The following is a 56302-nucleotide window of genomic DNA, read 5'->3' as shown; positions in this document are numbered from 1 at the left end:
GACCGCAACCCCGACCCGAGCGAGTCGGAGATCCGGGAGGCGATCTCGGGTCAGATCTGCCGGTGCACGGGTTACGCGACCATCGTCCGCTCGGTCCGCTGGGCCGCCGTGGCCGAGGCGCAGGCCGCCGCCCAGGTCGCCGAGACCACCGAATCGAGTGCGGCCGGCGAGATCGCCGACGCCGGCCAGACCGCGGAGGCCGCCGCATGACCACCGTGCACGAGCGCGTGGACACGTTCCACGACAACGACCAGAAACCCGTCGGGTACGGCCGGATGCTGCGCAAGGAGGACCCCCGGTTCCTCCGCGGTCGCGGCCGGTACGTCGACGACGTCCAACTGCCCGGCATGCTGCACCTGGCCATCCTCCGGTCGCCGGTGGCGCACGCCCGGATCGTCAGCATCGACACGAGCGCCGCCGAGGCGTCGCCCGGGGTGAAGGCGGTGGTGACCGGGGCGATGCTGGCGCAGCAGGGCCTGGCCTGGATGCCGACCCTCTCCAACGACGTGCAGGCCGTGCTCGCCACCGACAAGGTGCGCTTCCAGGGCCAGGAGGTCGCGTTCGTCGTCGCCGAGGACCGCTACGCGGCGCGCGACGCTCTGGAGTTGATCGACGTCGAGTACGACGTCCTCGACCCGGTGATCGACGCCCGCCGGGCGTTGGAGCCGGACGCCCCGCTGATCCGCGACGACCTGGAAGGCAAGACGAACAACCACTGCTTCGACTGGGAGACCGGCGACGCGGCGGCCACCGAGGCGGTGTTCGCACGCGCGGACGTCGTGGTCAGCCAGGATCTCGTCTACCCCCGGGTGCACCCGGCGCCGATGGAGACGTGTGGGGCGGTCGCCGACTTCGACGCCGTCGAGGGCAAGCTGCGGCTCTGGTCCACCACCCAGGCGCCGCACGCGCACCGCACCCTCTACGCCATCGTCGCGGGCCTGCCCGAACACAAGATCCAGGTGATCGCGCCGGACATCGGCGGCGGATTCGGCAACAAGGTGCCCATCTACCCCGGGTACGTCTGCGCGATCGTCGCCTCGATCGTCACGGGCAAACCGGTGAAGTGGATGGAGGACCGGTCGGAGAACCTGATCAGCACCGGCTTCGCCCGCGACTACATCATGCGCGGTGAGATCGCGGCGACCAGGGACGGCCGGATCCTCGGCATCCGCACCAACGTGCTGGCCGACCACGGCGCGTTCAACGGCACCGCCGCGCCGGTGAAATACCCGGCCGGCTTCTTCGGGGTCTTCACCGGCAGCTACGACATCGAGGCCGCCTACTGCAGCATGACGGCGGTCTACACCAACAAGGCGCCCGGCGGTGTCGCGTACGCCTGCTCGTTCCGGATCACCGAGGCGGTCTACCTGGTCGAGCGGATCGTCGACTGTCTCGCCGACGAACTGGGCATGGACCCGGCCGAGCTGCGGCTGAAGAACTTCATCCGGCCGGAGCAGTTCCCGTACACGACGAAGACCGGCTGGGTGTACGACTCCGGCAACTACGAGCCGACCATGCGGCTCGCGATGGACATGGCCGGCTACGCCGAGCTGCGCCGTGAGCAGGAGGAGAAGCGGGCCCGGGGCGAGCTGATGGGCATCGGCATCGCGTTCTTCACCGAGGCGGTCGGCGCCGGCCCCCGCAAGAACATGGACATTCTCGGGCTGGGCATGGCCGACGGCTGCGAGCTGCGCGTCCACCCGACCGGCAAGGCCGTGGTGCGCCTGAGCGTGCAGTCCCAGGGCCAGGGGCACGAGACCACGTTCGCGCAGATCGTCGCCGAGGAGATCGGGATCCCGCCTGCCGACATCGAGGTGCTGCATGGCGACACCGACAACACGCCGTTCGGCCTCGGCACGTACGGCTCCCGTTCGACGCCCGTGTCCGGCGCGGCGGCCGCCCTGGTGGCGCGCAAGGTCCGCGACAAGGCCCGGATCATCGCCTCGGGCATGCTCGAGGTCTCGGTGGCGGACCTGGAGTGGGAGAAGGGCGCGTTCCACGTCAAGGGTGACCCGGGCACATCCGTCACGATTCAGGACATCGCCATGCGCGCGCACGGCGCGGGTGACCTGCCCGAGGGCATCGAGGGCGGGCTGGAGGCGCAGATCTGCTACAACCCGTCGAACCTGACGTACCCGCACGGCGCGTACATCTGCGTGGTGGACATCGATCCCGGCACTGCGCAGGTAAAGGTGCGGCGGTTCATCGCGGTGGACGACTGTGGCACCCGGATCAACCCGATGATCATCGAGGGGCAGGTGCACGGCGGGCTGACCGACGGGGTCGGCATGGCGCTGATGGAGATGATCGCGTTCGACGAGGACGGCAACTGCCTCGGCGCGTCGCTGATGGACTACCTGATCCCGACGTCACTGGAGGTGCCCGACTGGGAGACCGGCTTCACCGTCACCCCGTCGCCGCACCACCCGATCGGCGCGAAGGGCGTCGGCGAGTCGGCGACGGTCGGTTCTCCCCCGGCGATCGTCAACGCGGTCGTGGACGCCCTCAAGCCCTTCGGCGTACGGCACGCCGACATGCCGCTGACGCCGTCTCGGGTCTGGGACGCGATGCGCGGCCAGGCCCGGCCGCCGGTCTGAGGGGCTGGGATGACCACGATCGCGGACCGCGCCCGGGAGCTGACCACCTCCCGCGAGCCGTTCGTGCACGCCACCGTGGTCCGCGCGCAGGAGCCGACGTCGGCCCGGCCGGGAGACGCCGCGGTGATCCGGGCGGACGGCTCGATCGAGGGCTTCGTGGGCGGGGTGTGCGCCGAGAGTTCGGTGCGGGCCGCCGCGCTCGACGCCCTGCGCGACGGCGACGCCCTGCTGCTGCGGGTGCTGCCGGACGGCGCGGCCCCGTTCCCCGAGGCGCCGGGAGCGCGGGTGGTGGTAAACCCGTGCCACTCCGGTGGCGCCGTCGAGATCTTCCTTCGGCCGATGCTGCCGGCCCCAACGCTGCGGGTGGTCGGTGACACGCCGATCGCCGCCGCGGTGGCGACGTTGGCGGCGTTCCTGGACTTCGACGTCGTCACGTCCGACGACCACGCCGGCTGCACCGCCGTCGTGGTTGCCGGGCTGGGCAGGGGCGAGCAGGACGCGATCCGGGCCGCGCTGGACGCCGGCGTGGGGTTCGTCGCGCTGGTCGCCAGCCACACACGCGGCGAGGTCGTGCTCGACGAGCTGGGGTTGACCGACGCCGAGCGGGCCCGCGTCCACTCGCCGGCCGGGCTGGACATCGGCGCGCGTACGCCGCCGGAGATCGCGCTGGCCATCATGTCCGAGGTGGTCCGGGCGATCCGGGTGCAGGGGCTGAGCCCGTCCTCCGGTACGCCGACGGCGAGGCCACAGCAGGCCGTCGACCCGGTGTGCGGGATGACCGTGCTGGTCGGGCCGGAAACGCCGTACGCGCGGGTCGACGGGCAGGACGTCTGGTTCTGCTGCCCCGGCTGCCTCGCGCGTTACACGGCGGCGTAGCCCGTGTTCACGACCGGCCTGGTGCTCGCCGCCGGGGCGTCGGTCCGCCTGGGCGAGGCGAAGCAACTGCTCCCGTACCGGGGGCGGACGCTGCTCGACGCGACCCTTGACCTGGCCCGCTCGTGCGGCTTCGACCAACTGCTCGTGACCCTCGGCGGCGCGGCGAGCGGGATCCGCGACCGGGTGGACCTCACCGGGTGCCAGGTCGTCGAGAACCCGGCGTTCGGCAGCGGCTGCGGGTCGTCGGTCAGCACGGCCGCCCGCGCGGTGGACCCGCGCGCCGACGCGCTCGTGCTGCTCCTCGGCGACCAGCCCGGGGTACGCGCCGCCGACGTCCGTCGGGTCGCCGCGGCGGCCACCCCGCTGGCCGTGTGCCGGTACGCCGACGGGCTGGGCCATCCGTTCCGCTTCGGCCGCGAGGTCCTTCCCGAGCTGTACGACCTGCACGGCGACCGGGCCGTGTGGAAACTGCTGCACTCCGGTCGCCACCCGGTGACCGAGGTGCCCGTCGACGGGCCGGTGCCGATCGACGTGGACACCCGCGCGGACTACGAGCGGCTGCTGGCGGGAGAGCCGTGAAGGACGCGCTGACCGTCCGGCACCGCCTCGACGCCGTCGACTACCTGGTCGACGACGGCATGGCGATGGCCCTGTTCCTGGCGTTGCGGCTCGGCCGGCCGCTGCTGCTGGAGGGCGAACCCGGTGTCGGCAAGACCGCCGCCGCGAAGGCGCTGGCCCGGGCGCTGGAGACACCACTGATCCGGCTGCAGTGCTACGAGGGGCTGACCGCCGGCGAGGCGCTCTACGAGTGGAACTACCAGCGGCAACTGCTGGCGATCCGGCTCGCCGAGGCGCAGCACGCCCGGCTCACCGACGCGGACCTGTTCAGCGCCGAGTTCCTCCAGGAACGGCCGATCCTGCGGGCCGTACGCCATCAGGGACCGGTCCCGCCGGTCCTGCTGATCGACGAGATCGATCGCGCCGACGACGAGTTCGAGGCGCTGCTGTTCGAGTTCCTCGGCGAGGCCGGGGTGACGATCCCCGAACTCGGCACGTTCACCGCTCGCACGCCGCCCGTCGTGGTGCTCACCTCCAACCGCAGCCGGGAACTGCACGACGCGCTGCGTCGCCGCTGCCTGTACCACTGGATCGACTTCCCCGAACCGGACCGGGCCGTGGAGATCGTCCGCCGGGCCGTGCCGGGCGCGACCGAACCGCTGATCCGTACGGCGGTGCAGTTCATCGGCGACGTGCGGGGCCTGGGGTTGGAGAAGGCGCCGGGGATGGCGGAGACCATCGACTGGGTGTCCGCGCTGTCCGTGCTGGGCGCCGCCGACCTGGCCACCGCCGAGGTTTCCCGGACCATCGGCGCCGTCGCCAAGACCGCTGACGACCGTGCCGTCGTCGCCGCCGCGCTCGGCACCCACCAGGAGAGTCAGGTATGAAGATCACCAATGAGTTCGCGGTCGCCGTTCCAATCGAGCGGGCCTGGGCCGTGCTCACCGACCTCGAAGGGATCGCGCCGTGCCTGCCGGGCGCCCAACTGACCGGCGTCGACGGTGACGTCTACCGCGGCAGGGTGAAGGTCAAGGTCGGGCCGGTCGTCTCGGAGTTCGCGGGCACCGCGCGGTTCGTCGAGAAGGACGAGGCGGCGTACCGCGGGGTGATCGACGCGAAGGGCCGCGACGCCCGGTCGACGGGGAACGCCTCCGCTCTGGTCACCGCCCACCTCCGGCCGGAGGGCGACCGGACGCTGGTCAGCGTGGACACCGACCTGAAGATCTCGGGGAAGCTGGCCCAGTTCGGCAGCGGCATGATCAAGGAGGTGTCCGGCAAGCTACTGGCCCAGTTCGTCAGCAACCTGGAAGCCAAGCTGGCGGCCCAGGAGACGCCGTCGGCCGCCGACGGCGCAGCGACCGTGCCGGCACCCCGACCCGAGTCCGAGCCCGCCACGTCGACCGCGCAGCCCGAACCCGGCCCCCTCCCGGCCGCGTCCGCCGCAGCGGTCGCGGCCACACCCGTCACCGCCGCCGTCGCGCCCTCGCCGGTCGAGCCATCGCCGGTCGAGCCGCCACCGCTGGAGCCGTCGGCTGCCGAGCCTTCGACCCGCACCCTGCGCGCCACGCCGGCCGCCGAGCCGGAAGCGCTCGACCTGCTCAGCATCGCTGGCGGTTCGATCACCAAGCGGCTCGTACCGGTGCTCGTCGGTCTCGTCGCGGTCGGCGCGGTGATCGCCTGGCTGGTCGCGCGCCGGTGAGTCCGGCCCTGCTGCGCGGGATCGACCGGGCCGCGTTCGCGGTGGCGTTCGCCGGCCGGCTGCGGCACGCCGGCGTCCCCGCCGGGCTCACCGACATCGACGACTTCGTCCGGGCGCTCGACGCCAGCCCACCCGACTCGATGTCCACGCTCTACTGGACCGCCCGAATCAGCCTGGTCCGGCGGCACGCCGACCTCAGCGCGTTCGACAGCGTCTTCGCAGCCGTCTTCGCGGACTCGCCACCGCTGCCACCACCGAACCGATCCGCCACGCCGGCGGGCGACCGCGACGACGTACACGTGCCGGTGCCCACCGGCACTGCCGACGATGGTCCGGGCGGCGGACTGCCCTGGGCGACGTTGCCGCCGGCCGTCGCCCAGGCGCCGGAGTCCGACACCGCGCTGCGGCTGCCCGAGCGACGCCCCAGCGCCCTCGCCGGGCTCGCCGACCGGCCGTTCGACGAACTCGACGCCGCACAGGTCACGCAGCTCGGCGACGCCCTCCGCGCGGCCGTCGACGGCTGGCCGACCCGCCGCGCCCGGCGGCACGCCGTCAGCCCGACCGGACGGCGGATCGCGCTGCGGCCCACGATCACCCGGGCCCGCCGCACCGGGTGGGAACCCGTCGAGGTCGTCCGCGAGCGGCCGGTACGGCGACCACGCCGGATCGTGCTGCTCTGCGACGTCAGCGAGTCGATGCGGGCGCAGGCGACCGCGTACCTGCACCTGATGCGGGCGTTCGCGGTCGTCGCCGAGGCGGAGACGTTCGCGTTCGCGACGACGCTGACCCGGCTCACGGTGGTGCTGCGACACACCTCGGCCGCCGAGGCGGTCGCGCGAGCCAGCGCGGCCGTGACCGACCGGTACGGCGGCACCCGGATCGCCACGAACCTGCGCGCCCTGCTCAGCTCCCGGCACGCGGACGCCGTCCGCGGGGCCGTGCTGGTGATCGGCTCGGATGGCTGGGACAGCGACCCGCCCGACGAGCTCGCCGCCGTGATGGCCCGACTGCGCCGCCGCGCGTACCGGATCGTCTGGTTGAATCCCCGCGCCGGCGCCCCCGGCTTCGCTCCCCGGGCCGGCGGCATGGCCGCCGCGCTCCCCTACTGCGACCGGCTGCTGCCGGCCGGCACGTTCGGGGACCTGCTGCTCGCCGCCCGTCAGCTCCAGAGCGTCACGTGCACCGACGGCTTGAAGTGACCGATGCTGACGCCCGCGCCGCGCATCATCGCCTGAATCGCCCGAGGAGTCGACGAGAACCGCGACAGCTCGGCGGCCGCCGACAGGGGGCCCGGACTGGCGAGCACCTGCGAATGCCACACCGCCTCGACGGTCGCGTGCGGCCCCACCACCTGCTGGAGCTGGCCCTCGCGCACGTCCGGCGCGACGGTGAACGAGAGCGCCGGCGAGACGCCCCTGCCCCGCTTGGCCTCCCCCAGTGCCGCCGCGTGGCTCTGGAAGATCTGCTGCCGGTCGTCGGGCACGGCCAGCCGGCGCAGCATCATGGGGACCGCGCCCAGGTTGGCCGCCGCCGACGGGCCGAGCAGCCAGGTCTGCTCCCGCAACTGCCCCGGGGACGCCGGCACACCGGCCAGCGGATGATCCGGGCCGACCACGAGCACGAGCCGGTAGTTCATCATCGGCCGGCAGACGATCGCCCCGTCAACGACCGGCGGCTGCGGCCCGACCGCGATGTCCGCGGCCCGGGTCAGCAACAGCGACTCGAACGAGCCCGGGTTGCGCACGCTCAGCTCCACATCGAGGTCGGCGGCCCGCTTCGCGAACAGCTCGATCAGCCCCGGCGCGGCGAACTCGGCGAACAGGCTGGACGCGGCCACCCGCAGCAACCGTCGACCGCGTTTCGCGGCGCTCACCTCAAGCATCGTCCGATCCTGCAGACCCAACAGCTCCGCCGCCCGACTGGCCAGCCGGAGCCCACCCGGGGTGAACGCGAGCCCCGCCGCCGTCTTGCTGAACAGCTTGTCCCCGAACTCCCTGCGCAACTGTGCGACGTGGAGCGACACGGCCGACTCGGACACCTCAAGCTCGGCGGCGGCCTGCTTGACGGACCCCAACCGGACCACGGCGACGTACGCGCGCAGCTGCGTCGGGGTCATCGGCGCCCCACCTCCCCGCCCGATCGCGTGGTTCGGCTCTCCGTCGAGACGAACCACGATCATCCCCCGCCGATGCACCTCGCCACCAGCTCCAGTTCACTTGGCCGCAGCCACGCCCGTGCCGGAGATGCATCAAACGAGACGCTGGATGCGCACCTTCGGCCGCTCGTTTCTCCGGTGGGCGTGCTTGTGCTGGCGGACCTGCTCGTTCCAGACCTCCTGGTCGTAGTCCGGGTCGGGCGGGATCCACTTGTGCGACCCGTCGCTCTAGTGGAACTTCTCATCGCCTGCCCGCAGGATGCTCACCGCACCCATCCAAGAAACCGCCGGTGCAGCGCGCCGGCCGGTACCCAGGTCAGGTCCGCCGACGCGCGGACCAGTTGAGCACCCAGGTAGAGGGCAAGCGACACCGGCGCCTCCTCGAACTCCGCGCTCAGCTCCCGCCGTCGGATCCGGCACGGCCACGGCGCGTCGCACCCGCCACAGCTCCAGATCGGCAACACCGGGCCGTGCCTGGTCACCGCGAGCCTCCGAGCAGCGACGCTGTGAGCGACCGCGCCTGCCGCCTGATCGCCCACTCCACCTGCCAGAACGGGGACGGAGCCAACAGCGAGCACCACGTCCGGCATCTCGTGCACATCCCGTCGAGCCCGCGAAGATGCACGCTCTTGATGCGCTGTACCCGGTCGTCGTTCACTGCTCCTCCTCTCCCGGCCAATGCCCCCGCCTGATCGGGATCCGGTGCCGGACTCGGCAGGGAAGGTCTCCGCCGCACCGGCAGACCCAGCGCCACTTACGCCACGACCACCCGGGCCGGTGCCGCCGTGCCAGGGTCATCGCGACTGCGATCAGGTACTGGTCGTAGGAGACTCGTCGCCACGGCGGTGAGCTGTCCCCCATCGCTGTCTCCCTTCGGCGGGCAGCACGACATGGCCGACACCCTCGGACGGGACCGGTTATGGAACGTTCGGTAACTACGACGCTACGATCACGACGGCGGCCGTTGAACTCACCACCAGTACGAGTGACTAGGCCAGACCCTGCTCACCGACGGTCGGTCGGAGGCAGAACGTCGACCACCGGTCAACGTAGGGGTGTCGGATGGCAAGTCAGGGGCGCTCGCGCTGTCATCGAGGTGGCGTGACCGGGTACCTGCTGAAACTGCTCCGTGAGTCCATCCCGCTGACTCAGGAGCAACTTGCGATCGAGCTGGGCGTAGACCGGGCCACGGTCCAGAGTTGGGAATCGGGACGCCGGCCCTTCACTGCGGTCGCATTCGGCCAAGCGATCGCTACCCGACAGAAGCTGGCGATGCTCGGCGCGAATGCCCTTCTGCTGGCCGCTCTCGACGACGCCGCAGAGGCGGACGTCACCCTCGCTGCGGTACTCGGCGCAAAGGTCGAACGGACCGATGTCACCGAGCAGCCGTTGGGCTGTTCAGTGCTCACCCATCGTCTGACCGACCTGATCCTCTGGGCCGTCCTCGGACAACCACCCACGTTTCTGAAAAGCCTCGCGATCTACGGCCCCCGCCGCGGACCCGTGTCCTCCGGCCCGCTGCTACTCGCCGACGAGCGGGCCGCGTTCTTCACACAACTCCACGTGCTCGCAGACCGCGCTGCCAGTCGACGGATCCCGGACGTCCTTCTGCACCGGCAAGCCTGCTTCCTCGCCGGCACGGACCCCACCGGAGCATCCGCCCAATGGCTTGCACAGAACAGTGTCAGAAGCACCCATCGCGCAGCCGTCTTCCACACCTGGTCGCCGCTGTGGACCGACGCTCGCTCCGTAGCGACCTCCCTCACCAACCAGGGCGACCCGGAACCGCTCCGAGACTTCATCGCACGCGCCCACCCGGACGACGCCTGCGACCGGGCCGCTCTCAACTACTCGGCCTACTGGGTCGGCGAAATCCCATACCGCCAGTGCGACGACTCCTTCATGCCCGCCGCCCACTCCGACTGGCGGGGCTCCCGCCTCCTCCGACACCTGGTCGAACGCCTCGACGGAGGGCATCCCTTCGTGGACCTCAACATCCACAACACGTGGGCCCTACTCACCGCACGACGCGGCCTCGCCCTCGACGACCCAACCATCGGAAACGCACTCGCCGACCGTAGCGCCAGTCTTCTCGACGGTGACGCGGTCTCAGAGCAGTCCCGGAGGGAACTGGCGTCTATCGTCTACAGCCTGCGCACCGACGGACTCACCGGCACAGGGACGGGCAGATGACTGACGACCACGACGCCGCAGGCGCGATGAGCTTCATCTTCGAAGCGGGCGTCCTCAAACGCGCCGCACGCACCGGATGGTGGTTCGCCGGCGTCAAGGACCCCGAGTCGATCGCCGACCACTCGTTCCGGACCGCTCTGATCGGGATCATGCTCGCTGCCATGGAAGGCGCCGACCCCGCCCGGGTGTCGATGATGTGCGTCCTGCATGACACCCAGGAGTCCCGGATCACCGACATCCCGCATATCGCCAAGCGCTACCTCACCGCCGTACCCAACACCGCCGTGACCGCCGACCAAGTCGCCGCCTGCCCACCAGCCGTCGCCGACGCCATCACCACTGCCGTCACCGAGTACGAGGCCGGCGAGAGCTTGGAAGCCGTCATAGCCCGCGACGCCGACAAACTGGAATGCCTCATGCAAGCCGTCGAGTACCGCCACCAAGGCATCGACAACGTCCAGCGCTGGATCGACAGTTCACGAGCGGCCCTCAAGACCGCCTCCGCGCACCGCCTCGCCGACGCCGCCCTCGCGGGACAGCCACTCGCCTGGCTCACCCCGCCGCCGTCGACAACTTAGGACAATCGGCCGTACAGAATCGGCTTGCCTGCTCCGGGATGCTTGCCTACCGTCGTGGGGCACCTCCCGGTGCGCAGGCAACGGCTACTTCCTCTCAAAGGGGAGACGTGGGTTCGAATCCCACCGCCACTTTGGGTGGCGTCGACCAGCGGCCCAGGTCACCTTGGCCCGCAAGGGCCGGTCGCCGTCGCCGCTCCGATCTCGGGAGGTGCGCTCACGCCGCACGCCCGGTGCGACGGACACGGCTACTTCTGGTGAAGGCCCTGCAAGGGCCTCGCGGTTCGAACCCGCAAACGCCGTGTCCACTTATGATCTCGGGCGTGTGGCGTGACCACATCCCATCGCCCTAAAGATCGCAAACTCCGTTGCCCGGCCAGCGCCGCCGCCGCTACGGTCGTGACCGCACTTCCCGGTGCATAGGCGACGGTTACATCTGGAGGGGTTCACGCCCCGGCGAAGGACCGCCCGTCGTCGACCTCGATCTCGGGGAGCGCGCGACCACGCCACACACCCGGTGCGCAGGCAACGGTTACTTCAGGGTTCCGCAGATGAGGGTTCAAGTCCCTCGCCGCCTTCGGGTGGATGGTTCAACGGACAGAACGGCGGACTAGTCCGTGGCCGATTCTGATCTCGGGTGTGCGGTGTGGTCGCGCCTTCCCGGCCGACCGACGTGGGGGACGTCATGGCCAAGTTCAACATCAAGCTGCGCAAGAGCCGAAACCAGCCGACGACCGCCGAGGGCGCGCGGGGCTTCACCCGTGAGCCGCGCACCGAGCTGTTCCTGCTCGGTGTGTCGAACATGGTCGGCGAGGACACGTTCTACGAGGGCGCCACGGACCGGGACGCTCGCTTCCGGGACCTGGTCGCCGCCGTGGCCGTCGCCGATCCCGACTGGTTCTCCCGTTTCGTGCCGTGGCTCCGGTCCGGCGCGATGATGCGCTCGGCGTCCGTGGTGGCGGCTCTGGAGGGCGCTCGCGCCCAGGTTGCCGCAGAGATTCCGGGTTCGCGGGCGGTCGTGGACGCCGCGTTGCAGCGTGCGGACGAGCCGGGAGAGGCTCTGGCGTACTGGCTGGCTCGCCATGGCCGGGCTCTGCCGAAGCCGGTGAAGCGGGGCATCGCCGACGCGGCGGTCCGGCTGTACACCGAGCGGAGTCTGCTCAAGTACGACTCCGTCGGGAGCCAGGTGCGCTTCGGTGACGTCATCGACCTGACACCCCACCGCGAAGGACGAGCGGCAGGGTGACCTGTTCCGGCACGCGCTGGATCGACGTCACCGGCGTAACAACCCGCTGCCGGCGTCGCTGCGGATGCTGGCGGCGCGGGACGCGCTCATGGCGTTGCCGGTCGAGCAGCGCCGGGAGGTCACCGATCCGGCGGTGCTGGGCGCGGCCGGTATGACGTGGGAGGCCCTGGCCGGCTGGCGACAGGGCGCGATGGACGCCGCGGCGTGGGAGTCCATCATCCCGACCATGGGCTACCTGGCGTTGCTTCGCAACCTGCGCAACTTCGACCAGGCCGGAGTCGGCGACGCCGTCGCGGAGACGGTGGCGGCCAAGCTCTCCGACCCGGGCGAGGTCGCCAGCTCGCGGGTGCTGCCGATGCGTTTCCTGTCGGCGTACAACGCGGCACCGAGCCTGCGGTGGGCGTACCCGCTGGAGAAGGCGTTGCAGCACGCCCTGGTGAACGTGCCGGCTCTGGACGGGCGGACCCTGATCCTCATCGACACGTCCGGTTCGATGCAGAGTTCGTTCAGCAAGGACGGCGCGCTGCGCTGCTGGGACGCCGCCACGGTGTTCGGCCTCGCGCTGGCCGCCCGGGCGCGGGCGGCGACGGTGGTGTCGTTCTCCAATGCCAGCCGGGTGTTCCCGGTGGTGGCGGGCGAGTCGGTACTGGCGGCGGTGCGCCGGTTCAAGGACGGCGGCTACTTCTACGGCATGGGAACGGACACCGCGAAGGCGGTACGCGGGCACTACGGCGGGCACGACCGGGTGGTCATCCTCACCGACGAGCAGGCCCACTGGCACGGTGCGGCGGACGTCACCGCGGCGGTGCCCGCAGCGGTGCCGGTGTACACCTGGAACCTGGCTGGTTACCGGGTCGGACACACGCCGACCGTTGGCAACCGACACACGTTCGGCGGTCTGTCCGACGCCGCGTTCGCGATGATCCCGCTCATCGAGGCCGGCTCCCGCGACCGGTGGCCCTTCTGATCCCCGCTGCGGGGCTGGAACTGCCCCGCAGCGGGATCGACCGCCGCTCGCCCCGTCGACCGTTCAGCGGCGGGATCGGCCTCGACGCACCGCCCAGATTCCAGCGACGATTGCCGCCGCCGTCGGCAGGAGGCAGCAGAGGGTCAGGATGGACAGGTGCCACGGCTTGATCGCTCCCACGGCTGTGAGAGTAGGCATCGTTGACCACCAGCGCTGCCCGGCAGGGCCGAGCATGCTGTCGTCGGAGCCGGCAGGCCGCGAGCGGGGCTGCTCAGATGGTGTGCACCAGCCGGAAGCGCTGGGTCACCACCAGGGTGTCGTCGTCGACCGTGAAGCCGGGATCGCCGAACTCCTCGCGCACCTCCGCGCTGTGCCAGAACGTCTCGTGCCCCGCTCGCCACTGCGCCACCGACTCGTCTCCCTCGCCCTCGTCCAGGGCGTGTTGCAGGTCGACGTCGGCGAGCCGGAACACCCGCACCTCGGTCAGCTCGATCACCGCGACCCGTCGGTCCTCGGAGTCCACCACCGCGGATCGCCGCCCAACCTCGGGCAACGGCTCATTCGCGCGCTCGTACCCGACCAACAGGGCCGACGTCGAGGTCTTCGCGCCGGACAGGATCGCGGCCACCAGCTTGTCTCTCAGCGGCCCTGGGAACGCGAACTCGGCACGCGGCAGATCATCGACGACGTCCATGCGGGGAGGGTACGCGGAACAACGAGCCGCGAGTGACTCTCGCTTCATGCACACGCGCACGGTGGCGCTCACCTACGATCTAGCCCCATGCGTCGAGTCGCGCCGATACTGGCATTCGTGCTTCTGCTGGCTCTGACCGCCTGCACCTCGGAGCCGGAGGAGACCGGACGCAGCACGTTGGCCGTCTTCCTGGACAACGACGTGACGGCAGCGAAGAAGGATGCTGTGGAGCAGCGTCTACGGTCGATGCCCAGTGTCGAGGACGTCGCCCTCGAAACCCGCGAGCAGGCGTACGAGAGCTTGAAGGAGTCGCTGAAGGACAGCCCGGACCTGCTGGCGGATCTGAGGCCGGAGATTTTGCCGGAGTCGTTCCGCGCCACCGTCACCGATGCCTCGCTCGCCGAGGCGGTCGAACTGGTGATGGCCGAGGTTGACGGCGTCGAGGACGTGGCGCTCAGGATCGCAGAGACCGACCCTCTTCCGTCGCACATCGGGGTCATCGTCCGGCTCGAGTCGGGGGTGACCGGCGAGCAACGAGCCGCCGTGGAGAAAGCCGTCCGGGCGCTGCCGCACGCGGAGTCGGTTGCGTTCGAGGACCGCGACGCCGCGTACGAGCGCCTGCGCAAGCAGTGCCGGGGCAAGGATGAGTTGGCCGCGCAGCTCGACCCACAGATGACGCGCGCGTCGTTACGCTTCCGGGCGCCCCTGGAACCGAAGGGACCGGGGCTGTCCGAGCTTCTGAAGCTCGACGGGGTCGACGTTGTGCGGCTGGTCCCGGTGACGATGGTGTAGGTGCGTTCTTCCCGCCGAATCGGGCCGGCCCTGCCGATCCTGTCGAGGGCTACCGCTGCCAGGTGTCGATGGTCTGGACGCTGTCGCGCACGACCCGGTTCATGATGGCGGAGTTGCCACTGGTGCCTTCCCAGCCCTGATCGTTGAGCACGGTCACGGTGCCGTCGACGCGTGCCACGGCGATCTGGCTGGACGCGGTGCCGCCGGTGCGTTCTCCGTTCATGCTCGTCTCGGCCCACGTTCTGGTCACCAGCAACGCCTCGTCTCCGACGCCGGGCAGAGCTCGCCCCTCGACGTCGACGGCGTTTCCGGCCTCCTTGTAGGAGGGACAGGCCTGCACGGCACTGCGGAGCCGTCGCATGTAGTCCGCGGCGCCGTGGCCATCGAAGGTGAAGATCGTTTGATGGATCATGCCTTGCGGCACGTTGCTGGCTGGTTCGTCGGGCGTCTTGTAGGTGACGGTCATCGAGGCGCTCGCGGTGACCTGTCGGCCTCCGGTGCCGAACTCGTTGCCGCACATCGTCGGCAGGGCGTCCGCGACGGGCGTCGCCCGTCGGGGGGACTTGCGCAGTTCGGGTGGCAGTTCGACGAAGGCCGACGTCGGGATCGTCACCCGGGTGCTTGCGCTCGGAGATGGTTGGTCGACCTGGTTCGTCGGTGCCGACGCGGTCGTCGGCGGTGCGGTCGACGAAGCCGGGCCGGGCTGGTCCTCGCGAACGGTGCAGGCGGTGGTGAGCGCGACGGCGCCGAGTATCGGCAGGGTCAGCGCGAGCATCCTTCGTGCTCGGGCGGTCGCCAGCGGTGTGTAGTGGCTCATTTTTCACCTCGTCGTCTCTGCTCGGGCATTCCCCGTGGTGAAGCCATCTTCAGGGGCAGCGCCCGACATGCCCGTTGTGCCACGCTGTTGCGGTGACCACCTACTCGCGTGGGGCTGGGCGCGTCGCCGTGGCCGCGCTCGTCGCGATGCTCGGCTCCTGCGGAACAGGCCAGCGAGACGCTGGTGCCGTGCCGGCGCACGACGCGACCGCCACGGCCGGGCCAACCGCCAGCGACGCACGGCAGGACGCGAAGGACGCGCGCATCACCGTCAAGGCTTCCTACAAGGGGGCGGGGCAGAGGTTTCACAACGTCGGCCCGGACACCGTTCACGTTCTCAGCACCACAGGCAGCGCAGGGATCTGCCTCGACCGGCCGGGTCGAGTGACCATCAACGAGGTCGAGGCCGAGTCGTCCAAGGGCGAAATCCGGGTTGAAGCCTTCGCGCTCTCACCGTTGCGCAGTTCCGTCGACCGCAGTGCCACTCCTCTGTCTGGCGGTCCGGTTGTCCTCGACAGAGCCGCAGCTTGCGTCGCTGACGACCCGCAGGTCAGGAACGACCCCGAGGCCATGGCCGGGCTGTCGCTGCGGGTGCGAAAGGTCGGTCACCAGACGGCCATCGCCGAGCAACTGGTCCTGCGCTACACGTCCGGGGGCCACCCCTACGAGTTCTCGCTGCGCTACAGCATCGCGCTCTGCGCACCGGATGACCCGACGACCCGCGAGTGCCAGCCCGTCGGCTGAATAGGCCGCGTGGTTCGCTGACCCGCCGACAAGGTCAGTTCGCGTCGGGCATCCACGGTCCGAGCACCGCGGGGTCGGCGACCGCCTTGTCCACCTGCGCACGCTCCTCGGTGGTCAGCGACAGCGCCCGGAGCCGGGTCCCCCAGTCCGGCACGCGCTCCGGCTCCCCCAGCGCCACCGACAGTTCGATCAGCCCGGCGAGCGCCAACCCCTGTTCGACGGCCGACGCGCCGTCGCCGTGCCGGCGCAGCCCCGAGTTGAGCGCCCGGTACGCCGCCCGGTCGTCGGACTTGAACTCGCGCAGGATCCGCGCGTTGTCGAGCACCCGGGACAACCCCTGCAACGTCGTCGACCCGCCGTACTCCAACTCCACGGGCTCGTCCCGCTGGATGAAGATGATGGTGTTGCCCGACGGGTCGACGATGCTGAACCGCGACGCGCCGGGCCGGTAGCGGGTCATCCGGGGCAGTCCCTTGGCGAGCACCTTGCCGTAGGTGCGGCGCATCGCCTCGGTGAACGACGCGTGGTACGCAGCGACCGCGTCAACCATCACCAGGCAGCCGCCGGTGGTCTCCGCCGACGGGTCCAACCCAAGTGGCGCGCGGCCGTAGTGCAGCTCGAACCCACTCCACCGCAAGGCCAGGTAGACGTACGGCTTCGTCTGCTCGTAGGTCACCTCGAACCCCAGGGAACGCCAGAACGCCAGGGTCTCCTCGGGTGACACGCAGTGCAGCAGCGGCACCGTGGTCTCGTTCGGCTGGACACGGTCCTCGTTCGTCGTCATCGCCACCCCCGGTCCGGTCGACAGACCGGCCATTCTGCCAGCGTCGGCGAAGGACCCCGACCAGGTTTCGTCTCCTACCCAGGGAGGAGGCGCCGCTCCGACCGGCGGCCGCAACCGGGGCTCGCGGTCGGACGCGATGAGCGGACGCGGTCGGAAGTATCTACAGGCATGACTACCGCGCTGCGCCGGGCGGCACACTGGCACCGCCCCCTGATGGTTTTCGTCTACGCGATGGCGGTGCTCACCGTCATCTCCGCGGTCGGCATCCTCGTCGACTCGCGCGTCCTCACCGGGTCGCCGATCTGGCTCAAGCCGTTCAAGTTCGCCGTGTCCTTCGTGGTGTACGGCACGACCCTCGCCTGGATGCTCTCCCTGCTGCCGCGCCGCAGCCGGGTCGCGGAGTGGGCGGGCACGGTCATCGTCTCGATGGCGGTGATCGAGATGGTGGTGATCGTCGGGCAGGTGCTCCGCGGCACGACCAGCCACTTCAACGGAACCAGCCCACTGAACGCCGCCCTCTTCACGGCGATGGGTGCGGCGATCATGGTCCTGTTCGCCGCGCACTTCGTCATCGGGCTCGTGGTGCTGATCCGGCGGATCACCGATCGGGCCGCCGCCCGCGCCGTCGGGTGGGGGCTCGGCCTGTCGCTGCTGGGCATGCTCGCGGCGGTGCCGATGGTGCTGCCGATGCAGGATCCGGGGATCGACGGGGTCTCCGGGGCGCACGCGGTCGGCGTACTCGACGGCGGGCAGGGGCTGCCGCTGGTCGGCTGGAGCACCACCGGCGGGGATCTGCGGATCGGGCACTTCGTGGGGCTGCACGCGCTGCAGGCACTGCCGATCCTGGCGATCCTGCTGAGCCGGTTCCTCGGGGCGCGGTTGGACGAGCGCACCCGGGCACGGCTGGTGGTCGTGGCGGGCGCGGCGTACGGCGTACTCACGGTGTTGTTGACCTGGCAGGCCCTGCGCGGGCAGCCGCTGCTGCGCCCGGACGCGCTCACGCTGGCCGCCGTCGCGGCCCTGGTGGTCGCGACCGCGACCGCCACCGGCGTGGTGCTGGCTCGCCGGCGCAGCCCGGAACTGGCGCTGGCCGCATGACCGGGACCCTGTTCACCCTGACGTTCGCGGTGGCCGCGCCGTTCTGGGCGCTGATGATCCTGCTGCCCCGCTGGTCGTGGACCGCACGGATCATCTCCTCGCCGCTGATCGTGCTGCCGGTCGTGGTGATCTACGCGCTGCTGGTGATCCCGGCGTTCGGTGACGTGCTGCCGGCCGTGGCGTCACCGACCCTGGACGGCGTGCGCGACCTGCTCGGCACCTCCGACGGCGCGGCGGCGGGGTGGGCGCACATGATCGCGTTTGATCTGTTCGTCGGGCGGTGGGCGTGGCTGGACAGCCGGGAACGGGGGGTACCGGCGCTGGTCATGGCTCCGGTGCTGGTGCTGACCATTCTGCTCGGACCGCTCGGCCTGGCCGCCTACCTCGCGGTTCGATACCGGTGGCCGCAGGGACGTGTCCCCGGGCCGCAGGGCCTAGGCTGACCACCGTGCGGTGGGTGGGACGGCTGTTCGATACGCGGGACACGCTCGTGCGGATGGTGCTGCTCGACGTCAGCGGCCTGGGCTACCTGGTTTTCGGCACCCAGGCCGGCCGGCCGCCGACGGCCACGCAGTGGGTCCTCGCGGTGGTCGCGTTCGCCCTCGGGCTGGTGTTCCACCGTCGGCCGCTGGTCAACCTGGTGGTGCAGGCCGGGCTGCTGGCGGTCGCGATCCCCCTGATCGACGACACCACGATCAACCAGGTGGGCGCCAGCTGGGCGTTGCTCGAGGTGACGATGCGGGCGCGTCGAGCGCGCCGCATCTGGCTCGCCGCCGTGCTGCTGGCCGTGGTCGATCTGACCGACTCGATCGGTGATCCGATCGGCCGGTTCGCCTCCGGTGTCTTCGGGCTGACTCTGGAGGTTGGCGTGCCGGTGCTGCTCGGCCTGGTCATCCGGACCAACCGGGAGCTCGGTCGGCAGGCCGTGGAGCGGGCGACGGCGGAGCAGCGCCGGCACGAGTCGGAGAGTCGCGCCGCGCGCGCCGACGAACGCAGCGCCATCGCCCGCGAGCTGCACGACGTCGTCGCGCATCACGTGGCGTCGATGGTCCTGCGGGTCGGTGTGGCCCGGCACGTGCTCACGGACCTGGATCCCCGGGTGGGCGAGGTGTTCGACGACGTGCACGGCACGGGGACCGCCGCGCTGGCCGAGATGCGCCGGCTGGTCACGGTCCTACGCGACCCCGACGGGGTACGCGGTGACGCGGCGCTGACCGCGATCGAGCCGTCCGCGCTCCCGGCGGCACTCGGTGCGACGGTCGACCGGGCCCGCCAGGCGGGAATCACCGTGGAGGCCGACATCGACCCGGCGGTCGGCTCACTCGACGCGGTACGCGGCCTGGCCGTGCTGCGCCTGACCCAGGAGGCGCTGACCAACGTGGCCAGGCACGCCGGGACGTCCGCGTTGGCGCACCTCGTGGTCGCCGTCCGCGACGGGGCGGTGCACTGGGAGGTCTCGGACAACGGGCGCGGCGCGGTGCCGGTGGCGGTGCCGTCCGGAGGCGGGCACGGCATCACCGGCATGCGCGAGCGCGTCGAGGTCCTCGGCGGTCGGCTGGAGGCGGGCCGGACCGGCGCCGGATGGCGGGTGCGCACCGTCCTCCCGGCCGTGGCCTCCGCACCCGCCGCCGGGACGCCGGCCGTGTCGGTGCCCCGTGACCGCGAGGCACCCGCCGGGTCACCCGCGCCGGAGCCGGCGTGATCCGCGTCCTGCTGGTCGACGACCAGCACCTCATCCGGGCGGGTCTGCGCATGCTCTGCGACGCCCAACCCGACATCGAGGTGGTCGGCGAGGCCGACAACGGCCGCGACGCGATCCCGCTGGCCGCGCGGCTGATCCCCGACGTCGTCGTCATGGATTTGCGCATGCCCGGCGTCGACGGAATCACGGCGACCAGCCGCATCCTCGCCGAGCGCCCCGCCACCCGCGTCCTGGTGCTGACCACCTTCGGCGACGACGACCACCTCTATCCCGCCCTGACCGCCGGCGCCTGCGGATTCCTGCTCAAGGACGCACCACCCGCCGAGCTCGTGGACGGCATCCGCCGGGCGGCCGTGGGTGACAGTCCGTTCAGCCCCGAGGTGCTGCAACGCCTGGTCCAGCGCGCGGTGCACGCCCGCGCCGAGACGCCCCGGCCGGTGCAGGGCCTGACCGCCCGCGAGCAGGACGTGCTGAACCTGGTCGCCGAGGGTCTGTCCAATACCGAGATCGCCGACCGGCTGCACATTGGCGTGACCACGGTCAAGACGCACATCACCAACCTGATGACGAAGACCGACAGCCCCAACCGGGTACGCCTGGCCCTGTTCGCCCGCGGCGCCTGAGGGCGGGAAGAGACGCGACATCGGCGTGGTCGTGCCCCTTGACGTACCGCTGGGAGCGCTCCAAGATCGACTACAGCGGACCCCCGCGCACGGTGGGCCGCCCTAGTCGGGTCTGGTGGACAGTTGCTGAGCGCATTCGGTCTGACCGAGCTGGAGGAGACGGTCTACCTGGAGCTGGTTCGCGGCCGGGCGGGTACCGCGACCGAGCTGGCCCAACGCGTCGCGGTCACCGTGGCCGAGGCGGAGCAGGCGCTCGACGCGCTCGCCCGGGCCGGCCTGGTACGCCTGGTCGCCGGCCGCGCCGGCGCCGCTCCCCCCGATTTGGCCATCGAGTCGCTGCTCAATCAGCGGATGCGCGAACTCCAGGAGGCGCGCGTCGGCCTGTCGGAGTGGCTGCGGGAGCAACGCGCCGCGGACCCGATGGACCAGGGCGTCCAACTGGTGGTCGGCGTGCCCGCGATCATGCAGGCGTTCGACCAGTTCCTGCGCGGCGCCCAGGACGAGGTGCTCGGCTTCGACCGCCCGCCGTACGCGGCTGTGCTGCACGACAACCCGACCGAGGTGGAACTGCTCGACCGGGGCGTCCGCTTCCGCGTCGTCTACGACCGACACGGGCTGGAACGGCCGGGCGCCGCGGCCCACATCGGCCGGTTCGTCGCGGCCGGGGAGCAGGCACGGGTCGCCACGAACGTGCCGGCGAAGCTCGCCGTCGCCGACCGTCGGGTGGCGCTGCTCTCCTTCCCGACCCAGGACCAGAGCGTCGAACCCTGGGCGCTGGTGGTCCGCGGTGTCACCTGGGTGGAGGTGCTCGTGGCGCTGTTCACCGAGGTGTGGGACCGGGCCACGCCGCTGCGGCTCGCCCCCGCCACGGCCCTGATCGACGACGTCGACCGGCAGGGCGCACCCACCCCGACCGACCGGCAGATCCTGTCGTTGCTGATGACCGGCCTGCCCGACAAGGCGGTCGCCTCCCAGCTGGGCATCTCCCTGCGTACCGTGCAGCGGCGGCTGCGACAGTTGATGGACGCGACCGGCAGCGCCACCCGGATGCAGCTCGGGTGGTTCGTCGCCCGCAACGGCTGGCTCTGAGCCCGAGGCGGGGCCTGCCGACCCTGGAGGTGTCGGCAGGCCCCGGTCCTCACTTCGTGACGGTGACCGACACGGTGATCGGGGTCGCCGCCCCCTTCGCACCGTTGTTGGTCACCAGCAGCGTGGCGACGTGCGTACCCGGGGCCAGGCCGGTGGTGTCGACGGTGACGGTCAGGCCGACCTTCGCCCCCGGCTCCACCTGACCGGACGCGGCGGCGGACAGCCACGGCACGTCGCTGTACGCCGGAAGCGAACCGTCGACGTGGTAGACCTTGCTGCCGTACGGCCGGCCGGTCGCGTTACCGAGCACCCACAGGTCACCCCGCTCGTCCAGGTCGAGCCCGGCGCCGCTGAGCGGGTTCGGGTCCGGGTCGGGCAGCGAGGCGAGCGGCTGGCAGGTGGCCGGGTCGAGTGCCCAGATCGACTCCTTGGAATCCTGGTTGATGCCCCACAACACGTTGTGTTCCTCGTTGAGGGCCAGCCCGGTCATCCATGGGATGGGCGGGGTGCACTCGCTCAGCACCGACCCGGGCTGCGGGTGGGACAGGCCGGCGAGGTGCCGGATGACCCCGTCGCCGCTGAGGTAGAAGGTGTCGTCCGACGCGCGGTGGGCCAGCCCGTAGTAGAGCTTGCCGGCCCACGGCCCGGTGATGGTCTCCTTCACCTCCAGGGTGTCCGGGTCGAAGCACACGATCGGCAGGTCCCCGACGAACGACATCTTCGGCGCGCACATCAGGTCCCGGTTCGGCACGTACGCCATGTCCGACGGCCAGCCGCCGATCGGGAGCACGCCCTTGCCCAGCGAGCGGCCGTCGGTGGTGAAGCGCTGCAGCTGCCCGAACAGGTACGAGTTGGAGACGATCAACTCGCCGTTGCGGTACCCGACGCCGAACGCGTTGTAGAGCTCCTTCACCGGGAACGAGCTGAGCACCCGACCGGGGATGCCGGACGGCGGGGTGGGCGAGTTGATTTCCCGGGCCAACCAGGTGGCCGGCAGGTCACCCCGGTTGTTCAGGGTCACCGTCGCGGTCCGGGTCACCCCGGCCCGCGCGGTCAGCGCGACCGCGTTCCGGTTGGTCAGCAGCAGCGGCGTACGCAGTGCCAGGTCGCGCTTGACCACCTTGGCCTCCGCCACGGCGACCGAGGTGCTCGGCAGGTCATAGCCCGGTTGCAGGGCGGTCACGGTGACCGGTCCGACCGGCGCCTCCAACTGGTAAAAGCCGTCCGGGTCGGTGGTCGCGGTGATCGGCTGCGGCGCGTCCGGTGACTCGACCCGTACCGTCGCGCCGGCCAGCGGCTGGCGGTCGTTGGCGTCGCTCACCGTGCCCCGCAGCAGACCGCGGCCGGGAAGCCGGAAGGTGACCGCGCGTGCGGCGTCGAGCACCTGCTCGTCGCGGGAGTACGTCAGCGCGTCCCGGCCGGTGGCGTCCTCGATGCCGACGGTCGCCGAACCGCCGGTCGCCGCCCCGGTGGCGCCGAGCTTGCGGTACTCGATGGTGACGTTGCCGTTCTCACCGAGGCGCACCTGCACGTCGACCCGGGTCTTCGGCGCGCTCTTGAGCGCGGCCCGGGTCCAGCTGACCACGAACTGCCGGTTCATACCGGCCCCGGAGACCCGGGTGCGCACGGTCGAGGCGTGGTCCAGGACCAGGTCGTCCCAGAACGCGTAGACGGCCGGGGCGGAGACCGCCGGCGCGGGCAGCGGCCCGTTGTCGCCGACCGAGGTGGTCGCGTCCGCGCCGAAGGTCAGGTAGCCGTCGGTGTGCACGGTGATCCGGCGGTAGGTGCTGCCGTAGAACGTCATCGGGAACGGCAGGTCGAGGCCCCGGCTCGCGGTGTCGCCGGTGAGGGCGAGCACGCTGCCGCCATCGGTCCAACCGGCGGCGGCGGTCCCGGCCCGGTAACCGTGCCGGTCGGCCTTCGCGGCGAGCGCCACGTCCACCGTCTCCGGCCCGTCCACGGTCAACGCCACCGTCTTCGGTGCCAGCCACCGGCCGTACTCGACCAGCACGTCGTAGTCGGCCTCGGGCAGCAGCCCGCTGTAGCGGCCCTTGGCGTCGGTGACGAACGCCGGGAACGTCTCCCCGACGAGCGCCAGCCGGGCACCCACGACCGGCTCACCGGCCGGGTCGGTGACCCGGCCCTGGATGGGCTGCCAGGCGGCGGGCTCGGACAGGTCCAGCGTCGTGTTGGTCGTGCCGCTGGCCGGCACGGTGATCGTCTGCCGCACGGTCTTGCGCGCGAAGAACGACGCGGTCAGCGTGTACTCGCCGGCCGGGACACGACCCAGCTGGACGGTGCCGTGTGCGTCGCTGCGGGCGCCGCGGCTGACCAGCGCGGAGGTGAGGGTGATCCGCGCCCCGGACAGGGCGACCCCGCCCACCGTCGCGTGCACCACGACACCGCCGAGCTGCTCGGTCGAGGCCTGGGTCACCAGGTCGTACGCGTCGAGCCGGCCCTCACCGTAGACGTTGTTGTCGGCGGGGGTTCCGCCGCACTGCAGGTCGTTGACGTCGTGTGCGGTGCGGTCCAGCAGCTCGCGGGTGATCACCAGGTCACGGCGCAGGTTGGGCACGGCCGACCAGGCCAGCGCGACCGCTCCCGCGACGTGCGGGGCGGCCATCGAGCTGCCGTCGCTCAGGCCCCAGTCGTTGCCCGGGATCGTGGACAGGATGCCGACGCCGGGGGCGGTGATGTCGGGCCGGACCGTGCCGTCCGGGCCCGGCCCACGGCTGGAGAACGGGGCGATCGTGCCGCCGGCGTCGGTCGCGCCGACTGCGTACGCCAAGGGGTTGATCGCCGGATGGCCGGCCGTGCCGCACGGCTCGGGCATCTCTTCGGCCTCGTTGCCGACCGCGAAGACCGGGAAGATGCCGGCGGCGACCCAGGAGTCGATGATCGTGTCGTAGAAGGTGGGGTCACCGTCGTGGCCGCCCCAGGAGTTGTTGATGATGTCCGGCGCGAGGTCGGGGCGGGGGTTCTCGCCGTTGTGGTCGGTGGGCGCGAGCATCCACTGGCCGGCGGCGAGCAGCGAGCTGTTGCTGCAGTAATTGGCCTCGCAGCCCTTGGCCGCGATCCAGGTGGCACCCGGGGCCACCCCCGTGATCCGGCCCTCGCCGTCGTCGCCGAGCATCGACCCGACGGTGTGGGTGCCGTGCCCGTAGTTGTCGCAGGGCGTCGAGGGCAGGCAGATCCCGGTCGGGTCGAACCAGTTGTAGTCGGAGGTGAAGGTGCCGTCGTCGTTGTTGCCGCGGTACTGCCGGACCAGCGCCGGGTGGTCGTACTGCACGCCGGAGTCGATGCTGCCGACGACGACGCCCTCGCCGCGCGTGCCGTACTCGCGCCAGACCTTGTCGGCGCCGACCGCGCCCAGGTTCCACGGCAGTTGGGTGGTGTCGGCGGACGCTCCGGCGGTGCGGACCGGCTCCTCCAGTCGGGTCCCGCCGATCGCGGTGATCCGCTCGACGTCCGCCCGGCGGGCCACCTCGGTCAGCAGGTTCAGGTCACCGCTGACCTCGATGACGTTCGCGATCCAGTACGGGGTGAAGTCGGCGTGCCGGTCCCGCAGCAGCGAGCGGAGCCCGCGTTGGGTCTTCTCGGCGTGCGCCACCTTGGTCTCGTAGACCCGCTTGGTGCGAGCGACACGTCCGGCGCGGCCGCCGACGGACCTCTCGACACGGTCCAGGTCGCCCTGGTCCAGTTTGGCCTCGTCGGTCAGCTCGACGAAGAAGCTGGTGCTGGCGCCGGTGCGGGCCGGCCCGAGCACGCGCGGGTCCACCTTGCGCAGCGGGTCGACCGCGCCGCCGGTGGACGCGGGCGTGGGTGCGGCCACGGCGACGCCGGTGGGCAGGGTCAGCACGACGGCCAGAGCGGCGCCGATGGCGCTCATGGCCCGGGGTGCCCGGTGTCTGGATCTGAGCATGAAGACGTTCCTCCCTCGGGCGGTCGCCCGGGAAGGCCGACACCGCCGTCGCCGATTCTCAGCCGCGGAGCGCCCGGTGGAGCGGCATGATCGCTGGCGAAGCACGGACATGGCGGGTCTCCGCCATCGGGCGTTGGCCCCACCGACACCGGCGCGCCACTGCGAAGGGGTGGACGTTCAGTCCCGCAGCCGCGTGGACACGACAATGACGAGCACGAGCGGCACGATCAGCAGCGCCGGCGCGACCACCGGCAGGTGCAGGGCGACCAGGGCTCCGACCGCCGCGCCGGTGATCAGGGCCAGCAGGACCTGGGCCTTGGGCCGCAGGCTGTCCCACGGGCTGCGCGCCGCCACGCCGGCGATCAGGCTCGTCAGGGTCCCGGTCAGGTACGTGGAGGACAGGCCCGGCACGCCGAAGCGCTGAATCGCACTGCTCTGCACGCCCAGCGCCGCTGCCGACAGCAACAGGAGCGCGACGTCCACGTGGTCGTCGTGGTGCGGGAGGTTGACCTCCCAGACGATGAGGAACACGACGAACACCAGGAGTTCCAGGACGAGCGCCCAGGTGACCCGCCGTGGCCAGACGGGGTCGTCCGGCTGGGCCGAGCCGACGAGGCGGGCGCCCGCGAGGACACCGACGATGAAGGCGACGATGGCGCACCCCGAGGTCAGGGCGAGCTCGGCGTCACCTCTACCGGCCGAGAGTCCGAGCAGGACCATGTTGCCGGTCATGACGCTGGAGAAGGCTCCGCCCAGGGAGAGGAAGCCGATGGCGTCGGCACTGCCGGTGAGGAAGGTGAGGACGACGACGAGTGCCTGCCGTCGACGCAGGAGGCGCTGCCGTCCGTACGGGGTGCTGGAGGGGCGGGTGACGTGGGGCGCTGTGCTCGACACTGTCGGCTACCTCCAAAGATTGTTCTTCGTATACACTTTGCCCCGGATGATTCACGGAGAGGCGATCCAGGTGGCTGAAGATCTGCGGGACAAGCTCGGCACTCAACACCTGCCGCTACGCGACCAGGTCCTCACCGCCCTGCGGACCGCCATCATCGACGGCGACTACCTGCCCGGGGAGCGGCTGACCGAGGACCGGCTGGCCGAGGACTTCGGCGTCTCCCGCAACCCGGTCCGCGAGGCGCTGCGCGTCGCGGAGGCGGAGGGCTTCGTCGTGATCCTCCCCCGCCGCGGCGCGGTCGTCGCCTCCCCGAGCAGCGGCACCATCTCGGACATGTTCGTCGTCCGCGAGCGCCTGGAGGCACTGGCCGCCCGGCTGGCGGCCGAGCGGGCGACCAAGGCGGACGTGGCCGCCCTGCGGCTGCTGCTGGAGCAGGGCCGGGAGGCGACGGAGCGCCAGGACCTGCGCCGGGTCGCCGAGTTGAACAGCGCCCTGCACCTGCGGATCCTCCAGATCAGCGGCAACCCCTGGCTGTCGTCGATCGCCAAGGCGCTGTACCTCCATGTCCAGTGGGTCTTTCGGCTGGGGGCCGCGGAACGCGCACCACACTCGTGGGCCGAGCACATCCAGTTGGTCGACGCCATCGAGTCAGGCGACGGCGACCGCGCCGAGCGGGCCGCCCTCGCCCATCTCGACGCGGCGTCCGCGGCCGCCTACGAGAACGCCGAGGGCGGCTACGGCACCGGCACCCGCTAACGCCCGCACGCGTAGCCCTGCATGCCCCGCGGGTTCGCGCCGGCAGCGAGCACGCCGGTGGCCGGGTCGCGGGTCACCGCGCAGAGCCGACCGAGGCTCCACGCGTCGGAGAGCCGCACCTCGTGCCCGTACGCCCGCAGCGCCGCCAGCACGTCCTCGTCGACGCGGTCCTCCACCACCAGGACACCGGGCTCCATCGCGCGCGGGTAGAACGACCCCGGCAGGCTGACGGTGTGCCACGCGGGCGCGTCGATGGCCTCCTGAAGGGACTGACCGCCGGCGAGGTGACGCAGCAGGAACGGCAACTGCCACTGGTCCTGCTGATCGCCGCCGGGCGTGCCACACGCCAGCACCGGCTCCCCGTCGCGGTGCACCATTGTCGGGCTCAACGTGGTACGCGGGCGTCGGCCCGGAGCGAGCGACGAGGCGAGACCCTCCTCCAGCCAGAACATCTGCAACCGGCTGCCCAGCGGGAAGCCGAGGTCCGGAATGGTGGGCGAACTCTGCAACCAGCCACCACTCGGGGTAGCAGAGATCATGTTGCCCCAGCGATCGACCACGTCCACGTGGCAGGTGTCGCCGCGGGTCACCCCGTCCGCCTGCACCGTCGGCTCCCCCGTCGTCGGGTCCGTCGAGTCGGCCCGGCGGACGGCACCGGGTCGGACGTGCGCCGGGAGGTGCGGCTCCGCCCCGTCCGGCCGCCCCGGTCGCAGCTCCGCCGACGCTCGGGCGCCGATGAGGGCTGCCCGCTCGCGCGCGTACTCCCGGGAGAGCAGCGCCTTGGCGGGCACGTCGGCGTCGTCGCCGTACCAGGCCTCGCGGTCGGCGAAGGCGAGCTTGAGCGCTTCGACCTGGGCGTGGATGCCGGCCGCGGTCGACGGGTCGTACGCGCCGGGGTCGTCGAGCGCGTCGAGGACGGACAGCGTCTCCAGCAGCACCGGGCCCTGACCCCAGAACCCGGTCTTCGCCACCGAGTAGCCGTGCCAGTCCAGGGTGGCCGGTTCCTCCCAGGTCGCCGAGAAGGCGGCCAGGTCGGCGCCGGTGACGAGCCCGGCGTGCGGGCTCCCGCTGGAGTCCTGGAACGGCTCCCTGCTGAACCGGTCGATCGCCTCGGCGACGAAACCCGTACTCCAGGCCCGCCGTGCGGCCTCGATCTGCGCCTCCCGGTCCGCGCCGGCGGCCTGCCCGGCCTGAACCAGTTTCTGCAGGGTGCGCGCGTAGGCCGGGTTGGCGAACAGCTCCCCCGCCGCCGGAGGCCGGCCATCGCGCAGCCAGAGCTGGGCGGAGGTGGGCCAGTGCTCCTCGAACAGCGACCGGACGGTGGCCACGGTGTCCCCGACCCGACCCAGCAGTGGGTGGCCCGCCCCGGCGTAGCCGATCGCCGGCTCCAGCACCTCGTCGAGGGAGAGCGTGCCGTGGTCGCGCAGCAGGAGGAGCCAGGCGTCCACGGCGCCGGGCACGGCCGCCGCGAGCGGGCCGGATCCGGGGATGAGGTCCATCCCGAGGTTCCGGAAGTGCGCGATGGTGGCCCCGGCCGGCGCCGGCCCCTGCCCACACAGCACCTTCGGGGTCGGGTCCTGGGCGGTCGCCACGATGGCCGGTACCTCGCCACCCGGCCCGTTGAGGTGTGGTTCGACGACGTGCAGGACGAACCCGGCGGTGACCGCGGCGTCGAAGGCGTTCCCGCCGCGTTCGAGGATCCCCATGGCCGCCTGGCTGGCGAGCCAGTGCGTCGAGGACACCATGCCGAAGGTTCCCTGCAGCGTCGGTCTGGTGGTGAACGTCATGACAACACCTCACTCGTATCTGGGGCCCGGACGTCGGGCCCACTGCCGTCCGGTTGGACCAGGTGGCACGCGGCCATGCCGTCGCCGATCCCCACCTGCGCCGGCACCTCCGTCGCGCACCGGTCGAACGCGAGCGGGCACCGGGTGCGGAACCGGCAGCCGGACGGCGGATCCAGGGCGGACGGAAGGTCGTCGCCGAGCAGCACCGGCTGGCGCTGCCGTTGACGGACCGGGTCGGCCACCGGCGCCGCCGACAGCAGCGCCTGCGTGTAGGGGTGGGCGGGCCGAGCGAAGATCCGCTCGCGCGAACCCTTCTCGACGAGCTGGCCCAGGTACATGACGGCGATGTCGTCCGCCAGGTACTCGACGGCGGACAGGTCGTGGGTGATGAAGAGGCAGGCGAACCCGATGTCGCGTTGCAGGTCGGCGAGGAGGTTGAGCACCGACGCCTGCACGGACACGTCGAGCGCGCTCGTCGGTTCGTCCGCGATGAGCAACCGGGGCTCGGAGATCAGGGCCCGCGCGATGCTGACCCGCTGGCGCTGCCCGCCGGAGAGCTCATGGGGATAGCGGCGCGCGACCTCGGCACGCAGACCCACCCGCTCGAGCTCCGTGGCGACCCGGGCCTCCCGGTCACGCCGCGGGATCCGCTTCCCGGACAGTCGCAACGGCTCCGCCACGACCTCGCCCACCAGCATGCGCGGGTCCAGTGAGGCGGCGGGGTCCTGGAAGACGATCGACACCTCACTGCGGTGCGGGCGTAGCTGTCCCCGGGACAGGTGCGTGACGTCCGTACCGGCGATCCGGACCACACCCGCGGTCGGTTCCACGAGCCGCACCACGCAGCGACCCACCGTCGATTTTCCGGAGCCGCTCTCCCCCACCAGGGCCGTGACCCGGCCCCTCGGAATCGTGAGGGACACGCCGTCCACGGCGCGTACCGGGCCGAAGTGCATCACCAGGTCCTCGATGACCAGGGCGTCCGGCTGGGCCGTCATCGGTTCGCCTCCTCGCGCTCGCGGGGCGTCGGGCAGGGGTGCCAGCAGGCCGCGAGGTGGTCCGTGCCGCCGGCCCCCGCCACCTCCAGGGGCGGCGCGGATTCGCGGCACCGCTCGTCGGCGGCGGGGCACCGGTCCGCGAAGGTACACGCGTCCGGCTGGACCGACAGGACGGGCACCAGACCGGGGATCTCCTGCAACCGGTCGGTGCCCGCGTGCCTCCCCGGCGTCGGTGACGCCGACAGGAGCCCGGCGGTGTACCGGTGGTACGGGTGCGCGAACAGGTCGGTGACCGGTGCCCGCTCCACCACCCGCCCGGCGTACATGACGACGACGCGGTCCGCGATGTCGGCGATCACGCCGAGGTCGTGCGTGATGACCAGGATGCTCGTGCCGAGCCGGTCGCGCAGGTCCCGGAGCACCTGCAGGATGCCGGCCTGGACCGTGACGTCCAGCGCGGTGGTCGGTTCGTCGGCCACCAGCACCTTGGGGCCGCAGGCCACCGCCATCGCGATCATCACGCGCTGGCGCATGCCTCCCGAGAGCTGATGCGGATAGTTGTCGACGCGTTTCGCGGCGGACGGGATCCCGACGAGCGTCAACAGCTCGACCGCGCGGGCCCGGGCGGCTCGTCGGGACATCCGTTCGTGGATCTGGAGCACCTCGCCGATCTGCCGCCCGACGGTGAGCACGGGATTGAGCGACGTCATGGGCTCCTGGAAGATGTAGGCGATCTCCTTGCCGCGTACGCCGCGGAGCGCCGACTCCCGGGTGCCGACGAGCTCGGTGCCGTTCAGCCGCACCGACCCGGAGATCCGGGCGCTGCCGGGGAGCAGTCCCGCGATGCTCATCGCGGTGACGCTCTTTCCGCATCCCGACTCGCCCACCATCCCGACGATCTCTCCGGGTGCGAGATCCAGGCTGACCCCGTCGACCGCCGAGACGGTCCCGGTCTCGGTGGGGAACGAGACCGAGAGGTCGCGTACCGCCAGGACGGGTGTGGCGACCGCGGCGGCGGGTCCCGCCCGTTCGGCTGTGGTCATCCCCGGTCTCCCTTCGGGTCGAGGGCGTCCCGGAGGGCGTCGCCGAAGACGTTGAACGCGAGCGCCAGCCCCATGATGACGACGCCGGGAAGGACCGCCGCCCACGGGGCTCGGGCGGCGAACTGCTGGGCGGTGGCCAGCATGGTGCCCAGGCTGGGGGCCGGGGGTTGGATGCCGAGGCCGAGGAACGAGAGCACCGCCTCGCCGAGGATCGCGGCCGGGATCGCGACCGTCGCCTGCACCAGGATCACCGATGTCGCGTTCGGCAGGACGTGCCGGGCGAGCACCCACAGGTCGCTCGCGCCGTCCACGACGGCGGCGGCGACGAAGTCCAGCGACTTGAGCCGCAACGTGTCCGAGCGCACCACCCGGATCACCCCGGGGATCTGGGCGATGCCGATGGCCACGGCGGCGTTGCCGAGGCTGGCGCCCCGGATGGCCGCCAACCCGACCGCCATGATCAGGAACGGGAACGCGAGCAGCAGGTCGGTGAAGCGCGAGATGACGGCGTCCCAGGCCCGGAAGTAGCCGGCGGCTAGCCCGAGCGGAACACCGATGACCAGGGAGGTGGCCACCGCCAGGAGCCCCACCTGGAGCGACGCCCGCGCCCCGAGCATGATCCGGGACAGCACGTCCCGCCCGAGGTCGTCGGTGCCGAGCAGGTGGCCGGGGCTGCCGGGGGGTGCGAACGTGCGGGCGAAGTCGGTCTGGTCGACGGAGTACGGCGCGATCCAGGGCGAGAGCAGCGCGATGACGGCTGCCAGCGCGAGCACGACGAAACTCACGACGGCGAGCGGGTTGCGTCGCAACCGCCGCAGAACGCGCGTACGTCGGCTGATGCTGACGGAACCGGTCTCCGCCATGGGAACGGTGAGGACGGTCATGCCGGATCTCCCGTCACCCTGATTCGTGGGTCGATGACCGAGTAGAGCAGGTCAACGAAGAAGTTGATCACGATGTACGCCGTCGCGGTCAGCAGGACGACGGCCTGGATCACCGGGTAGTCCCGCTGGAACACCGCGTCGATGGTCATCTTGCCGAAGCCCGGCAGCCCGAAGATCTGTTCGGTGACCACCGCGCCCGAGATCAGGCCCCCGAGTTGGAGGCCCACCACGGTCACCACCACGATGAGGCTGTTCCGCAGGGCGTGCTGGGTGATGACGGCTCGCGGCCGCAGGCCCTTCGCCTTCGCCGTCCGTACGTAGTCGGAGGAGAGCGAGTCCAGCATCGCCGACCGGGTCTGCCGCATGATGATGGCGGCGAGGCCGGTCCCGAGGATCACCGCCGGCAGGACGATGTGGTGCAGGTTGTCCAGCGGGTCCTCCAGGATCGGCACGAAGCCGGAGGCGGGGAACAGCCCCGTCGCCACGGAGAGGTACAGGATCGCGAGCAGCCCGAGCCAGAAGTGCGGCACCGACAGGCCGATCAGGGCCATGCCGTTGGCCACCCACTCCGCCGGGCGCCCGCGGCGTACCGCCGCGAGCACCCCGGCGCCGACGCCGAGCGCCGTGGCGAGAAGGATCGCCAGGACGGAGAGTTCAACGGTCACCGGCAGGGCGGTCGTGAGCATCGACGAGACCGGCGTACCGGTCCGGATCGACACCCCGAAGTCGCCCTGCACCATGCGTTCCACGTACTGCGCGAACTGCAGTGGCAGCGGCTGATCGAGCCCGTAGTGCCGACGGATGGCCTCCAGCGCCTCCGGCGAACGGTCCTCCCCGGCCAACGCGAGGGCCGGATCACCGGGGAGCGCCCGTACGCCGAAGAACACCACGATCGTCGACAACAGCAGGGTCAGCGCCGACTGCCAGGCGCGGGTGAGGAGATACCGGGCCACGGAGACCTACTTGGCGAAACCGGCGAAGGCCGCGCGGATCACGCCGTCCGGGAAGACCTGCAGGCCCTGGATCTGCTTGCTGACGGCGGTGAGGTTCCGCTGCCGGTAGAGGTAGATCAGCGCGTCGTCCTGCTGGAGCAGCGTGACCACCTGCCCGTACAGCTTCTTGCGCTCCTCGATGTCACCGGACTGGCGGGCCTGGGTCAGCAGGGCGTCGAGCTGGGGGTTGCTGTAGCCGGCGACGTTCTGGCTCGCGCCGGTGCCGACGAAGTTCGTGATGTTGGCGTCCGGGTCGATCCGCCCGCTCCAGCCGAGCTGCAGCAGCTCGAAGTTGCCGCGGTCCTGCTCGTCGAGGAGCGAGGAGTACTCCACCGGGTTGATCTTCAGATCGAACCCGCCGTCCTTGAGCATGGACTGGAGCGCCTGCGCGAGCCGCAGCGTGTCGGGCGTGTTCGACGCGAGGAGCGTGACGGTGTACGGGGTCTGCACGCCCGCCTCGGCGAGGAGCTGCTTGGCCTTGGCGGGGTCGTGCGCCGGGCAGGTCTGCGCCTCGGGCGACGAGAACGGGCTGGCGGGAGAGATGGGTGAGCAGGCGGCGGTGTGGATGCCGTTGAAGACCGCGTCGACCAGGGCCTTGCGGTCGATCGCGTGCTCGAAGGCCTGCCGGACCTTGGCGTTCTGGGCGATAGGACGGTTGATCGGCTTGGGCGGGGTGCGGACCCCGTCGACGTTGCCGATGTTGATGGTGAGGCCCTGGTAGCCGAGGGACTGCGACTGCAGGACGGAGACCGCCGAGTCCTGCCGCAGGGAGGCGACGTCCTGGGTGGAGACGCTGTCGGCGACCTGGGCGTCGCCGGAGCGCAGGTTGGCCGCGCGGATGCTGGCGTCGCTGAGGATGCGCCACGAGATGGCGTCGAGGTGGACCTTGTCGGCCTCGTAGTAGTTCGGGTCCTTCACGACGTCGATGGAGTTCTGCGGCACCCGCTTGGCGAACTTGAACGGGCCGACGCAGACCGGCGCCGAGGCGAAGTCGTCTCCGAGGCCCTGCAACGCCTTGGCGCTCATGATCATGCCGGCGCGGTCGGCGAGGGCGCCGAGCAGGGGCGCGAACGGCTGCTTGAGCCGGAGGACGACGGTCTGCGCGTCGGGGGTGTCGACGCCGTCGATGGGACCGAGTTCGCTCTTGCGCGCCGACCGGTCGTGGGTCAGGTGTCGCTGGATGGTGGCCTTGACCGCGGCGGAGTCGAACGGCGTCCCGTCCGCGAAGCGGGCGCCCTGGCGCAGCGGGATGGTGACCGTCTTGCCGTCGCTGCTCGTGGTGGGCAGGGCGGTCGCGAGCTGCGGTACGACCTGCGCCTGTTCGTTCACGTCGTAGAGCTTCTGGCACATCGCCTGGAAGACGTAGCGGGAGTAGAGGCTGCGCGACAGTGTCGGGTCCAGCGCGTCGGGTTCTGCCGAGAGGGCGATGACCAGCTTGCCGCCCTGCTTCACGGCAGCGGGGTCTGCCGGCGTACCGAAGGAATCCTGGCCTGCCGACTGGTTGTCGCCGGACTGGTTGTCATCCCCGCCGTTCGACACCGGTGAGCAGGCAACGACCGCGCAGGCAACAGCGACCGCCGCCACCGCGGCGCGGAGTGAACGGCGCCGGGGCAGGCTTGTTTCGCTGAGGGAGAGGTTCGTCATGGGGAGCTCCTCGAGTGGACGATTCGGGGAGCGTATGTTGTATACGATGTTCCACGCAAGACCTCCGGGGATGCCTCTCGCCGGGGTTCACGGCTGGCGGGGTCGGCCATGCAGGGCGGCCCGCAGCGCCGGCCCGAAGACGCGCCGGACGTCGGCCGGGGACAGCACACCGATCGAACGGATCGGGTTCAGGTACCGCGTGAAGATCAGCCCACCCAGCACGCCGACCGCCGCGGTGGCGCGTTGAGTCGCGCCGGGCCCGCCGAGAAATTCAGCGACGCGGAGGCGCAGCTCACCGTCCAGGTAGTCGCGCAGGGCGCGCATCGTGTCGTCGTCCTGCACCGCCATCCGGTTCTCGGCGGGCGATGCGGCGTCCCACAGGCCGGTGACCGAGTCGAGCAGGCGGTCGGCCAGGCTTGCCTGGTCACCCCGCAGAGCCTGGTCGAGCGCGGTGGGATCGACGCACAGCAGGGTCAGCGACTGGCTGAAGAGGCCCTGCTTGGAGCCGAAGTGGTAGCTGATGAGCGCCGAGTCGACGCCCGCCGCGGCGGCGACCGCCCGGACCGTCGTACCCGGATAGCCGTGCTTCAGGAACAGCTCGCGGGCGACCTCGGCGATGCGGGCCCTGGTATCCGGGTTGCCGCGGGGTCGACCCCGGGTTTTATTCAACACAGTTGAATAATACTCCTCCCCGCTGGCACGGTCAACGCCATCAACCCCGCAACGAGGAGCGAGCACATGCGCACCGTCGTCTTCGGCGCCACCGGACCCACCGGCCGCCACATCACCGAGCAGGCCCTGGCCGCGGGCCACGAGGTCGTCGCCGTCACCCGCCGCCCACACACCGTCCAGCCGCGCACCGGCCTCACCGTGGTCGGCGCCGACGTCGCGGACCCGGACGCCGTCCACCGGGCCGTCGCCGGCAGCGACGCGGTCCTGTCCAGCCTGGGTGTCCCGCTCACCCCGAAGCCGATCACCGTGTACTCGCGGGGCAACGCGAACATCCTGGCCGCGATGCACCGACACGGTGTGAAGCGCCTTGTCACGGTCAGCTCCAGCGTCATGGATCCAACCTGGCGGCCGACCGGCGAGTTCTTCTTCAACAACGTGCTGGATCCGCTGTTCAACCGCAGGGTGGGCCGCACCGCGCACGACGACATGCGCCGCATGGAGTCCCTCGTACGCGACAGCGACCTGGACTGGACCATCGCCCGGCCTTCCGGGCTGTTCGACCACCCGGCCGTCACGCGTTACCAGGTGGCGGAGAACGTCGCGGACGGCCTGTTCACGGCACGCGCCGATCTGGCGGCGAGCATGGTGGCGCAGTTGACCGACGACCGGTTCGTCCGCCGGGCGATGGCGGTGATCACCACCGAGACCCGGCCGAGTATCGCCGGTCTGATCTGGCGCGAGGCCGTGCTGAGGAAGAAGTGACGCGCCGGTCCGTTCGTCCGTGCGGTGGACGCGCGACGATCTCGCCAACGTGCGCTATACCGCACAGGTAGATCTATGCCTGTGCGGTATAGCGCCCACAACACCGACCGGGCTGGCCGCGGCCCGCTTTCAATGCGGCACGAGTCGGCCAAGTCGCGGTGGGAAGCGGGCCCCTGGGCCGCCTCCCACCGCGTACTCCTAGTGGCCGGCCGAGTTGTACGCCTGAGCCGTCACCTTGACCTGACGGGTGAGACCGGACCGCGCGGGCCAGGAGATCTGCACCTGACGGGTCTCTCCCGGCAGGAGCCAGAAGTAGTTGTCGTCGTAGCGGGCCGGAAGAACCCGCTTGCCGTGCTGGTCACGCACGGCGAGCCGAACCAGGGCGGCGACCGTGCGGCCCTGGTTGCGGACCGTCGTGGTGACGGTGGACCGGCCGTCGACGACGCGTACGACGCCGGTCGACGTCGACAGTCGGGCCGTGGGCAGATCGTTGAGCGCCCGCATCTGCTCGGCCTCGTCGTACCGCCAGTAGGTGTTCTCCGCGAGCAGCCGGTCGCGGCCGTCCCGCAGCTCCAGCCGGACCAGGTGCAGCCCGCCACCGTCCGGCGTGGCGAGCGGGAAGACCGCCGACGACGACGACCGGGCGACGTCCACCCGTTGACGCTGGGGCGTGCCCAGTGACCGGCCGTTCAGGTCGTAGCGCCGGGCGGTGACGGTGGCGCCGTTGACCGCGGTGGTGGTGTGGTTGACCACCCGCACCTGCCAGGTGCCGGGGTCGGCCTGGACGTGCAGCGGCTCGCAGCCCTTGCGGGCTCCGTAGTAGGCGCCGTTCACGTCGAGGTCGTAGTCGTAGGTCTGCCAGACCGTGCTGTGCCACGCCGGGTGCGACATCCACAGCAGCAGGCCGGTGGCGTCCTTCCACAGGTTGGCGTTCCACGCCTCGAACATCGCGCGGTGGCTCTCGTAGTTGACGAACTGCGCCCGGGCGGCGAACTCGTCGAGCGAGCCGGACTCACCGAGCCGCGCGTCGATCGCGGCCTGGTAGGTGCCGACGCGCTGGTTACCGATGGTGGACCAGTCGTGGTAGTTCCACACCTCGCCGATCGGCCACTGTGGCAAGTCGCCGACGAGGTTGCGCATGCTCTCCACGACCGGGATCACTGGCATGCCGATCTCGGTGTGGAAGCCGAACGCGCCGGTGTCGTACGTGTTCCGGTTGTTGTACGTCCCCGGCTCCACCCAGTGGTACGGGCCGTGGCCGCTGACGATGCCGCCGGCGGAGTTGGGGATGTAGAGGATCTCCGGATGCTCGGTGGCGGCCGCTTGCTTGAGCCCGGCGTCGACGATCGGCGGCGGGTCGCCCTCGTTGGCGCCGCACCAGACCACGATGCTGGGGTGGTGGCGGAACCGCCGGATGGTGTCGGCGGCGATGTCCACGTAGCCGGGCGGGTTGGGCAGGAACTGGCCGGCCTGCCAGAAGTCGTTCCACACCAGGATGCCCTGCTCGTCGCAGGCCTGGTAGAGCTCCTCGCGGTTGCTGCTGCCGAGCCAGTTGCGGATCATCGTGAAGTTCATGTCGCGGTGCATCTCGACCGTGTCGGCCAGCCGGTCGGGCAGCACCCGGCGCAGCAGCTCGTCCCAGCCCCAGTTGCCGCCCCGGGCGAACACCGGCACACCGTTCACGGTGATCTTCAGCTGGGTGACGGCGTTGCTGACCGACTTGACGTCGGTCCACCGCTGCCCGTCGTCCGAGACCTGGATGACGAAGTCGCGGGCGTACGCCTGCTCCCAGACGATGGTGACCTGGTCGAAGCTGACCGGCCCACCGAGGTCGACCTGAATCCACTGGTTGTCCTCGTACTTCGAGGACCACCGGGTGCGCGGGTTGCCGTCGACGGCCCGGTCCGGGCCGTTCGAGTCACCGTCGGCGGACGACGCGGTGGCGGTGCGGCGCAGGGCCAGGTCGACGTCCGGCTCGGCCTGCCGCTGCACGACGAGCGTCCACATGGACACGCCCCACGAGGTCACCCGGGCACCGGTCTGGATACGCAGGTGCTGGGCGGTCTGGGTCGGGAAGGTCGCGACCTGGGTCGCGCGGCTGCCGAGCGGCGTCTCGTTGCTGACCGACTTCACGTCCGTCCAGGCGCCCCCGTCAGCGGAGACCTGGACGCGGTAGTCGAGCGCGTACGCCTGCTCCCAGACGATGCTGACCCGGTCGAAGTCGGCCGCCGCGCCGAGGTCGACCTGGATCCACTGGTTGTCCTCGGACTTGGAGGCCCAGCGGGTGCCGCGGTCGCCGTCGACGGCCTTGCCGGCCACGTTGGTGTCGTTCTCCGCCGACGACGCGGTCGCGTCCCGGCCCAGGGCGAGGTCTGGGCCGGTGCCGTCGGCCACCGCCAGCGTGAACATCGAGATGCCCCAGCCGGTGGCCCGCTGGCCGGCCTGGATGCGTACGTGCCGCGCGTGCTGCCGGTCGAACGTGACCGTCTGGGTCGCGGCGCCGTCGACGAACTCCAGCGGGGGCTTCGCGGGCGGCGAGATCTGGATCGGCTGGTGCCAGTCGTAGCCGAACTCGCGGATGCCGAAGCGGAGCTGCCGCCGGTCGCTGACCGAGCGGCGGACGGTGGCGGTGAGCTTCAGGTCGTACAGGTGGGGTTCGCCGTAGCCGTTGGGCCACCAGAGCCGCGGGTTCCGCAGCCGCAGCTCGCGGAAGCGTTCCGGCGAGAAGGTGACCGTGGTGTTTCCGCCCGCGGGCACGGTCACCGTGGACTCGACCCGTACCTTGTCGAACTCGGCCCGTACGGTGACCGCGGTGGCGGTGTCGGTCGCGTTGCGCACCGGCACCGTGATGGTGACCTCGGCGGTGCCGGTGTCCGGCAGCTCCGGCAGCGTGGTCGCGACGTGCGGGTCGCCGACGACCACGGCGCCCGTGCTGCGCAGCCGGACGTGGTCCCAGAGGCCGGTGACCCGGTCCCGGACGGCGGGCATCCAGTCCCATCCCGACACGGCCAGGTAGGTGGGCGCGTCGAGGTAGTGATGGGCCGACTGGAGGAAGGTGCGGCCGTCGGGACCCTTGTCGCCGGGCGTGCCCGGGTGCGGCATCGGGGTGACCCGGACGGCGAGGACGTGCTCGCCGCGGTGACCGGCCAGGGCGTCGGTGATGTCGAAGGCCGCCCGCGCGAACGGGTGCGCGACGCTGCCGACCCGCACGCCGTTGACCCAGGCCGTGGCCTCGTGGTTGATCCCGTCGAACTCGAGCCAGATCCGGCGACCGGCCGAGGTGTCCAGGTCGCGTGGCAGCCGCAGCGCGCGGCGGTACCACCACGTGTGCCGGGACAGCGCCTCCGGGATGCGCATGTTGTTGAAGCCGGCGACCGGGTCGGGCAGGTGCCCCTGCTCGACCAGGGTCCCGAGCACGGTGCCGGGCACGGTCGCCGGCAGCCAGGACCGGACGTCGACGCCGCCGGTGGAGAGCTCGGCGCCGTCGGCGGTGCCCGCGAAGTCGTCCATCGTCAGCGACCAGCCCGACTCCAGGGGCACGGTGCCGTCGGCGGCCACCTTGAGCTCGGGCGCCGAGCCGGTGTTGCCGCCTTCCCAGCTGGTCCAGCCCTCGGCCTCCGGCCGGCCCGCCAGGGGGATGCCGTAGACCTGGAAGCCGTTGAGGCCCACCGGGTTGCCGTTCGAGCGTTTGGTCGCCGTCATACGGATCCACCGTGCGGTGACCGGCTCCGGCAGTTTGATGGCCTGCACGCCGCCCTGACCCTCGCTGGTCTCGTACACCGACCGCCAGTCCGGGCCGTCGGCGGAGACCTCGATCCGGTACGCCGTCGGGGCACTGGAGAGGATCTCCTCGCCGTCGGTGTCGGTGTAGTTGCCGTCGAACGGCCCGTCGGCGAGCGTGGCCTCGAAGACCAGGGTGACCGCCTCGATGCGGCACGGAGCCTGGAGGTCCACGGAAATCCACTGCGGATCGCCGTTTGCGGCCCGCCAGCCGCTGCCCCGTACGCCGGCCTGCGGCAGACCGTCCACGGCGAACGCGGCGGGTGTCGGCGCGTAGTCCGTCGAGGAGACCGCCACCGGGCGGTACCGGGCGAGGTCGGTGGACTTCGGCGCCCTGGCCGGCGTCGCCGGGGCGGCGGCTGCGACGGCGTCCGGGAGGACCGCGGTCACCCCGACCGACGCCAGCAGCGTGGCTCCCGCGGAGAGGAAGGTACGCCGCGATACCGGCGATGGCTCGGACATTGCGCCTCCAGACGTGACAACGTTGTCTCGTTGATGACAACGTTGTCCGATCGTGGCCTCATGTTTCAGGAGAGTCAAGACCCCGTGTCCGCCGTGATTCCACAACGACGTTCCGCGAGCTGTTCGCGCTCCCGCCCCGCTGCTCAGCAGCCCGGCGAGCGCCCGAGCGGCCTGCGGTGTCGCGGTGGACAGGAACTCAGCTCGCTGATCCGCCCTCGCTGCGGCGCCGGCGATCCCGACGGCGGTACTCGGGGCGAAGCTTGGCGCTCGCGAACGCCGCCTCCACCGCCGCGGAGAGCGCGGTGATGTCGTACGCGCCGTGGTGGCGCCGGCCGTTGATGAAGAAGGTCGGGGTGCCGGTGACGCCGCTGATGTCGGCGGACTCGATGTCCTCGGCAATTCGGTCGACGCTCTTCAACTTGACCATGTGCTCCCGGAACTGGTCGAGGTCCAGGCCGATCTGTTCGGCATAGCCGAGCACATCGGTGGGATTGAGGGCGTCCTGGTGCGCGAGAAGCAGGTCGTGCATCTCCCAGAACGCGCCCTGCTCACTCGCCGCCTCGGCGGTCTCGGCGGCGAGTTGGGCATGCGGGTGGACGTCGGTCAGCGGCAGGTGCCGCCAGACGTACCGGATGTTGGCGAAGTCGGCCAGGAGTTCCCGGACCACCGGCTCGGCCTGCCCGCAGTAGGGGCATTCGAAGTCGCCGTACTCCACGACCGTCACCGGTGCTTCGCGCGGCCCGCGCACGTGGTCGCGCTCCAGATCGACCGGAGGCATCAGGTCGACGATGGCCTCGGCGACGCCCAGCAGCGCGCGGGCACGCCGCGCCGGCGGGAGCCGGGCAGCAAAGCGGAACACCAGCCAGGTGATGACGGACGAGCCAACCGTCGCGACGAGGATGCCGAGCTTCGCCTCCTCCAGAGCCGGGCCGTGCAGCGCGTGGGTGGCGATCAGGAGAGCGACGGTGAACCCGATGCCGGACACCGTGCCGACCCCGGCGACGGCGACCCAGCCCACCGGTGGCCGGAACCGGTTGCCGCTCAGCCGCGCCACCAGCCACGAGGTGACCACGATCCCGGCCGGCTTGCCGACGACGTACGCCGCCACGACGCCAAGCGTGACCGGGGAGGCCACGGCCCTGCCCAGCAGTTCGCCGTCGATCATGATCCCGACGTTCGCCAGCGCGAAGAGCGGCACGACCACGTAGCTCGCCCACGGGTGGTAGAGGGTCTGCAGCCGCTCGTTCGGCGACAACGCAGAGGTGAGCCCGGCCCGGGCCGAACGGGCGAGCTGCGGGGTGGGCTGTTCCCGGAAGAGGCGGAACTGGTCGCTCGCCCGCTGCAGTTCGCTGCGACCGGGGGCGTAGGCGTAGGACAGCAGCCCCATCACCAGGCCCACCACGACCGGGTCGACACCGGACTCCGAGACCGCGAGCCAGGCCGCCACCCCCAGCAGCGCGTAGACCGGCCCGAACCGCACGCCCGAGGCCTGGACGGCCAGGACGAGGCCGAAGATCCCCGCCGCGGCGAGCAGCGCCGTCGCCGAAGGATGTTCCGGGTAGGCGACCGCCAGCACCGCGATCGCTACCAGGTCGTCGATGACGGAGACCGTCAGCAGGAAACCCCGCAACCGATCCGAGAAGCGCGGCCCGAAGACGGCCAGCGCGCCGAGTGCGAGCGCCGTGTCCGTGGCCATCACCGCGCCCCAGCCCGCGGCGGTGGTGCGCCCGGCGTTGATCGCGAGATAGATCGCGATCGGCACGAGCATGCCGCCGAGCCCGGCCAGCAGCGGCAACGCCAGCCGGCGCCGCTCCCGCAGCTCGCCGATGTCGAACTCGCGGCGCAACTCCAGCCCGGCGACCAGGAAGAAGAACGTCATGAGTCCGCTGTTGACCCAGGTACGCAGGTCGTGGGACACGTGCCAGTCGCCGAGCTGGACGGAGAGGGACGTGCTCCAGAGCGACTCGTACGACGACATGTGGATGTTGGCCCACAGGAGCGCCACCACCGCAGCGACCAGCACCACCCGTGCGCCGCCGGTCTCGGTGTGCAGGAACGCGCGCAGTGGCGAGTTGAACCGGCCGACCCAGGCGGTCCGGGTGGACCATCGTCGGTGCCGGTCGTCGCTCGTCACGGGACAATCCTCGTCGACCTGATCGCCCCGTGGATCGGATTCGGACACGCGGCGACCGCCGGTCAGGGTGACGTCACCGCCGCAGTAGCCTGCCGATCATGGCGGACTGGAAGATCCGGCCGGCTTCGGCGGCGGACGTCGACGCGGTGGCTGAGTTGCGGGCCGTGGTGCTGCGGGCGGATCTGGAGCGGCTCGGGCGGTACGACGAGCAGCGGGTGCGGCAGCGACTGCGGGACGGGTTCGCGCCGGCGCACACCTGGGTGATCGAGGTGGGCGGCGCGTTCGGCGGCTGCGTGTCGCTGCGACCGGCCGAGGACGCCCACTGGCTGGAGCACTTCTACCTGGTCCCGCACCTGCAGGGCAGCGGCATCGGTTCGGCGGTGCTGCGCGGGCTGCTGGAGCGGTGCGACCGCGATGGAACCTTGGTCCGGCTCAACGTGCTGCAGGGCAGTCCGGCGCGGCGGCTGTACGAGCGGCACGGATTCAGACTCGAGACCGAGGATCCGGTGGACGTGTTCATGGTGCGCGAGGTCGGTGGATAGGGAAACGCCCGATTCCCCACCCGGGAATCTGGCATAGCGTCGATCCGGTCCGCCACGAATGAACACTTGTTGCAGCAGCGGCATGATCGGAGAAGTCACGAATGAACAGGGTGCGGCTCCTCGCGTTGGCCTGCCTGTCGGCCATGACCCTCACCGCCTGCGGAGGCGGCACCGCCAGTACCACCGGCTCGTCGCCGTCCGGCCCGAGCGCCGAGCCGAGCGCCGCAGCGGCCGCGTCCGCCACCACCGGCACGGGCTCCGGGTCGGGTGGGGTCACGGCGAGCGCCCTCTGTGACTACCTGCGGGATGAGCTGCCGGCGCTGCGCAAGGCACCCGGCGAGATCGAGGTGATGGGGCGGCTCGCCACGGGACTCAGCGGATGGTACGACGAGCGGGGCGGAGTGCCAGACGGTAGCGAGATCGACAAGCTCAGCCGGGAACAGTGCGCGGACGTTCGCACCGAGGTGCTCAAGCTGGCCGGGGTGCAGAGCTTCCTCCAGATCTAGCGACGTGGGCACCGACGTGAGAGCGGCGTTACAGCGGATCTGCCGGCACACCGGGAGCGCCCCGACGTAGCGTGAGATCGTGCCGACGAAAGACGTACTCACCAAGGCTGACCTCGCCGAACTTCGCCGCTCGGCGCTCGGGATGGCCGACCCGCTCGGTGTCGCCGCCGACCTGTCCGACGCGGTGCGACAGGACCGGCTGGAGGACCCGGACGACGCCGGCGACGCGCTGACCCTGGCCGCCGAGATCGCCGAGATCCGGGGGAAGTCAGATGCCGCGCTCCGGTACGCGGAGCGGGCCCTGGAGGTGTACCCGTCCGGGGACGACCCCCGGGCCGGGTTCGCCCGGGCGTTGCGGGCCCGGACCCTGTTTCAGGCCGCCGGCCGGGAGGACGAGGCGATGGCGGAGCTGACCGCCCTTCGCCCGCTCCTGCTCGTCCAGCCCGACGCCCCCGCCTACGTGAGCGCGGCGCTGGACTCCGGTGGTCGTTCGGCGATCGCCGAGACGTGGCTGAGCGAGGCGGTGGACACGCTGCTCGGCGAGCGCGCCACCGCCGCCGGAGGGTCGGCGCAGGCCATCACCGCCGTCGAGCCCCCGGTCGAGGTCGGCCCCCCGGAAGCGCCCGGTGTCCTCTTCTTCCTGCTGCAACAGCGACACCGGGTACGCCGGAATCTCAACCTGCCGCACGACCGGCACGACGATCTGGCGGACCGGCTGGAGACCCAGCTCGTCCGTCGGGCGGCGCAGCGCGAGGGCGGCCAGCAGGACCTGATCTTCTGGCCCCGCGCCGAGTTCGACCGCCTGCTGGCCGAACACCCCGACCTGACCGAGGCGTACGGGCCGGACTGGGACGCGCACCGGGCCCGGCTGGAGAAGGAGCTGGTCCGGCTGGCGAACGCGGGCGGGACCGGTCTGGGCGTGCTCAGCGCGACGGTGGCCGGCCTGGACGCCCATGCCAGCCGACGGAACGGCGATCCGGCCGACCCGCAGATCCGGGCCGGCTACGCGGGCGAGCTCGCGGCTCGACCGAGTGCGCGGATTCCCTGGCCACCGGAGCGCAACGACGCGTGTTGGTGCGGCTCGGGTCTGAAGTACAAGAAGGACTGCCTGCCACGCTCCCGGAGCTGAACGGGGCAGCTATCGAGCCGGGGTGTGCCGCTGGTAGTGGCGGGCGACGCGGGCACGGTTGCCGCAGGAGGGCTTGCACCATTCCTGACGCGGGTGGTCCTTGACGAAGTAGCGTACGCAGCGTGGCGCGGGGCAGGCGCGCAACAGGTCGCGGGTCGGACCGGCGATGAACTCGATGGCGGCACGTGCCAGCCCCGCGGTGATCGCCAGCCGCGTGTCAGCCGCCTCGCCGTGCCAGGCGAGGGACGGCGTGTCCTCCTCCGCCCAGGTCAGCACCGGCCGGACCGGCAACGCCCCAGCGGCCTGGTTGAGCCGGGCGACCGCCTCCTGTGGAGAGAGCAGCGAGGCGGAGTCGGCCCGGCTCGGCGGGCCTGGGCGGACCGCCACCGCGAAGAGGGTACGCGCGGCGCGGCGCACCGCGACCACGTCGAGCCGGGTCCGCTCGTCGACCACGCCGCCAGGAATCTCGAACCCGCCTACGTACTCCCGCAGTGGCTCGGCCTGCTCTCGGAGCCAGGCGGTCAAGCCGGCGAGGTCGGCGAGGTCATCGGCGACGCCGCCGTTGCCGTCATGTCGAATCGTGCTGACCAGGGCGAGCGCGAGCTGGGCTGACATCGGACCCCTCCTGTTCCGGCTTGTGTGGCCGACGCCGGCCAGTGTAGCTTCCCTAATGCCTTTTCCGTAGATAACCATTAGGGGCCGTCGTGTTGGTCATCGCGCACCTCAGTGACACTCACATCGACAGCCACCCCCGATCGGCCGAGCGGACCGCCCGGGTGATGGACCACCTGCACGCCCTGCCACGACCGGTCGACGCGATCCTGATCACCGGGGACATCGCCGACCATGGCGAGGTGGCCGAATACGAGACCGCCGCCAAGCTCTTCGACTCCCCGCTGCCGGTCATGATCTGTCCCGGCAACCACGATGTGCGCGACGCGTACCGCAAGGGTCTGCTCGGCGACGACCGTGGCGGCACCGGCCCGATCAACACCCGGTACGACGTGGCCGGTGCGGTCTTCCTCCTTGCCGACTCCTCCGTGCCCGGCGAGGACGACGGCCACCTGGACGAGGAGACCGTGACGTGGCTCGCCGACGAACTGGGTTCGGTGCCGGCCGAGACGCCGACGTTCATCGCCCTCCATCACCCGCCGGTCGTGCTGCACCACCCGGTCATCGACCCCATGCGACTGCTGCCCGCCGACCCCCTGGCCGACCTGGTCACCGCCCACCCGCAGGTCGTCGCCGTGCTGACCGGGCATTTCCACACCGCCGCCGCGAGCACCTTCGCCGGCCGCCCACTGCGAATCGCGCCGGGGGTGGTCTCCACCCTTCGGATGCCCTGGGAGGGCGAGGGACGGTTGACCACCCAGGCCCAGCCACCCGGCGTCGCATTCCACGTGTACGACGACACCGGCCTGCTCACGACCCACTACCGGGTGGTGGTATGAGCACGCATGGGGTCGCCGTGCTCGGCTTTCTCGTGGCCGTCGCGCCGATCACCACCACGCCGGGAGCGAGCCTGACGCTGGTCGTCTCGCGCGTTGCCACCGGCGGGCGGCAGCAGGGGTGGTGGGTGATCCTCGGTACGGTCACCGGGCTGTACGTGCACGCCACCCTGGCCGCCGTCGGCCTGGCCGCGCTGGTGCTTCGCTCGTCGCAGGCGTTCTGGGTCGTCAAGCTGATCGGTGCCGCCTACCTGGTCGGGCTCGGGCTCTGGCTTCTCTGGTCCGCGACCTACCGCCGCACGGCGGCCAGGTCAGGGGCGTCGGACGTGGCCGCGGCGGAGGAGACGCCGACGACCACGGGCCGGCCCGCTCCGGTCCGCATCCGGAGGCTTCCGTGGCGCGTCCACCACCCCTACCTCCAGGGGCTGCTGAGCAACGTCCTGAATCCCAAGGCGGCCGCCATCTACCTCACCCTCGCACCGCAGTTCCTCGAACCGGGCCGACCGGTGCTGGTGCCGATGTTGCTTCTCGCCACGGCGCACGCCGCGCTGCACAGCTGCTGGCTCGCGGGATGGACCGCCGTCTCCGGTGCCGCCGCCCGGCTGCTCCGCACGGCCAGCGTTCGACGCATGCTCGATCGGCTGACCGGCGTGATCCTGCTCGGCCTCGGTGTTCGGTCCGTGGTGGCCTGAGCCCGAGTGCCCGCCCGGGTGCGCGCCGCCCGCGGCGGCCACGACGGTGGCTGGCCGGACGGGCCGCTATCGGAGGATCTCGGCCAGCTCGGACAGGTCGGCAATCTCGTACGCGACCGGGGCATCGCGCGGCGCGGTCTGCCCCCGGTGGTTGACCCAGACGGCCCGGATGCCCGCCGCGTGCGCCCCACCCACGTCGGCGGTGAGCGAGTCACCGACATGCAGCACCTCGTGCGCCTCCAACCCGAGGGCGGCGAGCGCCCGATCGAACATGGCCCGGTCCGGCTTGTACGCGCCGGTGGCCTCGCTGGTCACCACGGCCGTGAAGGCCAGGCCGTGGTGTGCCATCGCGGCACGCACGTCGTCCGTGTCCACATCGGACACCAGGCAGATCGGCACGGTGACGCGGGACAGGAACTCACGGGTGCCGGGCCGCAGCGGTGGCGAGCGCCAGTACCTGAACTGCGCCGCGCACAGGGCGGCCGGGTCACCGGCGCAGCCGGCGTCGGCCATCACCGAAGCCAGACTCGTCATCGCGCTGTCCCGCAACGAGCGGAACCGCGCTCGCACATTGGGGGCTGACACACCCCGCGCGTACGGATAGCGTCCTTCCCTGGACGATCACGGTCCGCCCGCCACCGCCGGAGGAGACGCCGATGTTCGAGGAGTTCATGGGCATCCCCGCCCACCCTCTCGTGTTGCACGCCGCGGTCGTGTTCGTGCCGCTGCTGGCCCTCCTGACCGTGGCGTATGCGCTCGTCGCGCCTGTCCGGCCACACACCCGCTGGGTGCTGGGGCTGCTCGCGCTGGGCGCGCCGCTCGCCGCGCTGCTCGCGAAGCTCTCCGGTGACGCCTTCTTCGCCCGCATGCGGTCCGCCAACCGGGTCACCCCCGAGTTCGTGCCGAAGATCGAGGCCCACCAGCAGTTCGGCGACATCACGCTCTGGGCCACCATCGGGCTGGCGATCATTGCGCTGGCACTGGTTCGGTTCGTCCCGCCCCGAGCCGAGGCGAGCGAGACCGGAGGCGGTGGCACGGGTCGGGCGCTGACCCTGGCGTTGCAGGTGCTGTCGCTGGTGGCCGCGGGCGTCGCCCTGTACTACGTGATCCGCACCGGCGACTCCGGCGCGAAGGTGGTATGGACGGGTCAATGACCTGACCATGCGGTGCGGGGTCAGCGTCGGCTGGCCCGGTCGACGCCCTGGTGCACCCGCGCGGTGCGGTCGATCAGCTCGCGCAGCGCGCTCTCGTCGACGGTGTCGAGCCGCTTCAGGTAGAGGCAGCCCTTTCCGGTGCGGTGGGGGCCGAGGCGTTCGAGGATCGGGCCGTACCGATCCTCGAAACCGCCCACGAGGTAGACGACGAGGTGCTGCTTGCGCGGTGAGAAACCCACCAGCGGCGCGTCGCCCGTACGCCCGCTGTCGTAGGTGTAGTGGTAGCTGCCGAAGCCGACGATGCTCGGACCCCACAGCACCGCCGGCTCGCCGGTCACCTCGCCCATGAGCGCGCGGAGCCGCCCCGCGTCGGCCCGCCTGCGCTCGTCGGGAACCGCCGCCAGGAAATCATCGACGCTGACCTCGGTCGGAGCTGTCACCGGCTCTTTCGATGTCGCCATGACGGGATGCTCTCACGCCTGTACGACGAGGCGCCGACGCGCCGGTCAGGCCACATCCTGGCGCGCTCGCCAGGAGAGAGCGACGAGCCACCCCGAGATGATCACCGCTCCAACGGCGAAGCGCATGCTCGCGCTCTCCTCGCTCCACGGCAGGGCGGTGAGCACGAACGCGACGACCCCGCTGGCGGCGCTGTGGACCGCCCAGCCCCGCCGCCCCTGGCCGGCGAACCGCCGGGCGAACAGCAGACCCGCCGCGATCAGCGACAGGAACGCCGCGGCGCCACAGACCGTGTGCAGGACGCTGCCCGTGCTGGCGTGGGCGGCAAGCCCCGCCGGGGCGCCCGGCGGCCAGCCGAGCGCGGGGTCGGGCACGAAGATGCCGCCACCGACCATCGCCGCCCCGTAGACGCCGACCAGCACCGGCCCCACCGTGCCGGCCCGGCCCGGACGCAGCGTCCGCCACAGGCCCACCGCGAAGGCGAGAGCCAGCAGGCCGGTGCCCACGAACGCGACGAACTGCAACCAGCCGAGGTCACCGAGGGTGAGCGAGCTCAACGCGTGGCGGCGCAGGTCGAAGCCGGATCTGGTGAAGGCCTGCGCGAACGACAGGGCCGGGAAGAGGACACCGGCGACCGTGCCGCAGCTCAGGAGGAGTCGGGTGCGGCGTTGAGCGGACACGACCCGCTCGGGGGCAGTGGTCAAGGACGTCATGTGGATACCTCTCGTGTCGGCGTCACGTGTTCTACCGTCACGACGAACGAGACCCGGCCGGATCGACACCACCGGCGAAGGAAGTCGGCGTGCTGGTGCGACCCAGCTCAGGGCCGGGCCGCACCAGCTCCGCTGACGATCAGCCGGCGATGTACGCCCGGATGATGGTCTGGTCGATACCGCTACCGCCGTTGGCGTCGGCCTTCACCCGCAGCGAGACGGGCTTCCCGGCGGCCGCCTTCGGCAGCTCGACCCGATAGCTGTCCCCGTCGCGGGTGACCCGGGCCGTCTTCCAGGTGGCACCGTCATCGGTCGAGGTCCACACCTGGAACGCGGTCACCTTCTGCGCCTTGACGCCGCGCGCCTGCCGGACGGCCAGTTCGGCCGTTCCGCCGGTGGCGTGGTTGTTGGTGTCCATCGGCAGGGCGTAGTCGACCGCGAGCAGCGGCAGCGGCACGCTTCCGGTGCCGTCCGGCCCGGCGGACCGGAACGTCCACGAGGTGGTGACCTTGGTCGAGATCGGGAGGATCAGACTCGTGTCGACGTCGAGGGTCAGCCGGTAGTCCGCCGCCTGTTGCGGCACGGTGAAGTCGGCGAGTGGGCGGTCCCGCTCCTCGACGAGCTTGCCGTTGCGGTACAGCGACAGCTTGCGGTTCACCCCGATCGAGTTGCCCTGCAGGCAGTCGGCCCGCTGGTGCTGGTCCACCAGCGACGCCAGGTCGATGTGCAGGTTGCCGCGGGTCCGCGACGGCGGGGTCGCGCAGCTCCAGCCGGCACCGGCCGGGTCGTCGTACCAGCCGGAGTGCAGCGGCTGCCGCGCCCAGACCTTGGTCTGCCGACTGCCCGGCTGGTAACTGCGGGGCGCCTCCTGGGCCGACAGTCCGCCGTAGACGCCCTCGTCTGCCCAGAGGATGCCGGGCGAGAGGTAGTCGGTGCGGTACGGCGGCAGGTTCCCCTCGTGGGTCTGGGTCACGCCCAGCCCCTCCGGGGTGAGGCCGGTGCGGACCAACTGGGTGACCATCCCCGGCGAGTCCATCTGGTGGAACCGCTCGTCGATCCGGGCCAGCTTCGCCTGTTCCGCAGCGGTCACCCGGTACGCGGGATCGGCCGGCACGCCGCTCGCGTACTCGTGAACAAGGTTGTAGCGGTACGGCTTGGCCGTGCCGGCCGGCGAGTCCAGGTTGACGGCCGCCCAGGTGCGCCGTGATCCGATGCTGGGCTTCGGCAGTGGGGAGGTGCGGATGGTCGTCGCGCTCCCGTACCCATTGATCTGGTTCCACCAGGACTGGCCGTTCGGCGCGGTCTGGAGGCTGGTGAGGTCGACCCGGGTGGGCGTGGTGGCGACGCCGTCGACCGTCGCCGTCACCGGCCTGGCCAGCGCCGGGTCGAGCGTCAGGCTCCGGTTGCCGTTGACGTTCAGGTCGGTCTCACCGTTGAGCGTCGTCTCCAGCACGTCACTGTCGACGTAGTAGGCGACCGAGGAGCCGAGGATCGCGTACCGGCCGGCCGGCACCCGCGTGGTGAAGGTTTCTCCGGGCGTACCGCTGGGCCCGCCGTAGTAGATGACGGGGTCGGCGAGGTTGGTGACCAGGATGTTGATCCAGCTCTCCGCGCCCTCCTTGAGGCCGGGCATCGGCTTCGTGTGGATCGTCAGGTCGTAGCTGGGCTGCTCGACGTAGAAGCTCACCGGGGTGGTCGCGACCAGCTTCCGTCCGGCGGTGCGGGCGGTGACGGTGGCCAGGTAGAAGCCCGGCCGGGCTGCCAGCGCCGCACGGTTGATCCGGAGGGTAACGCCGGCGGTGGCGCCGCGCTTGAGCGTCAACCGACTCGTCGACAGTGACGCCGTGCCGCGCGGCACCGGCTGGCCGTCGTGGTTGACGACCGCCACGTCCAGGTCGAGGACCGCCGTCGCCGAGGTCGGCGCACCGGTCCAGCTCAGCTTCGCCTCGCTGGTCCCGGACTGCGGGTACGCGAAGGTGCCGAGGTTGACCACCGGCTGGTTGCTGACCGGGCCGCCGAGCGCCCTGGCCGCGTTGAGCCGACCGGCCCCGACGGCGTACGGGTCGACGCCGGCCAGCGGATCGGCGGCACCGACGAGCGCGGACTTGAGCTGCTCCCCCGTCCAGTCCGGGTGCCGCTGAGCGAGCAGCGCGGCCGCGCCCGCCACGTGCGGGCTGGCCATCGAGGTGCCGGAAATGCCCTCGTAGTACCTGTCGATCGGGTCCTGCAGGTTGGTGCCGGCGGCCCGGGCGGCGACGATGTCGACGCCGGGCGCGACCAGTTCCGGCTTGGCCACGTTGCTGCTGACCAGCGGTCCGCGGCTGGAAAAGTCGGCGAGCTTGTCGTTGCGGTCGACAGCGCCGACAGTCAGCGCGCTGGCGGCGGAGCCGGGCGAGGAGATGGCACCGCCGCTGTTGCCGGCGGCGATGACGAAGAGCGCCCCGGTCTGCCTGCTCAGGCCGTCGACGGCGAGCGAGAGCGGGTCGTTGCCGTCGTCCGGGTCGCTGCCGCCGAGGCTCATGTTGATGACATCGGCCCGGCTGGCGGCCCACTCCATGCCGGCGATGATCCCGGAGTCCGCACCGGAGCCGTGGTCGTCGAGGACCTTGCCGATCACCAGTTTGGCGTCCGGCGCCACGCCGCGACGCTGACCGTGGGCGGCCGCGCCGGTGCCGGCGATGGTCGACGCGACATGCGTACCGTGGCCATTGTGGTCGACGGCGTCGCCACCCTCGACGGTGAAGTCGGCGCGGTCGGCGACGCGACCGACCAGGTCCGGGTGGGTGAAGTCGGCACCGGTGTCGAGCACCGCGACCCGGACCCCCTTGCCGGTGTACCCGACCTTCCAGGCGTCGGGCGCGGCGACCTGGCCCAGGTTGCGGTCGAGGTCACCATGCTGGCTGCCGCCGGTCAGCGCGGTGGCGCGGACCTTACGGTCGAGCCAGACCTTCTTGGCCCCGGCGAGCAGCGAGTTCGTCGCAAGCTTCGCGGTGGCCGGGCTCTTCTTGGGTACGTGGCCGGCCACCGCGCCGATGCTGGGCAGCGACAGCACGTCACCGAGCGCGGCCACTCGGGCGGACGCGGTGGAGGGCTGCACGATGACCGGCAGCTGCGAGGTGCTCTCATCGTCGTAGCCGTCCGCGATCAGCGCGGTGACGTCGAAGAGGTCGGGGTCGAGGGTCGAGCCGATCTGGGACGCGACGCGCGCGGGGATGACGTGCAGGTGGCCGTCCGGCCGGCAGGTCTGTCGGAGCACCGCGTTCGGGTCGGCCGGTCGCACCGTGGCCCGCGGGCATCCCGCTCCGGTGCTCCGTACGGTCACCACGTCCCCGGTGAGCAGGGTGACGGTGTGCGTCTTCCCGTCGCCAGCGGCATCGGGTGTGCCCGTCAGACCAATGCCGCTGGGCCCGGCTGTGGCAGCGCCGCCCGGTACGGCGCTCAGCGCCGTGGCCGTGACGGCGACGGCCAGCAGCCATCGCGTTTTCCTGAGCATCTTGCTCCCTGTCTTATGTAGACAAACGCACCCTCTCGGGCGACTTCTCGCAAGATCATAGGATCGACGGAACGTCGACGCGGTCCTAGCATGGGCTGAATGGATCTTCCGGATCCAGCTCGGCCGATCCCCGGCGACCAGCCCGACCGAAGGGAAACGCGCGTGCGTCGAACCCCCTTGGCACTACTCGGCGTCGGTGTCTCCGGCGCACTGCTGTTGAGCGCAGCCCCAGCAGCGGCGGCGACCCCGCCCGCGGCGCCCGCACCGACCGGCATCGTCGTCAGTGACGGCATGACGCAGCCGGTGTTCTCGCTCGCCGACGCGATCGAGGAGCGGGTGTTCGTCCAGACCCCGGTCGACACCGACCACGACGGCCGCCTCGACCGGGTGGCGATCGACATCTCCCGGCCCCGGGAGACCGCCACCGAGGGCTTCAAGGTGCCGGTCATCTTCGAGCACAGCCCGTACCGCAAGGGCACCTGGGGCGACGTGCCCTACCCGAGCGTGCTGGTGGACGACCTGCCGCAGAACGGCTTGACCGACCGTTCCGGGCGCCGGGCTCTCGACGCGGGAGCCCAGCGGGCGCAGGCGAAGGCCAACCTGCCCGGTTCGCTCGACGACTACTACGTGCCGCGGGGGTACGCGGTGGTGCTCGGTCAGAGCGTCGGCACCGGCGACTCCGACGGCTGCCCGACCAGCGGCGACCAGGCCGAGACGCTCGGCACCAAGGCGGTCATCGACTGGCTGAACGGCCGGGCGAAGGGGTACGACGCGAACGGCGCCCCGATCACCGCCGGCTGGACCACCGGCGCGGTCGGCATGACCGGCGTCTCCTACAACGGGACGCTCCCCAACCAGGTGGCCACCACCGGCGTCCGGGGCCTCAAGACCATCGTCCCGGTCTCCGCGATCAGCAGCTGGTACGACTACTACCGCGCCAACGGTCTGGTCGTCGCCCCCGGGACGTTCCAGGGCGAGGACACCGACATCCTGGCCCAGTACACCGCCGGGCAGGCACGGGCCGAGGGGCCCTGCGCCGACGAGATCGCGAAGATCACCGAGGAGCAGGACCGGGTCACCGGCGACTACTCGAAGTTCTGGAAGGACCGTGACTACCTTGACGCCCGGGACGTGGAGGCGAGCGTCTTCGTCGTGCACGGCCTCAACGACTGGAACGTGAAGACCGAGCACTTCGCCGGCTGGTGGGACGAGCTCGCCAAGCGCCACGTACCGCGCAAGATCTGGCTGCACCAGGGCGGGCACGGCGGCCCGGGCAGCAACGCGTCGGTGACCCTGCCGGACGGGCGGACGTGGACGTACAAGCAGACCGAGAACCGCTGGTTCGACTTCTGGCTGTGGAACGTGCGCAACGGGATCATGGACGAGCCGACCGCGGTGCTGCAGCGGGAGGACCGGGCCTACACCACGTACGCCAACTGGCCCGACCCGGCAACGCGTGAGGTCGGGTTGCGGTTCGCCGCCACCGACGCCACCGCCCCGGGCACGCTCACCACGGGCAAGCCGCCGAAGGCCAGGGTCGAGCAGAGCTTCGTCGACGAGGGTCGGACCATCCACCCGGACACCCTGGTGTCCAACCCGGACACGGCGAGTGAGAACCGGCTCGCGTACCGCTCCCCCGCGCTGACCCAGAACGTGCGCATCTCCGGACGCCCGGAGATGCGGCTGCGGATGGCGATCGACAACAAGCCGGACGCGAACCTCACCGCGTACCTGGTCGACTACGGCCCGGCCGGCTCGACCGCCGCGCCGACCGTGGTGACCCGGGGCTGGATGGACCCGCAGAACCGCAAGGGCCCGGCCCGCACCGAGCCGGTGAAGCAGGGCAAGCTGTACGACTACCGGTGGACCATGGAGCCGAAGGACTACATCTTCCCGGCGGGGCACCGGATCGGCGTGGTCGTCTTCTCCAGCGACCAGGAGTACACCCTGCTGCCGCTGGGTGGCACCGAGCTGCGGGTCGCGCCGAACGACAGCGAACTGCGGCTGCCGGTGGTCGGCGGGCGGGCCGTACTCGGGTTCTGAGCCAGTTTTTCCGAACGGGTGGGGCAGTCCGACACGTCGGGCTGCCCCACCCGTGTTTGGCGTGCGGACGCACGGGAAGACCTCGCCGATCGGGCCCGGCCGTTGTCCGGCGGTGCCGGCGAGACCAGAGGAGGAGTGAGGATGGCCGCAGGCAGCACCCGCAAGGCAACCGGTGCGAAGACGAAGACGATGCCGCCGAGCCGGAAGGTGGCGGCGAAGAAGGTCGCCGCCGCGACGAAGCGGGCCACCGGCGCGAGCGCGGCCAAGACGCCCGGCGAGAAGCCCACGCCGACCACGACCCGGGTGGCGCGAAAGAAGGACACCTCCGCCACCACGGCCACGCCCACCCGCAGGCCGACAGCGAAGGCGGCCGCCGCCAAGAACGCCCCACCGAAGAAGGCACCCGCGACGAAGGCCGCGGCCAAGAAGTCGCCCGCGAAGAAGGCCGCGGCGGCCCGGGCCCGCACCACGTCAGCGACCAGGGCGCCGGCCAAGAAGGCGACCACCATGGAGTCGTTCGGCAACCGGCGTACGCCCCGGAAGGCTTGATTCCCAACGGCGCGGGGCATTGGGAGCCGGCCCCGGTTGGTCAGGCGTGCGGGTCGGGGCAGCAGACCGTGAGCGCACCGGGCACCGAGCGCACCTTGAGCTTCGCGACCGCGGTACGCGCGCCGCCATCGAGCTCGTACGTCCGCGGCGCGGCGAAGCGGACCCGAACGCGGCGGCCGCGGGTGATCCGGACGAAGGGCGAGTCGGTCGAGCGCCCTGCGGCCATCCGGCCGAGGGTGCGGGCCCAGTCGATCGCCCCGTTCGCGGTTGACACGCCCACCTCCAGGCACCCGTCGTCCGGCTGGGCGTCGTCGAAGGCGGGGATGCCACCGGTGATCGTGCCGACGTTGCCGAAGAGCACGCAGCTCGCCTCGCCGTCGAACCAGGTCACCCCGTCCACCTGAATCCGCGTGTGCACCAGCTCGCCCCGAACGTGTCGCAGCCCCGTCCAGACGTACGCCAGCCGACCGAGCCGGCTCTTGAGGTGCCGGTCCGCCTCCCGAATCAGGTCGCCGTCGAACCCGGCACCGGCCATCACCGCGAAATGCTCGCCGTTGAGGCGGCCCAGGTCCAGCCGGCGCCGCCGGCCGTGCAGGCCGATGCGTACCGCCTCCGCCAGGTCCTCCGGGATGCCGAGGTTGGCGGCGAAGAGGTTCGCGGTGCCGGCGGGCAGGATGGCCATCGGGGTCCGCGAGCGGGCCAGCGTGTCCGCGCAGCGTTGCACCATGCCGTCCCCACCCCACACGAAGACCAGACCGGCGCCCTTCTTCAGCGCCTTGCGGACCTTCTTCGGCGCCTTGCGGCTCTTCGGCACCTCGTACCAGAGCAGGTCGTCGACGCCGGCGCCGACGAGGGTCGCCCGCAACTCGTCAAGCCCGCCACCGAGGGTCTTGCGACGGTGCGCGACCACCGCGACCGCGCCCAGCCGGCCGGCGGTCACACACGTGGCGGGGGCTGCGGCGCTCGTGCTCATGGCCGCCGGTGTTACCCAGCCGGCTGACTGACTACGCCTCGGCACCGCACGGGTGTCGGCCTTGGTCGCGGCACTGTCGCGCGGGCCGTAGCCGGATGGGCCCGATGTCCGGTCCGGGAATCACGCGGATGCTGCCGCACCTGCCATTGCTGGCCGCCGCCTGAAAGGTCTGTGATGGGCCGGTCACGGCGGCATCCGCACCAAGGCGCGTTATACCTCAGAGTCATATTTATGCCTCACAGGTATAGCGCTCCATGCCGACTGTCCCGCCCGTTCGGAACGCGGTCCTGCAATCCGCGCGACTTGGGGAGGTCGTGGCCTCGGCGCGTTGGCAGGCAGCAGTGTCCCGCAGATTGCGCGGATCGTGGATCCGGCGGGTTGAGGACCTTGACGGCGCCAATGTCCGGTTCGTGATCGGCGCGGCTGGGGGTGGGTGTCCGGTTTCGCCGTGGGCGTCCCGTGGTCGGGGGCACCCGTGGGCTGGAATCGGGGGCCGGCCGGGGTGGTTATACCTGGCAGATCACCGCGGCCCCCTGGCCCGGTAGCCACAGGCCGTCGGGAATACCCGCCAGGCCGCCACGGTTACATCCCCCGTAGCCGCCGACCGCCGGGAACACCCGCCGGGCCGGCACGGTTACATCCCCCGGACACCCGAGCAGGTC

The 56302-nt window shown here is 71.4% G+C and carries 50 protein-coding genes (1 of these 50 cut by a window edge); 28 read left to right on the top strand and 22 right to left on the bottom strand.

Going from position 1 to position 56302, the window contains the following annotated elements:
• The 7 genes in view from ACWD5O_RS29480 to ACWD5O_RS29450 are tightly spaced (at most 9 nt apart) and all read left to right on the top strand, a layout consistent with a single transcriptional unit that may run on beyond the window.
• Window positions 1–210, top strand: partial view of a (2Fe-2S)-binding protein gene (locus tag ACWD5O_RS29480; protein WP_450087295.1) — the 3' end only. Its footprint begins 339 nt before the window's first position; only the last 210 of its 549 coding nucleotides appear in the window; the start codon falls outside the window, past its left edge; its stop codon occupies window positions 208–210.
• Window positions 207–2597, top strand: coding sequence for an aerobic carbon-monoxide dehydrogenase large subunit (locus ACWD5O_RS29475; RefSeq protein ID WP_450087294.1), 2391 nt, complete (start codon window positions 207–209; stop codon window positions 2595–2597). The genes ACWD5O_RS29480 and ACWD5O_RS29475 overlap by 4 nt, the downstream gene beginning before the upstream one ends.
• A gap of 9 nt (window positions 2598–2606) precedes the next feature.
• Window positions 2607–3473, top strand: coding sequence for an XdhC family protein (locus ACWD5O_RS29470; RefSeq protein WP_450087293.1), 867 nt, complete (start codon window positions 2607–2609; stop codon window positions 3471–3473).
• Between the two features lie 3 nt (window positions 3474–3476).
• On the top strand, window positions 3477–4052 hold the full coding sequence (locus tag ACWD5O_RS29465; RefSeq protein ID WP_450087292.1) for a nucleotidyltransferase family protein: 576 nt from the start codon (window positions 3477–3479) through the stop codon (window positions 4050–4052).
• On the top strand, window positions 4049–4918 hold the full coding sequence (locus tag ACWD5O_RS29460) for an AAA family ATPase (RefSeq protein WP_450087291.1): 870 nt from the start codon (window positions 4049–4051) through the stop codon (window positions 4916–4918). Before ACWD5O_RS29465 ends, ACWD5O_RS29460 begins: the two co-directional genes overlap by 4 nt.
• Window positions 4915–5730 carry an SRPBCC family protein gene (locus tag ACWD5O_RS29455; protein ID WP_450087290.1) on the top strand — a complete coding sequence of 272 codons (816 nt, stop codon included), beginning with the start codon at window positions 4915–4917 and terminating at the stop codon, window positions 5728–5730. Before ACWD5O_RS29460 ends, ACWD5O_RS29455 begins: the two co-directional genes overlap by 4 nt.
• The gene (locus ACWD5O_RS29450) at window positions 5727–6929 is read left to right on the top strand and encodes a vWA domain-containing protein (RefSeq protein WP_450087289.1); all 1203 of its coding nucleotides are present in this window, start codon (window positions 5727–5729) and stop codon (window positions 6927–6929) included. Before ACWD5O_RS29455 ends, ACWD5O_RS29450 begins: the two co-directional genes overlap by 4 nt.
• Here the strand turns inward: ACWD5O_RS29450 and ACWD5O_RS29445 are convergent.
• Complete coding sequence (locus ACWD5O_RS29445) at window positions 6890–7846, bottom strand: LysR family transcriptional regulator (RefSeq protein ID WP_450087288.1); 957 nt, start codon at window positions 7844–7846, stop codon at window positions 6890–6892. The two genes, ACWD5O_RS29450 and ACWD5O_RS29445, sit on opposite strands and share 40 nt — an antisense overlap.
• A gap of 302 nt (window positions 7847–8148) precedes the next feature.
• Window positions 8149–8367 carry a hypothetical protein gene (locus ACWD5O_RS29440; protein ID WP_450087287.1) on the bottom strand — a complete coding sequence of 73 codons (219 nt, stop codon included), beginning with the start codon at window positions 8365–8367 and terminating at the stop codon, window positions 8149–8151.
• A gap of 580 nt (window positions 8368–8947) precedes the next feature.
• Here ACWD5O_RS29440 and ACWD5O_RS29435 point away from each other — a divergent pair.
• The 4 genes from ACWD5O_RS29435 (at window position 8948) to ACWD5O_RS29420 (ending at window position 12866) form a co-directional block, all read left to right on the top strand.
• The gene (locus tag ACWD5O_RS29435; protein ID WP_450087286.1) at window positions 8948–10078 is read left to right on the top strand and encodes a helix-turn-helix transcriptional regulator; all 1131 of its coding nucleotides are present in this window, start codon (window positions 8948–8950) and stop codon (window positions 10076–10078) included.
• Window positions 10075–10656 carry an HD domain-containing protein gene (locus tag ACWD5O_RS29430; protein ID WP_450087285.1) on the top strand — a complete coding sequence of 194 codons (582 nt, stop codon included), beginning with the start codon at window positions 10075–10077 and terminating at the stop codon, window positions 10654–10656. Before ACWD5O_RS29435 ends, ACWD5O_RS29430 begins: the two co-directional genes overlap by 4 nt.
• A gap of 643 nt (window positions 10657–11299) precedes the next feature.
• Window positions 11300–11899, top strand: coding sequence for a hypothetical protein (locus ACWD5O_RS29425; protein ID WP_450087284.1), 600 nt, complete (start codon window positions 11300–11302; stop codon window positions 11897–11899).
• Window positions 11900–11963: 64 nt separating this feature from the next.
• Window positions 11964–12866, top strand: coding sequence for a TROVE domain-containing protein (locus tag ACWD5O_RS29420; protein ID WP_450087283.1), 903 nt, complete (start codon window positions 11964–11966; stop codon window positions 12864–12866).
• Window positions 12867–13137: 271 nt separating this feature from the next.
• Here ACWD5O_RS29420 and ACWD5O_RS29415 read toward each other — a convergent pair whose 3' ends face one another.
• Window positions 13138–13560 (bottom strand): ASCH domain-containing protein, encoded by a 423-nt coding sequence (locus ACWD5O_RS29415; RefSeq protein WP_450087282.1) that lies wholly within the window; start codon window positions 13558–13560, stop codon window positions 13138–13140.
• A gap of 87 nt (window positions 13561–13647) precedes the next feature.
• Between ACWD5O_RS29415 and ACWD5O_RS29410 the strand changes: the two genes are divergently transcribed.
• Window positions 13648–14352 carry a permease-like cell division protein FtsX gene (locus ACWD5O_RS29410; protein WP_450087281.1) on the top strand — a complete coding sequence of 235 codons (705 nt, stop codon included), beginning with the start codon at window positions 13648–13650 and terminating at the stop codon, window positions 14350–14352.
• A gap of 49 nt (window positions 14353–14401) precedes the next feature.
• On the opposite strand, the gene ACWD5O_RS29405 is transcribed toward ACWD5O_RS29410, so the two are convergent.
• The gene (locus ACWD5O_RS29405; protein ID WP_450087280.1) at window positions 14402–15169 is read right to left on the bottom strand and encodes a hypothetical protein; all 768 of its coding nucleotides are present in this window, start codon (window positions 15167–15169) and stop codon (window positions 14402–14404) included.
• 92 nt (window positions 15170–15261) lie between these two features.
• Here ACWD5O_RS29405 and ACWD5O_RS29400 point away from each other — a divergent pair, with 92 nt between their 5' ends.
• Window positions 15262–15912, top strand: coding sequence for a hypothetical protein (locus ACWD5O_RS29400; protein ID WP_450087279.1), 651 nt, complete (start codon window positions 15262–15264; stop codon window positions 15910–15912).
• 34 nt (window positions 15913–15946) lie between these two features.
• Here the strand turns inward: ACWD5O_RS29400 and ACWD5O_RS29395 are convergent, their stop codons facing one another.
• Window positions 15947–16729, bottom strand: a complete 783-nt coding sequence (locus ACWD5O_RS29395; RefSeq protein ID WP_450087278.1) for a glyoxalase — start codon at window positions 16727–16729, stop codon at window positions 15947–15949.
• Between the two features lie 135 nt (window positions 16730–16864).
• On the opposite strand from ACWD5O_RS29395, the gene ACWD5O_RS29390 reads away from it, so the two are divergent.
• The 5 genes from ACWD5O_RS29390 to ACWD5O_RS29370 all read left to right on the top strand — a co-directional run bounded on the left by ACWD5O_RS29390 (window position 16865) and on the right by ACWD5O_RS29370 (window position 21208).
• Window positions 16865–17794, top strand: a complete 930-nt coding sequence (locus tag ACWD5O_RS29390) for a hypothetical protein (protein WP_450087277.1) — start codon at window positions 16865–16867, stop codon at window positions 17792–17794.
• Entirely contained in the window at window positions 17791–18237 is a 447-nt protein-coding gene (locus ACWD5O_RS29385; protein ID WP_450087276.1) for an ABA4-like family protein, read from the top strand. The genes ACWD5O_RS29390 and ACWD5O_RS29385 overlap by 4 nt, the downstream gene beginning before the upstream one ends.
• 53 nt (window positions 18238–18290) lie before the next feature.
• Window positions 18291–19496 (top strand): sensor histidine kinase, encoded by a 1206-nt coding sequence (locus tag ACWD5O_RS29380; protein ID WP_450087300.1) that lies wholly within the window; start codon window positions 18291–18293, stop codon window positions 19494–19496.
• The gene (locus ACWD5O_RS29375) at window positions 19493–20119 is read left to right on the top strand and encodes a response regulator transcription factor (RefSeq protein ID WP_354962550.1); all 627 of its coding nucleotides are present in this window, start codon (window positions 19493–19495) and stop codon (window positions 20117–20119) included. The genes ACWD5O_RS29380 and ACWD5O_RS29375 overlap by 4 nt, the downstream gene beginning before the upstream one ends.
• A 123-nt stretch (window positions 20120–20242) precedes the next feature.
• Window positions 20243–21208, top strand: a complete 966-nt coding sequence (locus ACWD5O_RS29370) for a helix-turn-helix domain-containing protein (protein WP_354962551.1) — start codon at window positions 20243–20245, stop codon at window positions 21206–21208.
• A 49-nt stretch (window positions 21209–21257) separates the two neighbouring features.
• On the opposite strand, the gene ACWD5O_RS29365 is transcribed toward ACWD5O_RS29370, so the two are convergent.
• Window positions 21258–25130, bottom strand: coding sequence for a S8 family serine peptidase (locus ACWD5O_RS29365; RefSeq protein ID WP_450087275.1), 3873 nt, complete (start codon window positions 25128–25130; stop codon window positions 21258–21260).
• Between the two features lie 177 nt (window positions 25131–25307).
• Complete coding sequence (locus ACWD5O_RS29360) at window positions 25308–26024, bottom strand: YoaK family protein (protein WP_450087274.1); 717 nt, start codon at window positions 26022–26024, stop codon at window positions 25308–25310.
• 46 nt (window positions 26025–26070) lie between these two features.
• On the opposite strand from ACWD5O_RS29360, the gene ACWD5O_RS29355 reads away from it, so the two are divergent.
• Entirely contained in the window at window positions 26071–26781 is a 711-nt protein-coding gene (locus ACWD5O_RS29355; RefSeq protein ID WP_354962554.1) for a GntR family transcriptional regulator, read from the top strand.
• Here the strand turns inward: ACWD5O_RS29355 and ACWD5O_RS29350 are convergent.
• The 7 genes from ACWD5O_RS29350 to ACWD5O_RS29320 form a co-directional block, all read right to left on the bottom strand.
• A complete protein-coding gene (locus ACWD5O_RS29350; protein WP_450087273.1) occupies window positions 26778–28568 on the bottom strand; it encodes a gamma-glutamyltransferase family protein in 1791 nt (596 codons plus the stop codon). The genes ACWD5O_RS29355 and ACWD5O_RS29350 overlap by 4 nt on opposite strands.
• Complete coding sequence (locus ACWD5O_RS29345) at window positions 28565–29566, bottom strand: ABC transporter ATP-binding protein (protein WP_450087272.1); 1002 nt, start codon at window positions 29564–29566, stop codon at window positions 28565–28567. Before ACWD5O_RS29345 ends, ACWD5O_RS29350 begins: the two co-directional genes overlap by 4 nt.
• Complete coding sequence (locus ACWD5O_RS29340) at window positions 29563–30609, bottom strand: ABC transporter ATP-binding protein (protein ID WP_450087271.1); 1047 nt, start codon at window positions 30607–30609, stop codon at window positions 29563–29565. The genes ACWD5O_RS29345 and ACWD5O_RS29340 overlap by 4 nt, the downstream gene beginning before the upstream one ends.
• Complete coding sequence (locus ACWD5O_RS29335; protein ID WP_450087270.1) at window positions 30606–31493, bottom strand: ABC transporter permease; 888 nt, start codon at window positions 31491–31493, stop codon at window positions 30606–30608. The genes ACWD5O_RS29340 and ACWD5O_RS29335 overlap by 4 nt, the downstream gene beginning before the upstream one ends.
• A complete protein-coding gene (locus ACWD5O_RS29330) occupies window positions 31490–32446 on the bottom strand; it encodes an ABC transporter permease (RefSeq protein ID WP_354962559.1) in 957 nt (318 codons plus the stop codon). Before ACWD5O_RS29330 ends, ACWD5O_RS29335 begins: the two co-directional genes overlap by 4 nt.
• A gap of 6 nt (window positions 32447–32452) precedes the next feature.
• Window positions 32453–34129, bottom strand: coding sequence for an ABC transporter substrate-binding protein (locus tag ACWD5O_RS29325; RefSeq protein WP_354962560.1), 1677 nt, complete (start codon window positions 34127–34129; stop codon window positions 32453–32455).
• A gap of 87 nt (window positions 34130–34216) precedes the next feature.
• The gene (locus ACWD5O_RS29320; protein WP_450087269.1) at window positions 34217–34801 is read right to left on the bottom strand and encodes a TetR family transcriptional regulator; all 585 of its coding nucleotides are present in this window, start codon (window positions 34799–34801) and stop codon (window positions 34217–34219) included.
• Between the two features lie 66 nt (window positions 34802–34867).
• Between ACWD5O_RS29320 and ACWD5O_RS29315 the strand changes: the two genes are divergently transcribed.
• The gene (locus ACWD5O_RS29315) at window positions 34868–35563 is read left to right on the top strand and encodes an NAD(P)-dependent oxidoreductase (protein ID WP_449936680.1); all 696 of its coding nucleotides are present in this window, start codon (window positions 34868–34870) and stop codon (window positions 35561–35563) included.
• Window positions 35564–35761: 198 nt separating this feature from the next.
• Here the strand turns inward: ACWD5O_RS29315 and ACWD5O_RS29310 are convergent, their stop codons facing one another.
• Together ACWD5O_RS29310 and ACWD5O_RS29305 are read right to left on the bottom strand one after the other, a co-directional pair.
• A complete protein-coding gene (locus ACWD5O_RS29310; RefSeq protein WP_450087268.1) occupies window positions 35762–39805 on the bottom strand; it encodes a discoidin domain-containing protein in 4044 nt (1347 codons plus the stop codon).
• Between the two features lie 196 nt (window positions 39806–40001).
• Entirely contained in the window at window positions 40002–41939 is a 1938-nt protein-coding gene (locus ACWD5O_RS29305; RefSeq protein ID WP_450087267.1) for a Na+/H+ antiporter NhaA, read from the bottom strand.
• Window positions 41940–42037: 98 nt separating this feature from the next.
• Between ACWD5O_RS29305 and ACWD5O_RS29300 the strand changes: the two genes are divergently transcribed.
• The 3 genes from ACWD5O_RS29300 (at window position 42038) to ACWD5O_RS29290 (ending at window position 44116) form a co-directional block, all read left to right on the top strand.
• Window positions 42038–42481, top strand: a complete 444-nt coding sequence (locus ACWD5O_RS29300; protein ID WP_450087266.1) for a GNAT family N-acetyltransferase — start codon at window positions 42038–42040, stop codon at window positions 42479–42481.
• Window positions 42482–42582: 101 nt separating this feature from the next.
• Entirely contained in the window at window positions 42583–42987 is a 405-nt protein-coding gene (locus tag ACWD5O_RS29295; protein ID WP_450087265.1) for a hypothetical protein, read from the top strand.
• A 79-nt stretch (window positions 42988–43066) separates the two neighbouring features.
• Complete coding sequence (locus ACWD5O_RS29290; RefSeq protein ID WP_450087264.1) at window positions 43067–44116, top strand: SEC-C domain-containing protein; 1050 nt, start codon at window positions 43067–43069, stop codon at window positions 44114–44116.
• A 9-nt stretch (window positions 44117–44125) separates the two neighbouring features.
• Here the strand turns inward: ACWD5O_RS29290 and ACWD5O_RS29285 are convergent, their stop codons facing one another.
• Window positions 44126–44731: a CGNR zinc finger domain-containing protein gene (locus ACWD5O_RS29285; protein WP_354962567.1), complete on the bottom strand. Its 606-nt coding sequence runs from the start codon at window positions 44729–44731 to the stop codon at window positions 44126–44128.
• 89 nt (window positions 44732–44820) lie between these two features.
• On the opposite strand from ACWD5O_RS29285, the gene ACWD5O_RS29280 reads away from it, so the two are divergent.
• Window positions 44821–45567 (top strand): metallophosphoesterase, encoded by a 747-nt coding sequence (locus ACWD5O_RS29280; RefSeq protein ID WP_354962568.1) that lies wholly within the window; start codon window positions 44821–44823, stop codon window positions 45565–45567.
• Window positions 45564–46256, top strand: a complete 693-nt coding sequence (locus tag ACWD5O_RS29275) for a LysE family translocator (protein ID WP_450087263.1) — start codon at window positions 45564–45566, stop codon at window positions 46254–46256. Before ACWD5O_RS29280 ends, ACWD5O_RS29275 begins: the two co-directional genes overlap by 4 nt.
• 66 nt (window positions 46257–46322) lie before the next feature.
• On the opposite strand, the gene ACWD5O_RS29270 is transcribed toward ACWD5O_RS29275, so the two are convergent.
• A complete protein-coding gene (locus ACWD5O_RS29270; protein ID WP_450087262.1) occupies window positions 46323–46790 on the bottom strand; it encodes an HAD family hydrolase in 468 nt (155 codons plus the stop codon).
• Window positions 46791–46912: 122 nt separating this feature from the next.
• Between ACWD5O_RS29270 and ACWD5O_RS29265 the strand changes: the two genes are divergently transcribed.
• Window positions 46913–47410, top strand: coding sequence for a DUF2231 domain-containing protein (locus ACWD5O_RS29265; RefSeq protein ID WP_354962571.1), 498 nt, complete (start codon window positions 46913–46915; stop codon window positions 47408–47410).
• Window positions 47411–47430: 20 nt separating this feature from the next.
• Here ACWD5O_RS29265 and ACWD5O_RS29260 read toward each other — a convergent pair whose 3' ends face one another.
• The 3 genes from ACWD5O_RS29260 to ACWD5O_RS29250 all read right to left on the bottom strand — a co-directional run bounded on the left by ACWD5O_RS29260 (window position 47431) and on the right by ACWD5O_RS29250 (window position 52075).
• Window positions 47431–47871 (bottom strand): DUF1801 domain-containing protein, encoded by a 441-nt coding sequence (locus ACWD5O_RS29260; protein WP_450087261.1) that lies wholly within the window; start codon window positions 47869–47871, stop codon window positions 47431–47433.
• A gap of 45 nt (window positions 47872–47916) precedes the next feature.
• The gene (locus ACWD5O_RS29255) at window positions 47917–48582 is read right to left on the bottom strand and encodes a DUF998 domain-containing protein (RefSeq protein WP_450087260.1); all 666 of its coding nucleotides are present in this window, start codon (window positions 48580–48582) and stop codon (window positions 47917–47919) included.
• Window positions 48583–48721: 139 nt separating this feature from the next.
• Window positions 48722–52075, bottom strand: a complete 3354-nt coding sequence (locus ACWD5O_RS29250) for a S8 family peptidase (protein ID WP_450087259.1) — start codon at window positions 52073–52075, stop codon at window positions 48722–48724.
• A 162-nt stretch (window positions 52076–52237) separates the two neighbouring features.
• On the opposite strand from ACWD5O_RS29250, the gene ACWD5O_RS29245 reads away from it, so the two are divergent.
• Together ACWD5O_RS29245 and ACWD5O_RS29240 are read left to right on the top strand one after the other, a co-directional pair.
• Entirely contained in the window at window positions 52238–54118 is a 1881-nt protein-coding gene (locus tag ACWD5O_RS29245; protein WP_450087258.1) for a Xaa-Pro dipeptidyl-peptidase, read from the top strand.
• A gap of 141 nt (window positions 54119–54259) precedes the next feature.
• Window positions 54260–54667 carry a hypothetical protein gene (locus tag ACWD5O_RS29240; RefSeq protein WP_387322106.1) on the top strand — a complete coding sequence of 136 codons (408 nt, stop codon included), beginning with the start codon at window positions 54260–54262 and terminating at the stop codon, window positions 54665–54667.
• Between the two features lie 40 nt (window positions 54668–54707).
• Here the strand turns inward: ACWD5O_RS29240 and ACWD5O_RS29235 are convergent, their stop codons facing one another.
• A complete protein-coding gene (locus tag ACWD5O_RS29235) occupies window positions 54708–55640 on the bottom strand; it encodes a diacylglycerol/lipid kinase family protein (RefSeq protein ID WP_387322104.1) in 933 nt (310 codons plus the stop codon).
• Window positions 55641–56302 lie beyond the last annotated feature (662 nt).

This window comes from Micromonospora sp. NPDC005161, from assembly GCF_053599855.1.
This window is presented reverse-complemented; position numbering and strand designations above follow the sequence as displayed.

Excerpts from the sequence above, each read along its gene's own strand:
- ACWD5O_RS29475 (WP_450087294.1), top strand. The coding sequence starts at position 207 with ATGACCACCGTGCACGAGCGCGTGGACACGTTCCACGACAACGACCAG.
- ACWD5O_RS29470 (WP_450087293.1), top strand. The coding sequence starts at position 2,607 with ATGACCACGATCGCGGACCGCGCCCGGGAGCTGACCACCTCCCGCGAG.
- ACWD5O_RS29455 (WP_450087290.1), top strand. The coding sequence starts at position 4,915 with ATGAAGATCACCAATGAGTTCGCGGTCGCCGTTCCAATCGAGCGGGCC.
- ACWD5O_RS29445 (WP_450087288.1), bottom strand. The coding sequence starts at position 7,846 with ATGACCCCGACGCAGCTGCGCGCGTACGTCGCCGTGGTCCGGTTGGGG.
- ACWD5O_RS29435 (WP_450087286.1), top strand. The coding sequence starts at position 8,948 with ATGGCAAGTCAGGGGCGCTCGCGCTGTCATCGAGGTGGCGTGACCGGG.
- ACWD5O_RS29430 (WP_450087285.1), top strand. The coding sequence starts at position 10,075 with ATGACTGACGACCACGACGCCGCAGGCGCGATGAGCTTCATCTTCGAA.
- ACWD5O_RS29420 (WP_450087283.1), top strand. The coding sequence starts at position 11,964 with ATGCTGGCGGCGCGGGACGCGCTCATGGCGTTGCCGGTCGAGCAGCGC.
- ACWD5O_RS29415 (WP_450087282.1), bottom strand. The coding sequence starts at position 13,560 with ATGGACGTCGTCGATGATCTGCCGCGTGCCGAGTTCGCGTTCCCAGGG.
- ACWD5O_RS29410 (WP_450087281.1), top strand. The coding sequence starts at position 13,648 with ATGCGTCGAGTCGCGCCGATACTGGCATTCGTGCTTCTGCTGGCTCTG.
- ACWD5O_RS29405 (WP_450087280.1), bottom strand. The coding sequence starts at position 15,169 with ATGAGCCACTACACACCGCTGGCGACCGCCCGAGCACGAAGGATGCTC.
- ACWD5O_RS29395 (WP_450087278.1), bottom strand. The coding sequence starts at position 16,729 with ATGGCCGGTCTGTCGACCGGACCGGGGGTGGCGATGACGACGAACGAG.
- ACWD5O_RS29390 (WP_450087277.1), top strand. The coding sequence starts at position 16,865 with ATGACTACCGCGCTGCGCCGGGCGGCACACTGGCACCGCCCCCTGATG.
- ACWD5O_RS29385 (WP_450087276.1), top strand. The coding sequence starts at position 17,791 with ATGACCGGGACCCTGTTCACCCTGACGTTCGCGGTGGCCGCGCCGTTC.
- ACWD5O_RS29380 (WP_450087300.1), top strand. The coding sequence starts at position 18,291 with ATGGTGCTGCTCGACGTCAGCGGCCTGGGCTACCTGGTTTTCGGCACC.
- ACWD5O_RS29365 (WP_450087275.1), bottom strand. The coding sequence starts at position 25,130 with ATGCTCAGATCCAGACACCGGGCACCCCGGGCCATGAGCGCCATCGGC.
- ACWD5O_RS29355 (WP_354962554.1), top strand. The coding sequence starts at position 26,071 with ATGATTCACGGAGAGGCGATCCAGGTGGCTGAAGATCTGCGGGACAAG.
- ACWD5O_RS29350 (WP_450087273.1), bottom strand. The coding sequence starts at position 28,568 with ATGACGTTCACCACCAGACCGACGCTGCAGGGAACCTTCGGCATGGTG.
- ACWD5O_RS29345 (WP_450087272.1), bottom strand. The coding sequence starts at position 29,566 with ATGACGGCCCAGCCGGACGCCCTGGTCATCGAGGACCTGGTGATGCAC.
- ACWD5O_RS29340 (WP_450087271.1), bottom strand. The coding sequence starts at position 30,609 with ATGACCACAGCCGAACGGGCGGGACCCGCCGCCGCGGTCGCCACACCC.
- ACWD5O_RS29335 (WP_450087270.1), bottom strand. The coding sequence starts at position 31,493 with ATGACCGTCCTCACCGTTCCCATGGCGGAGACCGGTTCCGTCAGCATC.
- ACWD5O_RS29325 (WP_354962560.1), bottom strand. The coding sequence starts at position 34,129 with ATGACGAACCTCTCCCTCAGCGAAACAAGCCTGCCCCGGCGCCGTTCA.
- ACWD5O_RS29315 (WP_449936680.1), top strand. The coding sequence starts at position 34,868 with ATGCGCACCGTCGTCTTCGGCGCCACCGGACCCACCGGCCGCCACATC.
- ACWD5O_RS29310 (WP_450087268.1), bottom strand. The coding sequence starts at position 39,805 with ATGTCCGAGCCATCGCCGGTATCGCGGCGTACCTTCCTCTCCGCGGGA.
- ACWD5O_RS29300 (WP_450087266.1), top strand. The coding sequence starts at position 42,038 with ATGGCGGACTGGAAGATCCGGCCGGCTTCGGCGGCGGACGTCGACGCG.
- ACWD5O_RS29295 (WP_450087265.1), top strand. The coding sequence starts at position 42,583 with ATGAACAGGGTGCGGCTCCTCGCGTTGGCCTGCCTGTCGGCCATGACC.
- ACWD5O_RS29285 (WP_354962567.1), bottom strand. The coding sequence starts at position 44,731 with ATGTCAGCCCAGCTCGCGCTCGCCCTGGTCAGCACGATTCGACATGAC.
- ACWD5O_RS29275 (WP_450087263.1), top strand. The coding sequence starts at position 45,564 with ATGAGCACGCATGGGGTCGCCGTGCTCGGCTTTCTCGTGGCCGTCGCG.
- ACWD5O_RS29270 (WP_450087262.1), bottom strand. The coding sequence starts at position 46,790 with ATGACGAGTCTGGCTTCGGTGATGGCCGACGCCGGCTGCGCCGGTGAC.
- ACWD5O_RS29265 (WP_354962571.1), top strand. The coding sequence starts at position 46,913 with ATGTTCGAGGAGTTCATGGGCATCCCCGCCCACCCTCTCGTGTTGCAC.
- ACWD5O_RS29260 (WP_450087261.1), bottom strand. The coding sequence starts at position 47,871 with ATGGCGACATCGAAAGAGCCGGTGACAGCTCCGACCGAGGTCAGCGTC.
- ACWD5O_RS29255 (WP_450087260.1), bottom strand. The coding sequence starts at position 48,582 with ATGACGTCCTTGACCACTGCCCCCGAGCGGGTCGTGTCCGCTCAACGC.
- ACWD5O_RS29250 (WP_450087259.1), bottom strand. The coding sequence starts at position 52,075 with ATGCTCAGGAAAACGCGATGGCTGCTGGCCGTCGCCGTCACGGCCACG.
- ACWD5O_RS29240 (WP_387322106.1), top strand. The coding sequence starts at position 54,260 with ATGGCCGCAGGCAGCACCCGCAAGGCAACCGGTGCGAAGACGAAGACG.
- ACWD5O_RS29235 (WP_387322104.1), bottom strand. The coding sequence starts at position 55,640 with ATGAGCACGAGCGCCGCAGCCCCCGCCACGTGTGTGACCGCCGGCCGG.